Raw genomic sequence first — 55,169 nt, forward strand, 5'->3', positions numbered from 1 at the left:
CTCTCGTTCGATAAGTCAACATCGGTTCACTTCGTTCACCGTGTTTCCTTTATCTTCGTCGAGGCCAGTCCAGTTTGTACGTCCCTAAACGCCCGCCTCCGCTTTTCCATAGCCGCGCGGTGAGCCAGCTAGCGCTTCGCGCTACGCTGTCTCACCTGTCGTTTCTCTGCCGCAGGAGTCTTCGGATGTCCCCTGCACTTTTTATGTTCCTTAATATTCAACCAAATCATACCTAATAGATTCGCTTTTTAATGATCGTGTCCTTCATCAGAATCATCATGTGATTCTTCACTATGCTCTTCAGAATCTTCTCCATGCATATGGTTACTTTCCTGATTTTCTGCATTTACAGCCGCCTGCTCGATCTGTTCTTCAGTAGGCTCTCCAACGTTAAACTGCATTTTGGGCATGACGTGCATATCACGCGCTGTTGTATGTGCCTGAATCGTATAGACACTCACTTCTTCAAACGTGTGCTCGAGTTCATAAATGCCGTCACCTACATGTTCAGCTTCATGACGGACACTCTCTGTTCCGGCAGCATCGTTCCAGATTTCAAACAGAACCTCGTTAGCATCCTCTACCGGCTCACCACCCTGCGTAATCTCAGCGCGCAGTGGGACTACTGTGTTTTCTTCAATTGAATCCGGCAGCTGAATATCTACCTCGACCATTTGGGGTGTTTCATTATTGATGACGGCCTCTTCCTCTGTGCAGGCTGCCAGCAGCATGATAAGAGCACCAATTAGTAAAAATGAATATTTTTTCATTCAAAAAATCTCCTTTATTTAACGATACTTTTATTATAGACCCCTTGTGTGAAATGTAAGTGAAATGCCTTCACTCTTCACAGATTGTCTATAATTACTGTATGCGTTTGACATCAGCAATGATTTTATCCACGACGTCTTCTTCCGTAAAGTTATACTCGTTTACAATCCGGCTTTCCTGATCCATCACGTAAAATGTCACGCCGTGCAGCACCTGATCGGTATTTTCGGGTTTATTGACAAGTGTCTGAAATTCATCCAGCGCGAAACGTTCAATCTCAGCCTGGCTGTAGCCGGTGAGCGCATGCCAGTTGTCCTGATTGTCTGTGAACTGAGCAAGATAATCCTGCAGCACCTCAGGAGAATCAATTTCAGGATCTACACTGAAGGATACGATTTCAGCCTCCAGTCCTTCTTCTTCAAGCTGTGCCTGTATATCAGCCATTTTATAGGTCATCGGCGGACAAACCGTATCACAGTTCGTAAAAATGAAATCGGCAATCCAGACCTTTCCTGCAAGCTGTTCTGTTCCAAACTCATTGCCATGCTGATCAGTAAAACTGAAGGCACTGACAGGATCCCCTTCAGGCTCCCCGCCACATGCTGTTAATAATAGAACGGTTAAAATCAATATCCACTTTTTCATTGTGCAATTCCTTCCTTCGGGAGCATAATCCGAACGGTAAACAGCTGATCCACATCTGCATCAATCAGCCATTGGCCACCCTGTACCCGGACGATTTCTTTTACAATCGCAAGACCCAGTCCTGTTCCACCTGTTTTTCTGTTGCGATCCCGATCTGCCCGGTAAAAGCGTTCTCCAATACGCTGCTTTTCAGCCTTTGTTAATCGTGCTTCATTGGTTACTTCAAAACGCACGACATCCAGATCCTCTTTTAATGCGAGCTGAATGACCGTGTTTTCCGGTGAATATTTCACTGCATTTTCGATGACATTATAAAACACCTGCTGAAGCCGTTTTTCATCCTGCAGCATGATCACTTCTTCATCAGCCTCTATCTCAAAAGTCAGCCCGCGTTCTTTCGCTAAAATAGAGAAAAGTCCAAGCGTTTCGTATAAAAGTTCTGCCGCAACGATCGGCTGAAGATCAAACGTCAGCTGATTTTCCTGAAGACGGTTCAGCTCCACCAAATCTGACAGAAGACGATTCATCCTCCCGACCTCACTTTCAATTGTGGATAAAAGCACCTCTTTTTCAGCCTCTGGCGCTTTTTTCAGCCGCTCCGTATAGCCCTGAATGTAGGTAAGCGGCGTTCTTACCTCATGAACAATGTTGGACAAAAATTCTTTTTTGCGCTCCTCTTCTACTTCAAGCGTTTGAGTCATTTGATTCAGCGCCTGTGAAACCTGACCGATTTCATCGAGCTGCCTGACTTCAAGACGCTGGTGATAGCTGCCCATCGAGACACTTTTAGAAAAATCCTGAATCGCCAGCAGCGGTTTAAATAATGATTTTCTGATCTGATTCACCAGCAGACTGATAAGCAAAAAGAAAACCAGTGCCATGCCAATCAGCCATGGAATACTGCTGCCAAACACCTGCGCAAGTCCTTCAAGGGGAACAAAAATATAAATATAACCGACGGGCGACGTTCCATCTGTAATCGGATACACCGCCCCGATCACTTCACGGTTAAACGCCTCCACATATCCTTCTTTCATAATGGAGCGACCGCTCTCCAGATAAGCGCGATCCCCCTCCTCAATCAGCCTCTCATCCCCTATTTGATATGGAAAGGATGTATTCAATTCATCCAGATTATCAGCCACAAGGACCTCATATTCAGAAACGACATTATACCAGTGAATTTTTTCAATGATTTCCTCAGACAGCTCACCGGAATGATAGTGAGAAGCAGTCCGCTGTCCCTGATATTCCACAGATTCTCTCACAGTCGTTAAATATAAGTCACGATAAGAAAAATGAAGGAATATAAATGCACTGATCAGCGTCACAGCAATGCTTCCAAGCAAAAGCAACAGGATTTTTCTGCTGAAATTCAACTGCTTCATTGAGAATCCTCCAGCCTGTACCCTGTACCTCTCACTGTTTTGATGAGTTCTCCCTGACTGCCGAGCTTCATGCGCAATGTCTTCACGTGCGTATCTACCGTCCGGTCAGATCCTGGATAATCCGGTCCCCATACAGCAAACATAATCCGTTCTCTTAAAACCGTTCTTCCTTTTTCCTGCAGCAGCAGAGAAAGCAGATCGAATTCTTTTTTCGTTAGCGTGACAGGAACGCCGTTATTCATGATCTCTCTGTACTCAGGATCCAGCTCAATCTTTCCCGCTTTCAGTATATTGAGCTTCAGCTGTTTTCCTGCACGCCGAAGAACCGTTTCCACCCGGGCAATCAGCTCCCCGGAATGAAACGGCTTGGCAATATAATCGTCCGCACCAAGACGCAATCCCTTCACCTTATCCCACTCTTCTCCTCGTGCAGAGAGGAAAATAAAAGGCAGCTCAGATGACTTTCTTACTTCTTTTATCAATTCAAATCCGTCCATAAACGGCATCATAATATCCGCAATGATTAAATCGGGTGAATGCTGCGTCAGGACCTGCAAAGCCGCTGCTCCATCACCCGCCTCTAATACCTGATATCCGTCATCGCGTAAAAAGGAGCTGATCAGCTCACGCATCGGCTGTTCATCCTCCACTACCAAAACGACCGCCTTCACCATCGAAATGCCCCGCCTTTTCAATCATTTTCTTCCATTGTATCAGCTTTGTGTGAAATTCAGGTGAAGTCTGGTGTTTTAACGCGGCGGAGGCTTTGCCTGTATGTTATTTTTGCTTCGCGGCATATAGGGGCTGATGGCATTGATGGAATCATCGTTTGCAGTGAGGGAATTATGATTTTGAATGAAGGAATTAAGGCACTGCAATGAAGGGAAAAAGTCCACCACGCTTTCATGTGATCGAATTAATTTCCAGAAAGAAGGAATCCTTTTTTTATAAGAGGGAATTAAATTTTCAAACGAATGAATAACTGACCGCAGTGATGGAATCCCGCGAAGCACAAACGCCCGCAACCAATAAGACCCTTTTCGCGTCAAACATAGAATAAATAAACCGGAGCCACATCATGTGACTCCGGCCTCTATTGTCTTATTATAAACCGGTACGCTCTTCACTCCAGCCCCACAGTTCTTCTGCGAGCCATTCGTTTTCAGCGTCCTTTGATACATCGACTTCTTTCATTTTATAAAAATATTTGCCGGTTACATATTCCACCTCAGGACTTGAAGCAAGATACACAGTTGTTTCTGCCCCTTCCTCAGCGGATTGGAAAAACGGCTTCAGCACCTTATGAACACCGCGGCCGAATTCAGTTTTTCTGTTCACACCCAGGTTGGTTGAGACTGCACCGGGATGCACAGCATTGGCTGTTACGTTCGTTCCTTCAAGCCTTTTTGCCAGTGCTTTTGTAAATAGAATATTGGCAAGCTTAGAACGCCCATACGCTTTTGCTACGCTGTACCCTTTCTCAAAGTGAGGATCATCAAAGTCGATGCGCCCCCATTTATGCGCGCCGGAACTGACCGTTACAACTCTGCCCTGATCTGCTGCTTTCAGTTCATCCAGCAGAAGATTTGTCAGCAGAAAGTGCCCGAGATGATTCACGCCGAGATGCGATTCAAAGCCGTCATCCGTCAGCTGTCTTTTCACCGCGACAACACCTGCATTATTAACCAGAACATCCAGTCTGGAAAACTTCTTTTTAAATTCAGCAGCGAATTCCCGGATACTCTCAAGAGAGCCGAGATCGCCATACATTAACGTTAATTCTTCAGATCTGGTTTTTTCCTTTGCCGAGATCCAGGCAACTTTTCCACGGCGCGTATTACGGCACATCATGACAACATGATAGCCCTTTTTGACAAGCTCAACCGTTGTAGCAAGCCCCATACCTGAATTGGCTCCTGTTACGAGTGCAACCTTCATCTTCCAAAAACCTCCCCGTCTAAACGTTGGTTACATTATAACAAAGGCTTAGAGATATGGTGATTTTAAAGCGCCAACTCTATAGTTTAAATATCACCTATTGATGTATGTTAACTTATACTGTATAATAAACAGTATAAGAACAAGAGGTGATGAAATGGCTGAAATTGTACCCTCTTTAACCACGGAACTCCGTCGCGGAACGTTGACATTGGCCGTCTTAAGTCAGCTCAGAACACCACAATATGGGTACTCCCTTGTGCAAAGACTTGAAGCCGCAAGCATACAGATGGACCAGAGCACCCTTTACCCCCTGCTTAGACGACTTGAAAAACAGGAGCTGGTAACAAGCGAGTGGGATACGACTGAAAGCCGTCCGAGGAAATATTACGAATTAAGCTCCTACGGTCATGAAGTATTCCGGCAGTTAAAGACTGAATGGTTCAGAATGAATGAGGATTTAACCACCCTTTTAAAGGAGGAAGAAGATCATGAATCTGATTGATGCCTATGTGTATGAGGTCACACGCCGTCTTCCCGAAAAGAACCGTCATGATATTGGTCTTGAGCTGAATTCGATCATCTCTGATATGCTTCCCGAGCATCCGACTGAACAGGAAGTAAAGGACACACTTGCAAGAATGGGTGATCCGATGATTCTGGCTGCACGGTATGCAGACCGCCCCATGCATTTGATCGGTCCAGGTCTTTTTCCTTCGTACGTGTCAGTATTAAAAATTACCATGCCAATCGCTTTATCAGTCATTACGATCTCTATCATCATAGGGGAAATCACAGCATTTTCAGGAAATACAAACGTCATTAATACATTAATTGATGCCATTCTTTCCATTGGTGCAGGCATTTTCAGTGTTGCCGTTCAGGTACTCTTCTGGATCACTGCTGTCTTCTTTATGATTGAACGAAGCGGCGCGGTGAAGGATTCAGCGCCTCTATCAAAATGGACACCGGATGAATTGAAAAAAATAGCCCTTCCGAAACGGACTATTTCCAGAACATCGTTAATTGGGAACCTAATCTGGACAGCAGTCTGGGCAACCGCCTATTTCAACGCTTCCTCCCTGATCGGGATTTATATCAACGGGAACATGACAGTGCCAATATTTAATGAAGAAATCCTCCGGTTGTATCTGCCGGTTGTTATTATCTTTATTGCAGCAGAAATTGCCATGACCTGTTATAAATGGGCTGTAAAGGTATGGACTAACAGACTTGCTGTTTTCAACGCATTATATAACCTGATCTGGACAGTAACAGCGATTGTATTCCTGACTAACCCAAACATCCTTCACCCGGACCTTGCTTCATTCTTATCAGATTTGTTCGGGGGCTCAGCAATTGGAGCCACTAACTCGATTAATTGGGCCATCTGGACAACGATCGTCATTATCTTGATTTCCAGTATCATTGATTCCTATGAAGGCTTTTCAAAAAGCAGAAAATCTATCAAACCGCCAGGCACAAAAAAATCCGCAGCAATTTAACGCTGCGGATTTTTTCCATGCTTTTTATCTTCAAGAAGGGCTGAGGCCACTCCATATACCACACCGAAAACGCCCCCTGCCAGCACTTCAAGCGGCTGGTGGCCAAGCAGTTCCTTCAATTCCTTTTCACGCTTTTCGTATTTCAAACTTGGATAATCATCTGCGATCACACCCATGTGATCTTCCAGGTCATTCACCAGGCGGGCAATCTCACCTGTGTGACGGCGGACCCCCTGCGCATCATACATAACGATTGAGCCAAAGACAATCGCCAGTGCTGTCTCAATATGGCGGGTACCCCGGTTTGCCGCAACATAAGCAGCCAGAGACGCCACACCAGCTGAGTGAGAACTTGGCATTCCACCTGTCTGAACGAGCGGCCGCCAATCCCATTTACCCGTAACACGTTTATGTGTGACAATCTTCAGCGCCTGCGCAATACCAATAGCAGAAAGCGAGGTCACAATCCCTCTATTCATCATTGTACTCCTCCTGTCCTTCCAAACATTCTGTTATGATTCATACCCTTCCTGATTAAAATTATGCTCTAAAGAACTAAATTTCATGATGCAAATCGACAAAAACAAACCGTACACATCCTGGTCAGGGCGTGTACGGTTTGAAAAAAATTTTATAAAATCTCCTGATAATCCAGTTCCACAATGAGTTCATTTCTCATCAGACGATCGCGAAGGCTTGTTACAAGTGCTCTTTCCCGCTCTCCTGCATGTTCGATATCCACTTTCTTATGCAATACGCCATACAATGTATAGTCTCGCAATTTAAGAAACAGCGGCAGTCTCTCAATCCATTCGGGTTCGACCTTTCTTTTCCGCTCATAACCTCTTAAAAAATCCTGCAAAAAGGCTCTCCCATGTGTTGAGCGCTCCTCTAAAGATAGGTCACGGTACTTCAATAGAATCATATAATACAGCGGAATCGCAATATCACTTGCATAGTGAAAATACACCGTATCATCAAAGTCAAACAAATGAATGTCTCCTTCATGATAGAAGAAGTTTCCCGTATGTATATCTGAATGAATCAGCCCGTAAGCGTCAGGTGCTGATGGAAGCTTCAGAATCTCCTGGACCAGCTCACGATTTTCATCAATGATTTTCTGATCCTTTGACGAATCCAGATATTTTTCAAGCTCAATCAGATCATCTTCATACCAGTGCGGACGGTCAATCTCTGACGTATTAAAGTTCTCCGCAGCCAGATGAAGTTCAGCCGTAATCTCTCCCCATTTCTCAAACAAAGACGTACCCAGCTCCGGACTATCCAATTTGACTGAGCTTCCAGGTGCTTTATCAAATAAGCATACAAAAAAATAAGACCCTTCGACTTCAAACTCTTCAACCAGCTGACCATGTAATGATTGATGGACAAGAGAGACATTGATCCCCTGCTCATGAAGGTAGTTAATCCAGCGAAGCTCACTTTCAACTTGTGCTTTTGTCCGGTGAGTGGAATGGGTCAATCTTAAAACTTTACTTTCATCCCCCACCTTCACTTCATACACATAATTCTCAAAACCGTTCAGATTCTTCGCATCAGCAGCCGTTGCCCCATATCGCTGAGCAGCCTCTTCTAAAAGCGCCATTGAAAATAAACGTTCAACTTCCTTTTCCATTTAAAAGACCTCCATTTCAGGCTGCACTGGATACTGATCGTGCAGAAAATTTCTTTTTATAGTATACCGTCATCCCAATAATAACAGGCGTCAGCAAAATGGTAGGTAAAAACCATAACAAAAGGCTGACAGATTCAATATTTAACAGACGCGGTGCGCCAAACACAGTAAAAGCCGTAATCGTGGAGATCGAGCAGCCCAGCATCCCGCCAAGATGCTCATACCACCAGTGCATCCGCTCATCCGGTTTTCTCAGCCAGTAGTTCAACTGTACAAACGCCAATGCAATCCCGACGACAGGAAACCACGATAATAGGGACGAACCGATCATAAAGCCATAGATAGAAGTAGCTGCTGCAGATAAAAGAAGCGCAAAAGAAAAACCTAAGTCCACAGCATGACGATGTACGACCAATCTCTTTTTAAATTTGAGAACCCGCAATCCATACCAGGCTGTTGAGCTGCTCAGCACAGCAATAAATAATAGAAAAACAGAAAATGAGATCAATTCCGGTGAGCTCTCAGGATCCACTAACCTCGCAGCGCCCATATAGAAAGCACTTATAGCTACAATCCCCATTCCGGCTGTATAGACCCAGCCTGCGAGACGATGTACCTTCCCACCTTTACGCGTCACAACAGGAATCAGAAACGTAAACAGCGCAAAAAATCCACCGATGATATGTAAAACCTTCACTACATCAAACATGACTCACGCCGCCTTCCTGAAGCAAACCTGCAAATTTCTCAGGTTCATCCACACGAAAAGCAGCTGCATGAATGGTTTTTCTTTTCCCATAAAATAAAGTAACACTGACAGGCTCTTTAAAATAAAGAATATATTGCGGTGTCACAGCTTCAAAGTCCTGGCTGGCAAATAATATGATATCCTTTTCATCACCATCTGCTTTCTCAAAGCGGTCAATATTACTTAAAGATACGACCAACTGCTGCCTTAGCCCTTTAGCTGCATATAGTCTGCCCTTTTTGACTTCGATGGGGACAAGCCGTGTAATTTGTGTATCAGCGATAAAATAAATAATTGAATAAATATTTAATATCAGTAGAATCATTGAGATGATCGGCCATTTACCGTGAAGCCACCAGTGGATTCCGACTGTTTCGATGATAATGGCATGAATCAACATCATATTAATCGCCACTGCACTTGTTTTTTTATGTATCGTTACAACACCGGGATGAGAGGGCGATTTCTTTTTGAACGTCCTAAAAGCATAGTAAAACAGGATACATTCACTCACAAATACACGAATAATCGGAACGTCTTTTGCATGTTTGATGGTAGCAGGTAAAGCTGTATAAATAGCCGGTGCATGCAGCTCACGCATACTCCTTTTTATTAGCGGGATCTTCCGCAAAACGACTGCAAGCAGAGAAATTTCCACTAAAACCAGGACGCCCTCCAGTACCAGCCCTGTATATAAAACAGGTGCAATAAATAAGGCATGTTCCTTAGGAATTAAAACATTCGCTAAAATCAATCCGCCTGCCGCAAGGAGAAAAGCATGCTTTTTCGTTATTCTGAATGCAGCGTATGCCAACAATGGCATCACAATCATTAAATCAAACAGCGACCCGAGTACAACAAAGGAATCAAGTGAATAAGAAAACGCACTTTGAATACCGGGCTGATAAAGAAGAGCATTTGTCAGCAATAACGCCAGCAATAAACCTAACGCAACCTTTGAAAAAGCACTTTGTCTCAGTACCATTAATCCCACCCCTTTTACCATTATAATCTAATCCGAACATATCAATATGTATTTTGTGGTAATTATGTGTGAATTTTTTCATAACAGATTACTCTCCATGAAAACGCTTACTTTTCAACGTTCGCAAAACCATTGTCAAAATGTTATAATAATTTTATATAAGAGGAGGAAACATGATGATGGATCCCAAAGTGAAATATCTAATGCTCGTACTCCCAACATTTATATTAAGTATTATTCTGCTGTATATTCTGCCCGAAAGCCGGAGCTTATTAGCAATGTCTCCAGTCATCGGCGCATGGATCGTGTATTTTCTCTGGCAATACGCCAGTAAATCAAAAGATGATGAAGAACCGGTATAAATCATTTTATAATGGGGGTTATGAATTGGCTGCTTTATTCACACTTGCCGGAGATATAATGGCTGCAATTGCTGTTGCGTTTATGAAAATGAAGGATAAATGAAGAAACGCCGGAGTTGAACGGAACTCCGGCGTTTTTGATTAATTCATGGTTTGGACATAAACCGTGCCGGGAACATCCTACGCTTTCCGCGGCCGCGCGGTGAGCCAACTTGCGCTTCGCGCTACGTTGTCTCACCTGTCGCTTCTCTGCCGCAGGAGTCTTCGGGTGTCCCCGGCACTATTGATGTTAATTTCCACGATCGTCACTTCAAATGGAAAATAGGGTGAAAAAACAAGATGAAATCAAACAGACTCAGGCGTTTTTATTCCTTTAAGCTTTTGCGGTCTGATGCTTCCCGCAAGGATCATGGCAACGAGCAGAACGGTCCCGCTGACAATCCAGAAACCATAAGCATAACTCATGATCTCGGATGTGAGGACACGATCGTTCACTTCAAATCCTAAAAAGGTAATACCAATCCCTGCTCCGTCTACTGTTTTAAGCGTCTGCATAACCAGATATCCCTTTAAAGCCAGTAACCCCGACAAAATTCCCAACCAGATACTTGCCATTCCACGCTTCCTAACAGACATGCCGATTCCTCCTTTAACGCAGAATCTCACTTAGTGTGTCTTTTGCTTTGGAGCCATTTATTGTATACGTTCCGTTTCGTTCAGAACTTGTGAACCGTGTAAAGCGTCCGCTTTCTTCCCATAAATAAACACTTTCCTGATCGCCGTTTTCATATGTAAAGGTCACCTTTACGTCAGCGAATGTAGCCATTTCAGACTGTCTGCTTCGATGGTCTGCGTTATTTAAAATGGTCGTCAATTCTTCAATGTCCTGTTGATTTTCAAGTGGCAGCTCTTTCCCGTAAGACTGTTGATCCGCTTCCCAATACTGGATCACGGCTGTATCGCTATTTTCAAATGTGTTTGATGCCAAAATCATTCCTGCTAAACCAAAAAACAAGACGAAGGCAATGATGACTGGTTTTCTCATGCTGATAATAGACTCCTTCATTTGTACTCTTATCAGTATAGACGTTATCATTTAACAGAAGTTTCGGGACTATTGGGTTATTTTTGAAAATACCGGGAATAAAAAACGGATAAAGGAGCGATGAACATGAAACCAGTGATTAAAGCGTTTATTTTTGATGCCTACGGAACATTATTTGATGTTCATTCAGTTATGGAGGAATTAGAGCAGTATTTTCCTGAAAAAGGTCAAGCGATCAGCCAGACCTGGCGTAAAAAGCAGGTAGAGTATTTTTTCATGAGACAAATCATGGATCGCTACAAGCCCTTTGACCATGTTACGCGTGACTCGCTTATTTATGCCGTAAAAGAAAACGGGCAAAACATATCTGCAGAAGCACTTGAAAAGATGCTGAATGCATACCGTAAGCTTGCTCATTATGATGAAGTGTCAGATGTATTGAAGAGACTTCAGGATAAAGAACTGATCATCTTTTCAAACGGTTCAGACAACATGCTACGGCCATTAATCGATTATTCTGGACTCGGTCCGCTTTTTACAGATGTCATCAGTGCAGATGAAATCAAACAGTATAAGCCTTCACCTGCAGCTTATCTTCATGCTCTTCAAAAAGCCGGGGTCAAGCGTGAAGAGGTGCTATTCATGTCATCTAACGGATGGGATATTTCAGGTGCCAAAAGCTTCGGCTTCAACACAGCATGGATCAACCGTAATGGACTGCCTGTTGAAGAATTGCAGCTTGAGCCTGATGCTGAGTATAGAGATTTGAGCGGGATATTGAAGTGGGTTTAAATCATTTTCAAATAAACACAGCGACGTCAGGCTGAGTCTCTGTGTTTTTTATGTACGAGTCCCTGATTTTCTTAAAAGCTGACCCATCATAATGGTATAATCATCCTGTAAGTGAATCGATTATTAACCAGGGGGGCGTTCATAATGGGAAATAGTTTTTACAGCTTTAAAAACAAGGGGTACACGTTTAAATAATGAGGGTTGTTTAACGTTTCCCGACATTTGAAAGGGGAAAATGATGGATCGTCAAATTGTACAACTTACAGAGCTGAATGAGGATAACTGGTATGAATGCTGTCAATTAAACATTCATGAGGATCGAGAGGCGTTTATTGAATCCAATGCAATCTCCATTGCCCAGTCGAAATTCCAGCCATCTCTAAAGACTTACGCCATTTTAATCGAGGATGAAATAGCAGGGTTTGTCATGTTTAATTCCGAAAAAGAAAAGCTTGATGGGCATTGGATCTACAGAATCATGATCGATAAGAAATATCAGGCCAGGGGTGCAGGAAAAGCTGCAACGGAATTAATGATTGACGAAATGCTTAAGCTCCCGGATGTCACAAAAATCATCGCAGGTTATCATCCGGAAAATAAAGGCGCACATCACTTATATGCCAGCCTGGGATTTATCGATCATGGCGATCGGTTTGGACGGGAAATGGCTGTCATTAAAGATATAAATAAACATGTATAAACGATTCTATTGATAAATCTGAGAGCCCGGATAATCATTCGGGCTCTTTTTATACCATTACAGATGCCGGATTCAATCGTATTGATCCAGTGCTTTTTGATAGAGCATTTTCAGCTTTGTTTCCAATGACTTTGGTTCCTCAACCTTGACATGAGGACCATAACTCAGGAGACCTGTTGCCGTAAAATCCAGTTCCTCCAGCGGCACCCCACCTTCCCATCGGCGATCCTTCACATCCTGATAGAAAGGATCTGCTTTCGCTCTTCTCTCACCTTCATCAGTAAAAGATAATACAACCTTCACCTCTTCACGGTTTTCAGGAAAAGCAAGCCAATCGATCAAAGTCGGCAAATCATCTTTTTGATTCTCTCCCCATTCTGCACTGATAATGCGATCTACTCTGAATAGCAAAACTTTTTCCCGGTAAAAAGCAGGCATATACCAGGACTGGTCGAAATATAAACCAATAGGAAAAACTGAACGTTTTGAGATTCCTTTTGCTGATTCATAGGTCAACTTCAGTTCTCGCTGTTCAAGGGCTGCTTCCAAAATCACTGTCGTCCATTTGCTTTCCCTGTTTACCGAGGACGCTTTAAACACGACCTTTTTCTCAACTCTTCTAATCTTCTCACGTGTCGATGCGGGAAGCTCAGTGAAATAATTTTCTGCTAAAAAAGAACGGATCTGACCAAACGGAAGGTCCGGTATTTGCTGAAAAGTATTCATGATCAGGTATAAACCGAGCGCCTCGTTTTCATTAAGTTGCAAAGGGGGCATAATCCGGTTTGGTAAAACACGATAACCACCATACCTGCCAGGCTCCGAATACAGTGGATAACCAAGTTCCTGCAGTTTATCAAGATCACGCTGAATCGTTCTGACAGATACATCAAATCTCTCTGCCAACTCACGGGCTGTAAAGGAACGGCCTGGATCCAGCATTCTCATCATAGTCAATTGACGTTCATTCATTTCATTCAACTCCATTCAATTACGACACATTTTGTCATAATTGAAGTATAAACTAAAATCAAAAGGAGTGATCAATCATGCATAAAAACAAATTATATATCGCGATAAGTCTGGATGGAATGATTGCAAAGGAGGATGATTCACTGGAATGGCTTGAAGCAGCAGAAGGTCTTGGTGACAATGGATATCAGGCGTTTTATGACAGTATTTCATCCGTTGTGATGGGCAATCGCACCTACCGGAAAGTAATGGAGATGACAGATGATTTCCCTTATCCTGACCGTCCTTCTTATGTGCTTTCCCGAACACAACAAGAGGATCCGAATGTCACCTTTACATCAGGGTCATTGAAGACATTACTGCCGGAATTACAGAAAAAACACAACGGCGATGTCTGGATTGTCGGCGGCGGAGAACTCGTTAAGCACTGTCTTGAACATCAATTAATTGACGAATTTCAGATCGCCATCATTCCTGTTGTGTTAGGAAGCGGGATTCCCCTTTTTCCAAAAGGAACAGCCTTTACAGAACTGAAGCTGACTAAAGTTGAGCAGTTTAATCAGATTACGATGCTTCACTACATGAAAAAATGAGGTGATGATGTGCCGGTAACTATACTGACTAGAGGAAAAGCGTTTTTGTTGGATTATTTATTGATTCTATTTTATTTGGTACTCATCTTCTGTTTGTACCTTGTTTTCCCTATGCAGATCGAAGCATTATTCAGCGGAGGGCCGTGGCGTAATCAGCTGGCCGGTTTTCTGATCGTCACTTTGCCCGTATCACTATACTTCGCTGTCTCTGACTCCCGTCTTGTCGGGCAGACATTCGGAAAGAGAAAAACAAACATTCAAGCGGTTGACCATCATGGCCAACCGCTCACTTTTCTGCACTCATTTATAAGGGTCCTCTTGAAATTCCTGCCGTGGGAGCTTTCGCATTTCCTCGTTTACCGCCTGGTGTTACTTGGTGATTCACCAATGCCCGTTTCTTATACTATCCTTGGCATCACCATTTATGGACTCATGTTTACTTATATCCTAACAGCCTTATTTACTTCAAAAAAGCAGACATTATATGATCTTTTGACGCGGTCAAGAGTTGTCAGGAAATGAATGGTCGAGCGCTTGAAAAGCTCTCTCCAAAAATCCGGTCGTTTCTGCAGAGATTGGGTAAAGCCCCATTTGAGAGGAACGCTCTTCAGATTTTCTCACTTCCCAGAATTTCTCTGCCAGAGCTTCGTTATCACCAAATGTTTCTGTTGATAAAGACTCCACTTCCTCGGCAAGAAGAATGCCAAGCGAAGATTCAGGTTTAACTCCAGCTTCTATGTATAAATTAATCCTTTTGACCATGTGAATCCACTTTTTTGTCAGTGGATCCCCGTTTTCCAATTTGGGAAGAGTATGCTCAAGAATTTCTGATTCCTCAGGCGTAAAATAATCTTCCCATTTCCGATCTTCATTTTCCTGTTTGACTAGCGTCAAAAGTTTTTGCCACTCTACAGTCCCAGTCAGCTCGTAATCGTGAAGAAGCGATTGAGTGTGACGAATCTTATTATTCATTACTTCATTTTCTTCTCTTAACATCGACATGTGAGCCGCCAGAATGGATTGAATAGACTTTTCCTGCAGGATTGTTTTTAACTGATCTAACGGCAGCCCCATTCTTTTCAACAATAATATTTTTTGCAATTCAATCAAAACCTTATCGTCATAAAGTCTTCTCCCCCCTTGATCTGTAGATGTCGGCTTAACCAGTCCGATCTGATCGTAATAGCGAAGTGTTCGGACAGTCAGATCAAACAGTTTGGAAACTTCTCCTGTCGTTTTCATCTTTTTCCCCTATCCTTGAAATTATTTCTTGCAGGTGACGTAACGTCATCTTCTATAGTGAAGGTATCTTAACTTTGGAGGTACATTCATGGAACAGAAAATGACGGCTTCATCCTTTACCTATGCTCTCATACTGGCACTGATCTTCATCCCGTTCTTTGTTGATACATACGCAGCAGACACATTGAGAAAGTTCGTTGACCACGATCTGTCTCACGGGCTGTTAATGGGATTGATTCTTACCTGCTTAATCATCTTTTTTCTAATCTTTGGTGTTATAAAAAAACAATCTCTTCAATGGGCCAGCCTCGGCTTGAAGAAAATGCACACAAGCCAATGGTTGTTCGTTTTTAAATGGACACTGATTAATATTTTCTTAGGAATCCTTTACGTGGTTCTATTGGAGCTAACAGGAATCGGAAGCTCAAACACGAAAACAGAGAGCCTTCAAAACGAAGGAATCATGATGTTTGTGCTGGCTTTTCTATCAGCCGCGGTCCTCTCTCCCATTTATGAGGAGCTCTTTTACAGAGGATTTATTTATACCTGGCTAAGGCAGCGGCTGACACTTTATCCGTCACTGATCATCAGTGCAGCTATTTTCACGCTGGTCCATATCCCTACCTATAACACGCTTCCGATCAACTTTATCAGCGGAATCATCTTTGCATGGGTTTACGAACGCACCGGGTCCATTATCAGCAGTATGATTGTTCACGCCAGCTTTAACGGTTTGGCTGTTATCTTAACATTCTTACTTGGATAGTCTGTAAGACTCTAATTTTTCTCCATCATCACATTCCTCTTGCCTGAGTAAAATGCGGCTTTGTTTTCACTGGAGACTCCCAGCATCTCAGCAAGTGTAACAGCGAATTCAGCGTAGGCATGTCCCTGCGCGGTCAGGAGGTTCCCCGTTTGAACAACCGGTTCATATACAAAGCCGGTTTCCTCAAAGCTTTCAAGGAAATCCCGCTGTTTTCTTGATAAAGTAACGGTGTAGGTCTGTCCTTTTAATACGCCGGCCTTTGCCGGGATATAAACACCGCTGCAAATGGCGGCGACAATTTTATTATTTGTGTAAAGATCAGCCGTGAGGTCATAGATTGACTGCATATCCACAACAGGTTTTAGATCGCCACCAGGAATGATGATCCCCTCATACTCCCTGTGAGCGACTTCATTTAAGCTTAAATCCGGTATCGTGACAAGACCTGCTTCTGACCGGATAGGTAAACGGTCAGAAGCAACGGTTACGACCTCCACCTCATTCCGGATCATAGAAATCGCAACAGTCACTTCAAATTCACAATACCCTTCAAATAAAAACAGCAGCATTTTCCTCATATTTGTCCCCATTCCCTCTAAATAGATGATTTAATATTAACAGATACATCCATCTTTGGATTCGTTTATCTTTATACAATGAGTGTTGTGATAGAATATCTACGTAACGGAGGTGTTTTTGTGAAGTATTCAACTTTAATCTTCAGCATAACTGCCGCGATGCACTTTGTTTTTCTCATTAATCATACATTCTTTGATAATGAGTACATAGGTTTGGTTCTCTGGATCAATTCAACACTATTTTTCTTTGCGATGATCGCTTTTGTAAATAGTAGATACGAGCATAGGAAAGGAGCTCAACAACATGAAGCTTAAAATGCTGACTATCTTCGTCACTGACTTTGAAAGGGCCATCTCATTTTACCGGGATCTGCTGGATTGGAAGCTGCTTGAACAAGATGACTATCACCTCGCCTTCAATGCTTTCGGAACAGAGGTTCACTGCTATCTGGCAGAAAAAAATACTTCACCCGGAGATTATTCAAATGAGGCGCGCACTGTGTTTGTTTTTGAAGTTAACGACATTGACCAAAAGATGCACGAAATGCTTGAGAAAGACATCACCTTTTTACATACAAAGCCAAACCAAAACAGCTTTAGTAAGTATGCCGCTTTTGTAGACCCCTTTGGCAATGTGCATGAGATATGCGAAATGCTAAAAACCCCCTGATTATTTAAATCAGGGGGTTTTAGCGTGTTTAACTTGTAACATACCCAAGAATTCTTTTAAAGACGGTTTGTGACAACTAATAAAGTCATCATACAACCCCATCTTTAAACCAATTCATCCGTCTTCTTTTCAGCACGTCTTGCCAGTCCAAAGTAGGCTCCGAGCGCCAACAGGCTGGCTGTTAAAATAATCAGCCCCATCGGCACAGCCGTGTCCTCTCCAGCAATCCCGACAAGTGGTGCAGTCAGTGAACCCAGCACGAGCGGCAGCATTCCGAGAAATGCAGATGCACTTCCTGCAATGTGCCCCTGCGTTTGCATCGCAAGGGAGAATGAAGCGGTAGCCACCATCCCGATTGACATGACGAAGAAAAATAGCGGAATGGCAATCGCGATAAACGGACCATTTACAAGAACCGCAACAGTCAGAACAGCACCTGCAGTCACCGCCTGACTTAAGCCATAGAGCAGGAACTGACGTTCAGATACCTTATGTGACAGACGTCCGACTGACTGTGTTCCGATAATCAGACCGATTCCGTTTAATCCGAATAAATAGCTGAATACCTGCGGCGATACGCCGTAAATATTCTGATACACAAAAGGTGTTCCTGACACATAAGCGAATACACCTGCGATCATAAATCCTTGAGCCAAGGCGTAGCCAAGGAACTGTCGATCCGCCACAAGAGACTGAAAGTTTTTCAGCGTCTGTCCGATATTACTCGGAACGCGTCGCTCTTCCGGCAGCGTTTCTTCCAGCCTTGAAGTAATTAAAAAGAATAACAGTATGCCGATGATACTTAAAACGACAAAAATACCGTTCCAGTTTGTAAATAACAGCACCGTACTTCCTGCAATTGGTGCAAGGATCGGCGCCAGATTACTGACCAGCATCAGCAATGCAAAAAACTTGGTCAGTTCCCTGCCGCTGTAAGAGTCACGAACAATCGCCCGCGAAATGACAATCCCGGCTGACGCAGCAAATCCCTGGAGAAAACGGGCGCCAATAAGGAAATAAATATTGGGTGAAAACGCAATCGCAAAAGAAGCAATTGCATAAGCAATCAGGGCAATGACTAAGGGACGCTTCCTTCCATGTACATCACTCATTGGCCCCATGATCAGCTGTCCAATTCCGAGTCCAAGCAGACAGGCTGTCAGACTGAGTTGAACTGAGGAAGCAGAGGTACCAAGTTCAGATGCAATCGTTGGAAAGGAAGGAAGGTACATATCAATCGTTAACGGACCCATCGCACCCAGCGAGCCCAGAAGCAGCGCAAGGCGGGTCCTTTTTGAACCGGTAAGGGTGTTCATATTCATCCTGCCTTTCAATCATTCGATTCACGAAGCACGGAGTCTATTATACACCTCTTACGTAAACTTACCTATACAACTGCTTTAAGGGATTGTTTATTATTTGTCTGAAATTCTATTGTTCATTTCCTTACCGAAACCACACCATCACTGAATCGCATACCGGCTCGTAACCGATGTCCATATAAATTTTATTAGATGTCGGGTTAGCCATGTCTGTATAGAGTGTTAGTGTATCGTATTGCTTTAGCGCTTTTTTAGAGAGCTCCGCCACACAGTTGGAGGCATAGCCACGACCTCTGAGCTCAGGTGGCGTGTAGACAAATGCAATGTTTGCATTGTGAACAGTTGGTCTTGAGATCACCGCAACGGAAACCAGCTTTTCATGATCCCGCCAGCCGTATAGACGTCCCTCATTAATCATGCGTAAAGCAGCCATTTGTATTTCCTCCGGTGTTGTGGGCTCAGGAACATGGCTCTGAAAATCAGTTAAATAATCAACAACGAGCTCCGAATCCGCCATTTCCACCTGCTCAAGCTCTCCAGATACACTTTTCGGATCCACAACATCAGTCAGCTTATAAATACGCTGATCCATTTTCATGTCATACGCAGTTCCTCTATCTTTTATGTAGTCAGCAATCGTCAGGACCGTTTCTTTTTCACCGACTAGACCCGGCACCTGTTGGTCAGATAGCCAATCAGCGACTTGATTTAAGTCATTTTGGTCAAGACCTGTGTGCAGAGAGAGGATCGCCTGTGAAGGAATCGTCTGCAGCATAAACATGACCGGTTCCCCATCCTTCTCAACCTTCGCCATGAGATACGGCTTTGATTCCATCTTAAGTGCCATCGTCAGTCCGAGAATCAGATTATTTTCGGCTTCCTGCTTTAAAAGAAATGGCACAGCCTCCCCTTTAAAAGATTCAATATCATGAAACGTTTGAATGCTGATCATCTTTTTTCCTCCAATCGTAATGAATGATTTCCTTCACAAACTTTTTACACTGGTAAGCCCTGTAGATTTTGCTAAAGTAACCGGATCTTCTATTATTTAAAATAGATTCAGCTTCTTTCAGCAAACGCACCCATTGAACATCCGAACGGTCTTTCATCCAAATTAACGCACCTCTTTTTGACACAATCTCTCCTGTCTCAAATGTATAACCGATTCGCGAGACGGTCGCCATCGCAAATGCGAAATCACCGTCACGAATAAAAGAGAAAATCGTTTTACTCTTACCCGCCCAGTAATGATCCAGATTATACAAGAGGGTCCTTTCTACATCCTCCCTGCTTACCTTGATTGGCTGAGGCTGACCATAAATGCAAATTGACTGATTAGCCATCATCCACCATGTAATGGCATTGATGTCCCAATACCCCTCCTTCACTTTTCCATTATGAACATAAGGATAAGGAGCGAGCTCGTGATTCATTTTTCCAAGATCATCTTTATGTATAAACATGCCGTCAAGCTGCTTCCCATGTTTCATATTCAGGAACGGACTCAGCACATGGCGTACCTGATCCACAGTTATATGATTACTTATCACAAAAACAACATCAATGTCACTGCTGTCCTTAACATAGCTGCCAGTGGCTATAGAACCATATAAATAAACCGATTCAATGTACTCCGGCAGCTCAAATGCTATTTGAGTCAGCAGCTGATCCAGATACCCCTTTAATTCCTCCGGTAAATTCACCATCTTTGCTCCCCAAAAAAAATTTTGATTCTTAAGTGTTTTATTGTAAAATAATAACACAACATGTAATATGATGACTACTTTACGGGGGAGATTCTCAGTCCCGAAAGCCGATTTAGTTCACCTTTCGCATTGATAATCTTAAAAAGTGTCAGTATAATAGTTCAGCAGTGACCAGGCTTACGCTTCGGAACTGAGTGATAAGAAAGGGATGCGCACCATGAAAATCAACCGTAAATTGATTCTGATACAGGCGGCACTTGTTGTGGCAGGCGTCCTTGGCTATACCTATATCCTGAATGAAACACCAAAACCTAGAATATTTGCGATTTCATTTTTGTTTTTCTTCTGGCTGGCCACGGACGTTGCACGCGCCTACATCCAAAAAACCGGAGCCTCAACATTTATGCAATGGGTGGGCTATGCAAGCTTCCTGATTACCTCAACCATTGGATTAAGTATTATTTATATGTCTTCATAAGACAGACATGAAAGTGGCTGCTGAGTTATTCAGCAGCCGCTTTTTCTGTCCAGACGCGTGAAAAAGCCCAGCTATTGTTTTCATAACAGAGTTTATATACGTCGGGATTTGATAATGCTCTCCATTCATCAAAACCGGTTTCAGGATTTATATTCTTCAGGATGAGCGCAAGCAGGTTACCATGCGTGACCAAAACGGTTGTACCGCTTATTCCGGCCTCTTCCTCTATCACTTCCCAGCCACGTTTCGCCGCCTCTGAAGCTGACTCTCCACCAGTCATCTTGAGCTCAGGATCTGCAAAAGACGCTTTCAGCCGATCCATCCAGTCTGGTAAATCCCCGCTGCTCAGCACTCTTTCTGACAGCCTCTCATCCTCTTTAACAATTAACTTTTTCAGTTTCGCGATTGGCATTGCCGTTTCTACTGCTCTGACAAACGGACTGGAAATGAGCATATGCAGGTCAATTTTTTCAAAAAAAGCAGCCAAACGTTCGGCCTGTAAGTGTCCTCGCTTTGTTAAATCAGCTTCCGGTTCCTGTCCCTCTGCTTCGCAATGTCTGACTAAATAAAGCTCTTTCATGAATAAGTACCCCTCAACTCACTTTATTTTTCATAGCACATGACATTCACCCACCCGCTCAGAATACCTGTGCGTATGATATAGAGAATTCCATTCGAGGAGGATGATTTATGAATCAGCATGATTCGTTTTACAGCTATCCCGTTGATTATTCCCGCTCATTCGATCAAGACGCTATTAGACGCCCTTACTACAACCGGCCACCTTATTGGCGTCCATATTACCGACCTCGTCCGTACTGGGGCGTTCCATTCCTTGGAGGACTTGCAGGCGGACTGTTGGCCACGACTTTGTTCCCTCCTTATGGATATGGATACGGGTACGGCGGATACCCATACTGGTAAATCAAAAACAACGGAAACCCCCTTTTTGGAGGTTTCCGTTTTCCTGCTAACGATTCACATTTACTTTAAATGATCGCTGCGGGTTGAATTCAAATTCAATCCCACGATATGTAAATACGGGAATAAAACCTGTTCGCTCAGCTGTTTTAACAGATGGCAGATTCTCGACCTGGCAGTCCCAATACGGCATCATTTTTTCAGCGATGCATTCTTCAACAAAAGCGGTTGCCGCCGCTGTGGCGAGCCCCTTTTGTTCAAACGTCATAAATGTTTCGATTTCAATTGCGTGTATATTTCCCGCACGGTATCCTGTCATACATACGGAGGCAACCTGTTGTCCCTTCATCACACAAAACCCGATTCCTTTTTCAAAAAAGCTCTCTTTTGAAGACCAGAATTCTTTGATTTTATTATGAATCAGCCGTCTGCTTGTATAGTCTGCAACGTGAATCGCTTCCTGCATGTATTTCACTTCATAGCCGGGTGGAAGCAATGCTTTTTTCGGTTTTTTCTTTTTATTGTAAATGTAAACAGCCTGTTCCCACGTCTCACTTTTACGCTCCGAAAAGATCTCATCAAGCACGTCATTCCAGCCGGGATGATAGGAAAGAATTTCTGCGATTCCAATGCCCTGGGCCAGCGCATCCGGTCCTGCGACCAGATCCATGAAATCCTTCAGTTTTCTATTAAACATCTCATTTTTTTCGTCCCCTATGACATAAAAACCATCAAGGTTTCCCAACCAAACCACCGCGGAAGAAGGGGAATCCAGTTGATCAACAAACACTCTTCCTTCATTTATGCCCTCTATGACCGCGCGTACTTCAACAGACCCCTGCTTTCGAAGCAGCGGCTCACAAAGTTCGAATTGATGCTTAGCCAGCTCCTTCACATCTTCCCCTCCCTTATTCCTTTTCACCATCGTACCATATTACAACAATTAAAGGATTTTTTTCATTCGCGCAGAATATTGCATATTAAAAGGAGTGATTCTCTAATGAGTGAAAAAGTTCAAAGGGAATTTTTATTTGTTGGCGTCATGCATGAAGATACTTATGATTCACTTGCAGAAAAAGTACCTTTGAACGCACAAAATTTCATGAGCAGACTGGATGAAATCCCTGCAAAAATGACAGCTGAAGCTGCATTTTTCGAACCTGCTGAAGAGGGAAAGGAAAAGGGTACATATTTTGTTGGCGTTCTCGTAGAAGATAAGCCGGAAAAATTGCCGGATGATATGGAGTTTCTGACTGTAAACGGGCTCTACGGTAAAACAGCTGGACCCATCACGTCCATCTCAAGCCTTCACCAGGAGCTGGCACAATGGCTGAAATCCCGGGAACTGAGCCGGGATGATGACTGGATCATCGAATGTTATCACCCCGCTGGAGATGACGAGATAGTTGAAATTTATTTGCCGGTGAAAGATTAGATATCTGTTCATGTTTGTTCGCATATTCTTATGTAAAGAAGGGTAAAGTCTGAACATCATGAGTTAGAAAGGAGTTCGGCTTTATGGAACTTATTTTATATTTAATCGTCGGTGGATTAATCGGCTGGCTTGCAGGGCTGATTTTAGGAAAAGACGTGCCGATGGGCTGTATTGGCAATATTGTAGCAGGAATTGTCGGGGCCTGGATTGCAGGGGAACTTCTTGGGTCATTTAGTGATTTTGGACCTTCTCTTGCAGGCATTCATGTTATTCCCGCGTTAATTGGTGCTGTTATCTTTGTTTTCATCCTGAGCATCATTTTGAAGGCTGCCAAGAAGAAATAATGTTTTAAGTAACGTGTCCGCTTATGGCGGATGCGTTTTCTTTTGCCTAGTTAGTAAGGTCTTAAGTCCCTATCCTCCGAAACAACGTCCGAATCTTGTGAACCTCTCTTACTATCTTACGAACCATCAGCAAAATCCTGCGAACCTATGCTAACATCTTGTGAACCGCACGCATCATTCTGCGAACCACAAACTCCATCTTCTCAAAAAAACACGCCTGATCACTCAGGCGCATTTTTTCCGAAATCCATTAGAAGCGTTCGCGCTCATCCTGAATTTCTTTCTTTGCTGCTTTGACACTTTCTTTACGGTGTTCATTTTTGACTTTGATCTGGTCAGCCTGCTGTTTTGTATCAGCATGCTCGAGGGCGAATTCAGCATCGCGGGCGTTATCAATCGTATTTTGCACCATTTCCTCCATACGGTTCACTTTCGCTCGCTGCTGCTTACTTCTGCATTTTTCATGGTTGGTCATGATAGTTCCCCCTTGTCCAATGAACGGACCGTATTGAGTGCTGAGAACAGCTCTCCCCATTACCATGCGCTAAAAACAGCTGCCTTATGTCAGGCATTTTTCACCAGCTGGATACCTTCAATTCTCATCAGCACTCTTTTCAAATCCAGCCCCGAACTGAACCCGCCAATCGAACCATCCTTAGCAATCACTCTGTGACACGGGATCGTAATAAGTACAGGATTTGCTCCAACCGCTCCGCCTACTGCACGGACTGCCTTTGGTCTCCCGATCACTTCAGCAATATCAGCATAACTTCTTGTTTCACCAAATGGAATGTCCCGCAACGCTTGCCAGACCTCCTCCTGAAACGGTGTTCCTTTCACATCCACTTTCATATTAAACGTTTGTTTAACACCATCGAAGTAATCCGTCAGTTCTTCAATATAGGGTCCTGTCTTTACTGAATTATGCTCCAGATGTGCCTCTTTATAGGTTTTCATCACCCATGCCTCCAGTCCCTCAAACCCTTCCGATTGAGTCCCGAAATAACAAACCCCTTTTGAAGAGACAGCAATATAATAACTTCGGTCTTTTATGTCAAACTGATTCCAGTAAATCGTCATGATAATCCCTCCACATTGAGTTTGGTAGGTATAGTTTACATGATTTTAATTTAGTTTCTAAATAGACCCGCTGAGATTGATGGAATTAATTTTTGAAACGATTGAATCCACATGCTGAATGAAGGAATCGTAAGCTGCAATGAAGGGAATATGAGTCCAGCGAGTGCTTGTGATTGAATTATTTTTCAGAAAGAGGGGATTAAATTCCAGAAAGAAGGAATAAATTTCTCAAAAGACCGAATAAGCCCCCGCAGTGATGGAATCCCGCGAAACCTCTCCCCTTCCCACTTCCACAACCGATCCGCGTCCAATTCAACTCAAACAAAAAGCCAAGGCAACTCACCACGAGTTAAGCCTCAGCCCTCCTTTACTTTGCAATCATCACAATCCCATTACCTGCCGGATCCTTCACATGATATCCATTCTCTTTTTCAACAGCACCCGTTTTCTCTGCGGCTGTAAGAAGCTGCTTTGAATCCGGAAAAACCAGCGTGTAATGAACCAGACCCGCAGATTGCTCACCAGGAGCAGGGATTCCGGTTCCATTCCATGTATTTACCGCAATATGATGATGATATTTTTCAGTTGAAAGGAACAGTGCCTGGTGCCCATACCGGGATACGGGTTCGAACCCCAGAAGTTGAGTATAAAATTCTTCCGCATCTGAGATGGATGATACGTGGAGATGAATATGACCCATTTTTGTTCCCGCAGGCAAGCCGTCCCACTTTTTATGTTGCACCTGAAGCACTGATTCAAAATCCAGCGGATCTACTGTCATATGAACCTGATCACGATTCCAGCTCCATTCTTCAGGCTCGCGATCCCTGTAGACCTCAATGCCATTTCCATCAGGATCTGAAAAATACAACGCTTCGCTGACCAGATGATCTGAAGCACCAAGCCGTATGTGATGGTCCGCAAGATGTTCAATGATTGATGCGAGATCAGCTCTCGTTGGAAGTAATATTGCGAAATGATACAATCCTGTTTTTCCGGATTGTTTTGGCAGCACACCCTCAGGCTGAATTAATGTAACCAGCGGTGTCTCTCCATCTGCTGTTAATGTTACCTCCGTATGATGCTGATTAAGAATATGAAATCCGATTACGTTTTGATAGAAAGCCAGTGATTCCTCCAGATTTGTTACGCGCAAAACAACTTCTCCCACATATACAGCCGGTCGATCATGAAACACCATGACGAACCCTCCCTTTAGTTACTTTATGTAACTAATTATATTTTAGTAACAAAAAGAAAGCAAGCAGATTTACTGCTTGCCCGGGATTACGGTGACCTGATTTCGTCCATTTTGTTTTGAATAGTATAATGCCTGATCTGCGCGTAAAAAGAGGTCTTTACGCTGATCACCTTCCTGATATCCTGTCAATCCAATACTAATCGTAACAGGTGTATGGGACCACATATGCGTTTCCACATTCGCCCGTATTCTTTCTGCTACTTTGTGTGCTTTTTCAGGTCCGACATTTGCGAGCAGAATAACAAACTCCTCTCCGCCAAGACGCGCGAGTACGTCACCTTCACGGATTTCCTGCTCAAGTTTCCAGGAGAGCTCCTGCAATACCTGATCACCGACGGGATGCCCAAACTGATCATTGACTCTTTTAAAATGATCAATATCCAAAATAACGAAAGTGAATTCAAATTTTTTTGTATCCGCCCATTGAATAAATGATTGAACGGCGTCTTCAAAAAAGCGTCTGTTTTTCAAATTTGTTAAAGGATCAATCATGGCCAGGTTTTCGAGTCTTGCGTTAGCCGCCGTGATTTCTTCCCGCTTCCCCTCAAGTTCATTAATGAGATTTTGAAGCTCTGTATATGCCTGATCTGTATTTTCCAGTACTTTTTCTACATTGCGCTTTGAGCGGATCAGTTCATTTTCAAAATCGTCACGGGTTTTCATTTTGACAAGGACACACTCAATCTGCCCGTCACGCTGCTGTGCATTGATCAGTACAGGCAACGGCTCACCCTGAGTTTTCAGCGTAAGATACATTTCATCCACTCTTCCCTGAGAAGACAGTACCGGCATGAAGTAGGTCTGAAAATAGAGACGGGAAGGCAGTGTCAACAGTGAACTCATGTGCTTTTGAGCAAGATCGTCAGTTGCTTGTCCTGTATATTCCCCCAGCATTTTATTCCCTTCTATGATCCTTCCGTCCAATTCGAGGACCGCAAAGGCACATGGTGCATGATACAGCTGACTATCCATGCAATCCCCTCCCGGCTTATATCATTGTTTGATGAATATATTTTACCACTTCTTCAGGGTGACTGATATGCGGATTATGACCGGTCGCCTTTAAAATAACGAGTCTGCTGTCCTGGAACTGCTGGTCAAGAAACACCGCAACTTCATGAGGAACAATCGTGTCATCACTCGGCTGGAGAATGGTGACAGGAAGTGTTACATCTTTCAACCAGTCCCTTACATCTATCAAAAACGTAGCTTCTGCAAATTGTCGCGCAATCTTTTGATCATTAGACAATAGCTGCAGTTCAAAGTTTTCCGCAAGATAAGGGCGATCCGTATTTTTCGATGCAACCGGCGCTAAATACTTCGCCCATTCCTTAAAGTTTTTTTCCATCATATCAAGCAGGCCTGAAATTTCATCCTTCGTAAAACCGCCATGATAGCCCGGTTCATTTAAATAACGTGGGGACGGAGCAATCATGATCAACTGTTTAAAAAGTTCCGGTCTTTTAAGTGAAGCAAGCGCACTGACCATCCCGCTGACAGAATGACCCACAACAATAACATCTGACAGATTCAGCGCATCACACACTTCGATCAGATCATCTGCATACCCATCCACCGTGCGATACCGTTCTTCGGAATACGCCGTTTTATCTGACCGTCCAGAGCCGACATAATCAAACAGCACAACCTTATAGTCGTTTTCAAATACGGGACTGACCTGACTCCATGCCTCTTGACTGCTGCCAAAACCATGTGCAAATACAAGAGACTGCGTCCCTTTTCCTTTAACCGTTACATGATTTCTTGAAAGAACATTCATTTGAAACTCCCTTTCTTTCTGCCTATCTATCTCTTTCTTCTACTATTAAGGATTCACTTGTCTTTTTCCTGCTTTTATGATGAGAAAATGAGGATTTTTTGTTAAATATTCGTACCGGTCAGCCGTTATTTGCTCCATTTCTTTTATCGGCAGCGGCTCAATCAGGTTTTTCAGATCAAAATACTGAAGCGTCTGTTGAACAATTTCCTGCAGAGACCTTCTATAAAAGGATACTTCGACCGTTTTTCCACCCTTGGTCCATACATCATGTAGGAGTTTCTTTTCAAAATAATTCTCTTCTTTCATTTGGATGAAGTCCATAAAAGGATGGTGGGTTGAATATAAAAAGATCCCGCCAGGCTTTAGGATTCTCTCTACTTCACTCATTATATCGTTCCAATCTTTAAGATAATGAAGTGTCAGCGAACTGACCACAACATCAAAAGAATTGTCTTCAAAAGGTAACGGCTGTGAAAGATCATGTTGAAAAAAAGAAGCACGCTCTTTTAAACGATATTTTGCCGCCTTAATCATTTTACTGCTGATATCAATACCTGTTACAGACGCGCCTCTATTGACAAGCTGCTCAGCATACCATCCCGCAGAACAGCCAGCATCAAGCACGTTAAGCCCTTCTAAATCATCCGGAAGCTCCTTCATCATGGCTGGTCTTTCATAATGGGTGTTAAAAGGACTTGCATGGTCCATTTCCTGATCATAAGCCTTTGCAAGCTGGTCAAAAGATTCTTCTGGCGTATTTGTCATGTAAATCACCTCGATTAACATTTACATCCATTATATCTGAAAACAAATTTATCTATAAAGAATACTTTCGACCCCCAAAATATTTTCCACCTGTTCGAATCATGTAGAAACAAATCGGCCGGTTTGTCACAAACATATAACAATATTGTAATATTTAAAATTTTCTATATTTGTTATTATGTTCTATATACTATACATACAGGAGGTACTACATGAAATTTAAAAAAGCTTTATTTACTACATCCATTGCCGGTGCTTTAGCATTTGGCGCAATCTCTCCTACACTTGCTCACGATGCCATTGACGGCAGTGGGGCAGTGAAAGGAGAACGCGGCGTTTTCTCAAATGATGAAATTCAAAACCTGAGCGATGCCTACTTAAGTGGATCCAAGAACGTTTCTTCTTTGACTGAAGCCGCAGCAGTACAAATAAAAGAGCTTAACGGCGTACAAAACAATACTGCTGATGTTTATGCTCACAAAGGCTACGCATACCTCGGAACACATACAGCTAATGGCGGAAATGGCGGCGTACGCGTTTTTGATCTTAAGGACCCGAATAACCCTGAAGAAGTTGCTGTATTCGGTCACGATGATGTGCCGGGAACATGGCAGGAAAAAGTCATTGTAAAGAGTGTAAACACACCTGAATTTAAAGGAGATCTTGCCGTTGTCAGTGTGCAGCAGCGTAACCGCAACCGTGAAGACACATCAGGCGGCTTCCTGCTTTATGATGTAACGGATCCTACTAATCCTGAAAAACTCGGGTTCTGGGAAGTTTATGACCGCACTGCAGGTACTCACGAACTTTACCTTTCTGCGAAAAACGGAAAAGCTTACGTTTACACTGCAAATCCATACGCTGATTACTACAGCCACGGCGAACAGCGTGACTTCCAGATCGTTGATGTTACAGACCCTAAAAACCCTGAAACAGTATGGCAGTTCGATCCAAGAACCCTTCCTGAAGTATCCGAGGACTTTGATGGATACAACTGGGCTTCTCCGGACGGCAAAACACGGCCTGTATTCAACCATTCTGTCGTAACAGATGATAACGGCGATTACGCGTTTGTTTCTATGTGGGACCTTGGCACAATCATCTTTGACGTAAAAGATCCTGAAAACCCGAAATACCTTGGCCGCACTGACTTTGCATCTGAACAGCAGGGTTCTGCCCACTCAGCAACACTTGCCAAAGGCGGTAACATTCTGATTGAGACACGCGAAGTGTATAACCCGACGAAACCGGGCTATGAAGAGTCATACGGCTATACGCGAATTTTTGATATCAAAGATAAAACAAATCCAAAACTGTTAAGCGAATTTAAAACCGACCTGACAGACAATGTTGAAGACGGCGTAACATTCGGAAATACTGTTCATGATCCAAAAGTTCACGGTAACACCCTTTACCTGAGCCACTATGCAGGCGGTGTCTACATGGTTGACATCTCAAACCCTGCAGAACCTAAACAAATCGGTCAGTATAAACCTGACCAGGCAGACGTATGGGGCGTCTTCGTTGACCGCAACTACGTACTTGCCTCTGATATGGGCCAGGGACTTAAGGTATTGACGCGTGGAAAAGGCGGAGCACCAAATACAGATAACTAATATGAATAAAAACAGCTGAGACAATTTATGTGTCTCAGCTGTTTTTATTGAAAAAGCTATGTGAGATGAATGTTGAACGTCAGGGACTTTTTTAATGACAGAAAGCGTTCATGAGCGGGGAACCTTTAAGATTTCCTTCACTACTGTCACTTATTCCTTCTTTTGAGTTTTTAATACCATCTTTCTGGGAAATAATTCAGTCGTTTAAAAAATGTATTCCCTCATCAAGGCTTAAGTCCGGCTTATTCCCTTCTTTCAACGAACGGATTCTATCACTCTAATACCAGAATTCCATCACTTTAGGAGAAGATTCCTTCAATTTGATTCCCCCGCTGCACGCGCACCCAAGCATCAGGCTCACCTATCGTACTTTTCCGGATCCATTTACTCAAACCACCTTCAGATCAAGACGGTTTCGCCACAATCTCCCTCTCCATCTGTTCAAAAATCGCCTCTACACCCTGCCACCAATTCGGATCCTCTGCGTATTTCCGGTTAATCCACTGGATCGGGTTGGCATCTTGCGGCCTGCCGTCACTTAAATTCACAACCGTCCTGGCAGCAATTTCAGAAGACTCCTCAATATTCGTATTAAAATCCTCCCAGCTATGAAACACGTTAAATGGATTATTCGCAATTTCTTCTGCATTTTCATGCGATCTTGGAACAAATGCCTGCTCCTGACCTGTAATCGCAAAAAGCAGCAGAGGGTGAATATTAAAGTCATGAGCAGCCTGAAAAATCGCATCCACATTCCGGTCGTCCGCTAAAATCGAGCCCCTTTCACCCAGCCAGACCTGCACAGCTTCCTTTTCAACAAACGTAAATTTCAGATGTTCCGGAAGTTCATTAACAGGCCCGTTGTAAACCTCTACATTCTGAACAGGTGGAGGAACGGCCTCCGCAAGTGTACGTTCAGGTTCAGACTTGTCCGTCCAGTCAACGGTCAGAATAAGCACGACTGCCAATCCTGAGATCAATATTCCCGACAGAGCAGGTATGAACCTCTTCCTGTTCATTGGTTTCATTTCGTTCCCGGTCACGTTAACAGGAGGGTAAAATACGTCCATCAGCTTTTTCGCCTCATCCTCAGATAAAAAACCCGTACTCCAGTTCATCATTTCTTCGGGATCTGCATACGATGCCCCTTCTTCTGCGAGATCAAACCGTGTAATGATCATATTCCCTGAAGACAGCAAATGCTCAAACAGCCTTTGCCTTGCTGCTTTCTTCCGCTCTTCCTCTCCGTTTGGAAGAGAACGCTCAATCATTTTATGTAAGGTGTCTGCCAAAATCGCTGCCCGTTTCTTGGACGTGGCCTCAGGGTACTTTTTCAAAATGAATTTCTGAGCATGACCTACTTTTTCCCTGGAAAGCACAACGTCCTCTTTTAGTTTTTCAGTCACCATTTAATCTCACCGCTCTATGTCTTTTTTATCATTTTACCACAGGACAATCTGATCACTTCATCAATTTTAGGTAAATATTGTTTCGAAAAACAGATGATATAAAGTCGGATCTCAAAAAATACTTATAAAAGTGAGCAGGAAAATCAAGCTCCTTTTCCTGCTTTTAAACGAATGAAAAAGAACCCGCAATTATGCAGGCTCTTTTTTCATAACTTTATAGATGAATGGTGCCAGGCACATAATACCGAGCAGGGCAAAACCAGCCGTTAATGAGTAAGCAGAAGATACATAACCAAAGCCGGTACCAACTCCCACCAGCACCACGTTAAACGCCAGGGATTGAAAAGACTCAAGCGTGGCTCTCATCCTGTCATCTGCTTTTTCATGCAGTGCACCCAACACTAGCGGTTCAGTCATACCTGAAGCAAGCAGAAGAACAATTAACCCTGCAGCACCGGCCCAATTCACAAAAAAAGCAGAAAACACAAGTGCTAAAGCGCCGGTTAAGACTATAAAGTGAAGCAGGTTCTCACGGCCAAAGCGCTGCCGTAAACGGGAAGCCAGAAGCCCTCCCGGAATTTGAACGAGAAGTACCACTCCATAAAACAACCCAAAAAAGGATAGCTCAATGCCGGCATCTCTCAAATACAGTTGCCAGAATTCCTCTGTAAATCCTGCGGCGAGTCCCGTCATAATACCAAGGATCAGCAAATAAACCAATCCAGGATGCTGCCTGAAAAACTCCACAGACTGACGAACCTGCTCCATGATCGAAACTGGCTCTTCATGCTCAGGCACACTTCGATCGGACAAAAATAAAGACATGATAAAAGCGATACTAATACTCAATATGGAAATCAGATAGTTCAACTCAAAAGAATACTGCTCCGCCAGCAAACTTCCTGACAAAGCGGCAATCATCAGCGACACAATCCTGACTGCCTGGATCCTGCCTAAATGCCAGTCGAATCGATGCTCCTGTCTGATTGAAGCAAGAGAATCGTACAGTAATGCATTTTCAGCACCACTCAACAAAGCACCTCCAGCAGCCGAAAAGGCGATCGCCACAGCAAACTGCCAAAACGAGTCCGCTGACAGCAGAATCACAAACATGATACCCTCGAGAAAAATCCCCAGCACGATGACCGGCTTCTTCCCAATCCGGTCAGCCACAAGTCCAGCCGGCACCTCCAATGTAAGCATCACTGCACCAAAAATAATCTCTGTCAGCACAACATCCAGCACACTCATCCCGCGCATTTCCCAGAAAAGACGTTCAATCACATAAGCCGGGATCAGCGCAAAAAAGAAGCTGATACTATATAACAACCAAATATTCCGTTTTAAATTCACCGTTCCTCCACCTCTCTCTTTTTAATCAGTAAAGAGAGCACAGGTGGAGGTTCACGGGCATTCGATTAACAAGGAGGACGTGCAAAACGGTTCATACGAATCCACTCCTTTTTTTCTTTTATTATACAATTTATTGAAAGAAAAGAGGAGCAACAGCCGCCAAAACAAAAAGTAAAATTGAAATACCTATGAATTGATAAAAACCTTTTCTCGACAGGTTACCTTTTTTAGTGTTCTTTTTCGTTACAACAGATAAAATGGCAAAACCAACGAGAAAAATCACCGGAAAGAACCATTCCACTTTAATCTCCACCTTTCATCAATAACGTTTAGACAGCACAACCCAGGACAGAAACACTGTCGACAGCATCAGCGCTATAAGGATATACAAAACAGTCGTTGCTTCAAGCATCAGAAGGTCCAGTTCAAATAATAAGATAAAAAGATTTATATATCCCAGACTGATAAAAAAACTGAAATACATCCCTTTAGAGCGAATCATCTTCATCCTCTCATCCCTCTGTTTAAACTGAGGCTGAAGGTAACTTAATGAAAAACACATCACTGCAATCGCAAATGATAAATATGTAAAAGGGACCGGCGGCTGTTCAGCAATAAGTGCGACCGCTAAAAATAGCAATCCGAAAAACACTTGAACAATACCAATAATTAAAAACAACTTCGGGTTATAATCCTTCAATCCTGCTCCTCCTCATCTGTGTATATAAACAAATCTTCAATCGTCACTTCAAATAATCGGGCTAACTGAAAGGCCAGCGGTAAAGATGGGGAGTAACGATTTTTTTCAATTGAAATGATGGTTTGTCTTGAAACTCCCAGCATCTCCGCCAATCTGTCCTGTGATAACGAACGCTTTTTCCTGAATTCCGCCAACCTGTTTTCCAATTACACTTCACCTCCTGAATGACGTCTAAAGTGAGATCTCACAACCGGGACCTTTTACACTAAACTGGCAAATGTCATAGATAAGCTGACAAAATTCCTAAATGAACTCATAAATCTGATTGACAACCTGACGAATTCTCATGCTAACCTCACGAATTCCCGCATCAACCTCACGTTCCATATAAATCAGGATCCCGCTGCTCAATCCCTTACATCACATAGGACTAAGGATACTAAACTCACATAACCGCCGCGGAACCTCACAAATCCTCACATCAAACTTACGAATTTCGCTTCAAGCTCACAAACAATTACCCTAACCTTACAAATTCCAGCCTCGGCCTTATCCTCTGATCTCTATTCTAATGTAAAGTTCCCTTTACGTAAAGGAAACTTTACACAAAAGACTAAAAAAACACCGCCAACTCAGTCAGCGGTGTCTCTCTCAATTATTCACTCTCATAAGGTCTTGTTGTCTGCGTAGCCAACGTGTCCCAGAATGAGATGTCTGCATCAGCAATCGATCCATCTGAGATCGCCCGGACGGTTGCATCAAGCGTTGTGATGGTTTGTTTAATTAAATAACCGTTACTCTTCTGCCCTAATACATAGGAATCATAGAAATGATCAGACATGCCTCTCATTTCAAACAACAGCGTAGAAATGCCATACTCTACAGCGATGCCGTTCCGGCTGATCGTCTCAGCTGACCCTCCGTTGTACTTGCCGAGATGCCCCCAGCCAGTGGAGTCAACAGCGTCAAACACAACTGCGCCAAGCTGCTTTGATTTCAGCAAAACATCTTCATCCACATTTGGTGTCGTTGGATAAAGAATTGAACCTGAAACGAGTTTGCCATCCCTTTCACTCTGTGCACCCTGGTGGTGAAGATCAATCATATAGTCTATATCATATTTCTGCATGACATTTTCGTGAAGCGCTTTTGTTTCCGGCTGGATTTTATCTACGTGATCACGGTTTAAATCAACCTCAACTGCATTATAACGAGTCAGGTTGCGGTCTCCACTCGCTATGTAATCATCCAGCGAAAAATCGACGTCTCCCATCGCACCATCCGGATTCAGCATCGGAACGATCAGAATATTAACTCCGTCCAGCACGCCCTTCATTTTACCGGTTCCCATATGTTTGATGAATTCGAGTGCCCCTTCTGTTGTCAGCTGCTCATTACCATGCTGCTGAGTCAGGAATAGGATCGTCGGGTTTTCCGGATTTTTTATGTATTTTGCTACGTATAGATCCCGGCCCTTTACAGACTGGCCGATTACTTCCACTTCCAGATCAGCCTGCTTCGCGTCCTGAGTCTTCAGGAATTCAGCCATTTCGGAGTATGTGTGAAGAATAGATGTATTGATGGTTTCATTCCCACCATAGCCTGGTCCCTCACCGACCGCCTGTGCCTGCGGTGTTGTAAAAGCCGTTCCACTAAATGCTAAAGCTCCTGCTACGGATAATGCAATCATCTGTTTTTTCATCATCTGCCTCCTCGTCATTTATTACCTTTTCAGCATATCAAACGACGAGGAAGCGCTTCCATAGGTTACCAGACACATTTTAGACACATATAAACCTTCGATTATGGAAATAAATTCATAAAAATAAGGAATTAGATGGTTATTTAGGAGGTCTAAGGGTTTCTCCTTCTAATTTTGAAATCTTTCTTCTCGTCACAATCAACCCCACATATCCAGCCAGAAAAGCCGGAATAAAGCTGATCCACAGGTAAAGCCATTCGTTCGTCAGGATCGAGATCAGCAAGAAGAATATTGGCATGCCAAGCAGGACACTCCACGACACGATACGGGCAAGACGGATATTTTCGCTCATCATAATTCCTCCCATCCTCATTCTCTTTTCCATACTATTCTTCCAGCCCCTGCTTATTTCCTGCTACACTGTAAATGAAAGGAATGATTAATATGAACATTGAACGTTTGCACTCCATTTCACCTGACGCAATGGACCTCCTGCTGTTGGCAGATCCATCAGAAGAAGTCATCCACAGCTATGTACATAGAGGTTTTTGTTATGCAGCTTATCTTAATGAATCATTAACTGGCATTTATGTCTTGCTGCCAACGCGACCCCAGACAATCGAACTCGTCAACATTGCTGTAGATGACAAATGCCAGGGGCAAGGTATCGGAAAGAAGCTCGTTTTACATGCCATTGAAGAGTCACGGAAGCTTCACTATCACACAATTGAAATCGGAACGGGTAACTCCAGCCTGCCTCAGTTAGGTCTTTATCAGAAGTGCGGGTTCAGGATCACAGGTATTGATCACGATTTCTTCACTCGTCACTATTCAGAGCCTATTTTTGAAAATGGCATCCAGTGCAGGGATATGATCAGGCTGTCGATGGACTTATAAATGCATTGACAGCCTTTAGCGAGCGGAATAGTCCGTATGTCACAACCTGGTGAAACAAGTGCAAGAACTTTGGAACCTGCTCAATAATATTGCGAAACTCATCCAACATACTCTGAACCATCCGGTAAAGCCTGCGAACCTCGACTGAAATCCTGCGAACCCCTTCCTTGCCCCCCACAAAAAAAAGAACGCTGAGCATCAGCGTCCTCTAAACTATCAGTGCATTTTTCGAAGCTGATCCTCAGCCATTTTACCAGCCATCGGCAAATGGTAACGTTCACCCTGATAGGCTTTTACCATAAGCAGAATCCATAATACGAGTGCGATCGGACCAAGCAGCAGTGTCAGAATCCATCCGATAATGGGAATGAAGCCTGCAATAAGACTGATGACGAAAATAGCGCCGAACACAATGGTGGACTGCATGGCGTGAAAACGGATGTACTGATTTTCCTTTTCTACAAGAAGAAGTACGATGCCACTGACAAATCCGAATAAGTAAGCCAGTAATCCTCCTGTGTTTTCCTGCAGACCGGTGGATGATTTTTTCATGCCTGTACCTGGATTGCCCTGTACCACAGCTTTCCCTCCTTTTATTTTGGGCTCAGGATGAACGTCGCGGCAAAAATAACTAAATATTCTGTAAATTAATTATAAGCCGTTCGACAAAACTCGTCAATCTGCATTTCAGACCAGCACATTCACACGCTTGTAAAAAGATTTGTTTGGGTATACTCGAAAAGAGTGGAGGTGACGGGATGGCAACTCGTTGGATTTTTGGCAGTCAGTTAAATCATCAGCTGCCAATTGTGAAAGATGCCGATCAGGACAAGGATGTCTTTTTATTTGTGGAAGCCCATTCACGCTCCACCTGGCAGTCTTATCATAAACAGAAGCTGATACTCATCTTCTCGGCTATGCGTCATTTTGCAGAAGAGCTGAAAGAAAAAGGGTATACAGTTGATTACCGTGAAGCAGATTCGTTTCAGGATGCCTGGGAAAACCACCGGGATGAATATAAACCTGAACAAATTTATTACACGGCACACACTGATTACCGGATGAAAAAGGCGATGGAAAAGTGGCAGGAGTCTCTGCCTGAAAATATAGAAGTAACCGTGCTTTCTGATCAGCCTCTCTTTCTTTTAACGGCTGAAGAAGCACAGCAGGAGCTTAAAGGTGACGGCCCATGGAAGATGGATCCGTTTTATAGAAAACTGAGGAAGCGTTACAGCGTTCTGGTTGAGGATGACAAGCCGGTGGGCGGAAAATGGTCGTTTGATCAGGACAACAGAAAATCGGCAAAGTCAGGCACTTCATTCCCAAAAGAAAAGTCTTTCCGGCCTGACGACATCACAAAAGAGGTCATGAAAAAAGTCGCTGAATTATTCGGTGACAACCCCGGAGATCTCGAACCATTCAGGTGGCCGGTGACAAGGAAAGAGGCACTTCAGGCATTAAATCACTTTTGCAAAGAACGCGTTGAGACGTTTGGTACCTATCAGGATGCGATGCTGATTGATAACCCGTATATGTCTCATTCTTTATTGTCTTCATCTGTCAACATTGGGCTGATCACACCTCTTGAGGTCATTGAAAAAGCAGAGGACGCCTATTCAAACGGCGCACCGCTCAATTCTGTTGAAGGGTTTATCCGTCAGATCCTTGGCTGGAGGGAATATATAAGGGCTGTTTATCTGAAAACGATGCCGGGTTACAAAAAAGTGAATGAATTGAATCATCAGGTAGATTTGCCGTCGTTTTTCTGGGATGGACAGTCCAACATGACATGCATGGAGCAATCATTAAAGCCAGTCGTAACCTCAGGATATAATCACCATATACAACGCTTGATGGTACTCGGTAATTTCGCCAATCTGTTTGGCATCTCACCACAGCAGACAGCTGACTGGTTTAACGAAATGTATATTGATGCCTATGACTGGGTAGTGTTGCCGAATGTGCTAGGGATGGCGCTATATGCGGACGGAGGCAAGCTCTCTACGAAGCCGTATGTGTCGTCAGGTAAATACATTCACAAAATGAGTGATTACTGCACATCCTGTCAATACAATGTCAATCATCAGCTTGAAGACGATGCCTGTCCATTTAACGCGCTGTACTGGAACTTTCTCGACCGTCACGCTGAAAAGCTGAGCCGTAATCCAAGAATGGGTTTGATCTACAGTCAGTGGAGTAAAAAAGAAGAGTCAAAGAAAAATGATATTCGTAAAAAGGCAGCTGCTTTAAAACAGGAGCTTGCGAATGGACGATTCCATGAAAAAAAGGAGTGACCCTGCACGGCCGCTCCTCATGATTCATTTTCTAAGCATGTACAAAAAATCAACGAAACGTGAGGCCACCGGGAAGATCGCCTCTTCCTGGTTTTCATACACCTGATCTCTTGAGACATAAATAATCTGCGGTTCTTCCAGCCTGCCCCGGTCAAAATAAAAACACAGCCAGTCCCCATCCACAGTTTCTGCAAAAGGATACATACCCTCCTGCAGTTCTTCGGCAAGGGCTGTTTCATGCATTGAGAACAGATTAACAGCCTCTGTTTCAATGGCGGGATAAAACTGTGCGATCGGCACGGAGGTATCATCCTGATAAAAATATAGCGCGCTGTGCTCTACAATTTCAGGATAACTGTTGACATACTCAGGCGGGAGGGTAATATTCAGCTTTCTTTCAATGTCACTCACCAACGATGAACCCCCCTCGGTTCAGTTTCACCAGACGGCCTGATAACGGTTAAAGAGTTAACGTCTATTTAAACGGGGCGGATCATATTCTATACCTGTTTTTGTGTTCGTTCAAACGAAGATTTCAGAAATTTTACAAATTATTCATGATTACTTCAACGTTTCACGATCCGTAACCGTTGTTAAATGATCAATCAGATTGTAATCTCCAATCGCCCACTTTTGATCTTTAAAATGAAAATGGGAAATACCCGCATTTTCAAGCCGTGTTTTTCCGGAACCGATCTCACCTTCTGATAAGATCGAGAGAATCGCGTTAATCACCGCGCCATGCGCCACGAGAATGACCCGCTTATCCGGATAATGTTCCGTGATGTGTTTGAGTCCTTTTTTCAATCTGTCATGAAAAACTTCAACCGTTTCCTCATTCGGATATTTCCGCTCAGGGAATGTATTTGCCCGCTCATCCTGCGTCATTCCCTCTGCATCACCAAATGTACGCTCGATAAATTCCTCAATTTCAATGACCGGCAACTGAACTTCTTGTGCAATCAGATCTGCTGTTTCACGCGCTCTGCTTAATGGGCTGGATAAGATTACATCCCATTGGTCCTTTTTCAGATGAGCGGCTGTGATCCGCGCCTGCCGTCTTCCTTTTTCATTGAGCGGGATATCCGTCTGGCCCTGCAGTCTGCGCTCTGCATTCCAGTCCGTTTCACCATGTCTGATCATACATAAAATCGTCATGTCAAATGCCCCCTATTTCTTCTGTACACGTATTTTAGCACGTTTTAAAAACAGGGTTCACGACAGACTCTTTCGAAACGAATAACTTACGCGGCTGAAATCCATTTTCTGTTCATAAAACCGGTGGGCATCCGTTCGCTGAACTCCTGATTCTAAGGCGATACAATGCGCACCACGCTGCTGACCCCAGTTTTCCAGGTACGTTAAAAGCTTTTCACCATATCCTTTCGAGCGGTGACGGTCTGCCGTGACCAGATCATAAACAAATACATGTTTATTCAGGTACAGGTTCGTTTTAATTGCCACTCCAGCAAGACTGGTCAGCTCACCGTCATCATAACAGCCAAAAAGCTGATAATCCTCATGCTGCATTTGCTGAACGAGTTCGATGAATTCCTCTTCTGATAAATGTGTGCGAAGCTCTTTCATTACTGGGTACGCTTCTTTTAACTCTTCTACTGTAGATAACTCTTTCATGTGCATCATGGTAATACTCCTTTATGCTACGGCATTGAATGCTGAATTCCCTCAATGACTAAAGAGAGAAACACGAGCGCCAGCATCCCTCCGGTTGATATAAATAACATTGTTTTTTGCATAGGATGCTTGATCCCTCTCAGTTCTTGTCTGTAAAGGATGGCAAAATACAGGACACCACCAATGGTTGCTGATCCCCAAACGATCATTCCCGGCAAGGTAACCAGCCATTCCCACTGAGTCAGCCAGATCAGAAAAATAATAATATGTACGATCACTAAAAACCCCGTACTAAAAACTTTCACGACTTCCTCTCCTTTTAAAATCCGGGCTTAATTCACTCCAGACGTCAAAGCGATTTCCATCCGGATCTTCAAATACAACATTTCTCCCTGCATGACCTCTGTTTTCGACATGGCCGACTGTAACCCCTTTTTTCAGCAATAAGTCTCTGAACTCCTCCAGCCGCTTAAGTCCGTCTACTTCAAAGGTCATCGCAAAACGGTTGTGACCTTGATAATCCTTAAAATTCAAAGTTTCACCCGGCAGGCTTTTAACAAGAAAAAAACTCTGGTCCGCCAGATCCACAATGGCTTTCTCTTCATCCTCATGATTGATCGTGGCACCAAGTATCTCCTCATACCAGACGGCTGCGTTTCGAACATGTTGCACTGGTAGATAAATCGTTCCGACCCGTTTTAACAACGACATGACAATCCCTCCTGATAAATTGATAGTATCACTTAATGACAATACTAGTAAGCTGCATTTCCCAATTTCAGGTGGTGGAGAGTGATGGAATTTTGTTACGTTATGAGGGGAATGTTATCCCGGTATGAAGGAATTCACCTGTCGAAATAAAGGAAAAATGACCGCTCTCAGGGCTAGTGAAGGAATCATTTTCCTGAACGATCGAATACATTTTTCAAACGAAGGAAATCATTTTTCAAAAGCCTTAATCCCACTCACCAATGATGGAATTCCACCCCGCTACCATTTACAGCCCAGCCACAACAAAAAAGCACCGGAACCACGCCCCGGCACTTCTCACACTTATTTCACAAGAACATCCTGTAAATGCTGATGCTGATCAATCGTCTTTTTCGCAAACGGGCAAAGTGGCACAATCATTTTCCCCTGCTCCCTTGCATGCTGTACCACACGTTCCACCAGTTGAAGACCCATACCCTGTCCTCTTAAATCATCAGAAACAAATGTATGATCTATAATAAAGCGCTGGTCGCCTGCAGGTACAAACGTAATTTCAGCGGAAGGTTGAGACTCTTCTCCAACATAAAACTTATTCACTGTCTGCTTAATTTCCATCACATCACCCACTCCATTCAGGATTTCTTTGCATGGCTTAAATCACAGAACGGTTTGTTCCCCGATAGCCCACAGCTGCATAATGAAGCTCTTGTGCAATGAATCGTTTCATCACCGTGACGAATCGTCAAATCTCCCCGGACAAAATATACGCCGTCCGGCTGAACTTCTACAACCGCATGATCCAGTGGCTGCTCGTTCTGTCCACCATCTTTTCGAACATACTCCAGCGCACCACTTGGACATTGCTCGACTGTATAAGCGACATCAGAGGCCTGTGCCTGATCGGGTTCTACCCACGGCCGTTTTTTCGTATCAAAAACAGTTGGAAGATTCTTCACACATCTGCCTGCATGAATACACCGTTCCGGATAAAAACGAACATCAATTTCCTCACCTGTATAAAGCTTACCTTCACTTGCCATATGAATTCCTCCTTTTGAAGAGCGTTCCATCGACTGAGTGACAAAAGAGGTTCTTAACATGATTTTACATCTTTCGCGCACAATAGGCGATTTTTAGTTCATATTGTTATGCTGCTTCTATGAGTGAAGGCTTCCCGTCCGCAATCAAAGTAAGCACTCCCAGAAGATTGAAAATTGACCCTTATTCAGATTGCATGATAGCTTGAAACAAAGAGGAAATATCAGCATTTCTTTTTTGTTCTGACATCCAAAGGAGATGACCTCAAATGGCTGAAAAAGTAATGGTAATTGTGGGCGCCGGTCCCGGTATCGGCCTGAGTACAGCTAAAAAATTCGGTCAAGAAGGGTATGCGATTGCCCTTGTTGCCAGAAATGAAGATAAACTGCTTGAATATGTGGATGAGCTGGAAGAACTGGACATTGAAGCAGAGGCGTTTCATGCCAATGCTCATTCAAATGAAAGCCTGAAAACGGCCATTCATTATGCAAAAGAAGTGTTCGGCCGCATTGATATCTTAATGTACAATGCTTACACCTTCCGTCAGGGTCCTCCGTCTGAGCTGGATCCGAACGACCTGGCTGCTGACCTTCAGGTAGATGCTGTCGGTGCGTTAACAAGTGTCCAGGCTGCCCTGCCACATTTAGAAGAGGGCAGCACCATCCTTCTGACAGGTGGCGTTCTGGGTGTTAAACCGATGAAAAACTTCGCTTCCGTCTCTGTTGGAAAAGCAGCGATGCGGATTCTTGCGATGACCCTTCATCAGGAACTTAAGGCAAAGGGAATTTATGTAGGGACGTTGACGATTAATGGTTTTGTAAAAAAAGATACACACTTTTCACCAGATAACATTGCGGAGCGCATCTATGAAATGGCGCAAAAACGTGATGGCGTGGAGTGGAATTTTGACCGGGAATAAATAAACAAAAGCTGACCGCTACAGATTAGCGATCAGCTTTTTTGTACACATAGACATTGGTTACGTGATATTGATTTCAAACTGATTGGCCTGGACGCAACTGTTAATAAGTTTCGATTTGCCGTTGATCGAACGTCTATAACTGTTGATAGAAACCTTTTTATGTTGATAACTTAACAAATCCACCCGAATCTGTTAATAAGATGTTGTTTTCTGTTGAAAGACATGAATTAACCGTTCATCGCATGACCATTTATGTGGATAGAATACGCTTTTATGTGGATATCATCCTGCATAGAGCCAGGACGTTTAAATCCCTTTCCGCATCACAATTCTCTTCTCATTCACCTCATAGCCCTGCCTCTTATAAAAACGCTCTGCCCCACTGTTATCAGCCGTTAATAAAAAGATGGAGACGATCCCCTGTTTCTTTAATTCCTTTTCTAAATGCTGAAGCATACCTGCTCCAAGCCCCTGCCCCTGAAAATCCGGATGAATACAGAATTCAGCCAGGTAATAGGCCGGTCCCTGATAAGAATGACGGGCATTTCCTGCAATAAGACCTGCTGGCTCCTCTTTTTCAAATACGATAAACCCCGTAAATCGCGGCGTTTCAGAAATCTCTTTCAGCCGCTGTTCAGCATCCTCTAAAGACCAGTCCTCGTACCACGGATCCCCTGTGAAAACATCACAATATACTTGCGCAGCCTGCCGGACATTTTCAGCCGTAATCGGTTTATATGAAGTCAAAACAGCACCTCCCTATGCGAACTAGTTATAATTACTATTTCTCTAACCGCCACAAAAATTCCTTTTAGTAAATAAAAAAGCCCTCCATCAATAAACTGGACGGCTTGCATATATGTATTATGAACGGAAACTGTCTTTGGTAAATGCGATGATCTCCGTTACGGCATCTGTGATGGTTGCAATTTTTTGCTGCAGCTCGATTTGAGGGTTCGCAAACACGAATAAATCCTCTTCCGGTGCATAGCTGACAAGAAGCATCACTCCCTGCCCTGCGTTAAACGATTGTGTGATGCCACTTTCTTTATACTGTTTCATTGTTTCTAATATTGTCCGAACGTTGGCTTCGTTCATCATCCATTCTCCTCTGCAAATGTTTTGAATTCGAGATATGCACCTGCAGATAAGTATAACTTCCCAAAATTCCCTTTACTATTTTCGATGTGTTTTCCGATGTTTAACAGCTGATTATTCAAAAAGACGTACCTTTAACTCCTTTCCAAGTCCGAATACGAGCATGGCATACAATTGGCCTCTGTGATGAGTCAGATGCACAAGAATTTCAAGCAACCATTCAAAACGGCTGTAGGTGACACCCCAATAAGCAGTTTTACGCTCAGATAACTGCGTTTCTGTAAATGATAAATAAACAGTTCGCACTTTATCAATAGTGACTGTCAGTTTTTCCATTGATCGATTCAGCCCGTGAACCTCATGCTGTTGATAAAAATCGTTCATTCCTTGCAGGTTTGTCTCCTCTGCAATCCTCAGATCAGCAGCAGGAAGAACCGCGATGTGTTCAATAAGCTCTCCAACTGAAAATTTATCCGGATGCGGCCGGTACACCCATTCTTCCTCTGAGATCTGCTTCATGATTTGCAGCAATGAGTCTTTCATTACGTCTATCTGGTGCAACACTTCTTCTACCTTCATTCTTCCTCCCCGTCAAACAGTGATAAAGACAGCTGCTCCGAGGATGCCTTGCGATCCCTGCGGCTGCCGTGCTTCTTTAATTTTTCAGCTGCGGTTTTCTTCGACTCAGCTGAATTTTTCACACCCCATAATACGGCTCTTGCATACCGGTTCGCTTCATCAACATTCACGATCGGCGCTGGATAATCCAGCTCATCAAAGCGATCCCATTTCCACGGTTCATGTATATATTCATTCGGAACACCCCTCAGTTCAGGAATAAACCGGCGGATAAACGCACCCTTTGGATCGTGGTCAAACCCCTGTTTGACAGGGTGATAAATCCGGATTGTATTAAAGCCTGTAGACGCTGACTGCATCTGAACCTGACTGTAATGGATACCGGGCTCATAATCGGTGAATAATTGTGCAAGGTGCTCTGCCGGCTGACGCCAATCCTGCAGAAGCGTATTACAGATAAACGAGACAAGCATCGCACGTGAGCGGAAATTGACCCACCCCGTCTCAAGTAAAGCTCTCATCGCTGCATCAATCATTGGAACGCCTGTGTGACCATTCTTCCATGCAGTAAACCACTCTTCATTCCACTCACTGCGCACCTGATCAAAAGCAGGATTCATCGTTTGAATGGCAATCTCCGGATCATCTTCAAGCCGCTGAATAAAATGACAGTGCCAGTGGAGGCGGGACATAAAGTATTCAAGATGCTGATGCTGCTGATCAGAATCCAGTAATGCCATCACTTTTCGCGTCTTCTGCACAACTGCCCTCATGGACAGATTCCCCCAGGCAAGGTAAGGAGAAATCCGGCTGCATGACACTGCAGACGCCATCGGTTTGGAAATCTGGAACTGATAGCGCTGATATCGTCCATTTAAAAAATCCTTAAAGACCTCAATACCGGTCCGCTCTCCTCCTTTTTGAGAAGCAGCCGGAAGATCGTCTCCCGTTTCAAAAGAATTAAGGCTTTTCAGATCAGGAGTTAAAGCCTCAGGCAGATGCTCCTGCTCTACGCAGTTAATGGATGGGGGAATCGGGTGCACAGGGGCAGACATAAATGACTCCCATTTCTCCTGAAACTGCTCTCGTGATTTCAGCCGGCGAACGACACCAAACTGCGGATACTCATTGAAAACAAGCCCTCTTTTCTTCATCCACTTGTGAACGCGCAAATCCCTTGCGAATGTGTGGGGGGTTCCATGTTCTTCATGAGCATATAGCGTAAAAGGACCAAAGGCTTTAAGACAACTGGCGAGCACTTCCTCCATTTCGCCAATGGCATATGTAAGATAACCACCTTTTTGTATGACCTGTTCTTCGAGATCAGCCAGACTCTCTTTCACAAACTGGAAGTGCCGTGACGACAGCTCGGTCCCCTGCCAGACAGAAGGCTCAGCCACGTACATCAGCACAATCTGCTCCCCGCTCTCAAGTGCGTTGCTTAGGGCTGCATGATCATGCAGACGCAGGTCTCTTTTTAACCAAACAACGTTGACCATGGTATCAGCTCCTGATATTTCATGGTTTTATTGTATCGCACGGACAGGGATGCCCAGCACATCCACAGCGATTAAGACCGCTTCCGCTTCACTTGTTTCGCGCGTTCAATCACCTGTCTCATGTCCTCAACCGGATCCTCCAGAAAATCACCGTGTCCTACCCCAAGCACGTAAGGCTTTAAGGCTGTCAGCTTTTCAGCAGACTTGATGGCCCTGCCGAAATCCCATGTCGCCATCGCCGGAAAAGGAAATGACCGTCGCGTATCACCTGCCACAGCAAGCCCGCCTTTTACCTGAAACGCATCTCCGGCTAAAAGCGTTCGTGAACGTTCATCAAACAAAGCCATATGTCCAGGTGTGTGACCAGGCGAGCTGATGGCAAGAAGAGAGCCAACCTTGTCTCCATCCTTCAGCAGAAAATCAGGCTTTGACTTCAACCCCTTCGGAATCCCGCCCTTCACCTTGCGCGAGCCTTCTCCTGGTTCAAGCGACTTATCACCCTGCCAGAGCTTCAACTCACGTTCAGGCAAAAGAAACTCAACGCCAGGAATGGCTTTCTTTAATTCATCGATCCCGCCGGCATGGTCAGAGTGGGCATGCGTGATAATGATTCGTCTAATCGGCTTTCCGATCTCTGCGGCGGTTTTCAAAATGCCTTTATGACACATTTTCACTCCGGTATCGACGAGTGTCAGGTCTTCTTCCTCTTCGACAAGATACATATTAACGGGGAAAGCACTTGGCAAAAACGAGATCTGGTGTACCATTCCTTTTGTTGTGATTCTCATAAGACGCCTCCTTGGATCATTTTTTTGTTGGTACTATTATACCTTTATTTGAGAGGGGACACCTTCTTTTGGCAACCAAACTGATGAGGAGTCCAATTGGTACAATTCTGCGAAACATCGGCAAAATCTCATGAAACACGGTCTGTATTCTGTGAACCACCAGCTGAATTCTGCGAACATAGACCAACACTTTGCGAAACTCAACCAAAATCCTGCGAACCGCCAGACTCCTCCCCATTAGAAAAACCACAGCCCGAAAGCTGTGGTTTCAAACGACCTCAACGTGCCGTCTCATAATAATCCTTTATCCGAAGATTCATCTCGCTGCTAACCGCAACACCCGAAGCTTTTTCATAGGCTGCTGCCACACCGTATTCACGGATCCATCCCTGGAGCTCAACCGCCTCAGGGTCATCCTGCAGATCAAAATGAAGAGCCGCTGCAATGGTCCGCTCAAGATTGACCGGTTCAATGCCGTTCTTATTCAATTCGACAGCTGGATAGGTTAGACGGTCACCTGCTGACAGCTTACGGAGCGGTGCACGCCCCACGCGGTCAAGTCCGTCTGAGATGTACGGATTTTGATAACGCTCAATGATTTTGCGTACATATTCCTGGTGGTCCTCCTGATCAAAACCAAACTTATCCGTTAAAAATAGACTCGTTTCATGAAGTACCCCTTTTAGCAGATCGACAACACGCTGATCGCCCATCGCTTCTTTTACTGTTTGATAGCCCATTAATAAACCGTTATAGGCGATGGACGCGTGTCCTGTGTTAACCGTTAACAGCTTACGCTCGATAAAAGGGACGAGATCATCAACGAAGATTGCACCCTCAAGGGCTGGATGTTCCCCTCTCAGATCCTTCGTTTCTATCACCCATTCAAAATAGCGCTCTACTTCAATCTTCAGTGGATTATCATGCTTTTGAATCGGCACGATCCGGTCCACTGCTGAATTCGGAAAGCCGCTTTGAGCAAAAACGTGTTCAGCCTCTTTTTTAGATAGATGTTTCTCCACTTCACTTTTCAATTTATCACTGCCGCCAATCATATTTTCACAGGCAATGACATTGATTGCTGCTCCTTCTGGTCGTGCAGCCAGCCCTTTCGCAATCACAGGCGCAATAAAAGGCAGAACGCCAGGCCCGACTGAAGCCGTCACGATCGTGGCATCTGCAACGGCTGCGGCGGCTGCTTCAGAATTTTCCTGACTATTAATTCCGCTGACACCCGTAACGGTAAAAGATTCCTTCGTTTCATCAGCCAGCACGACTTCATACTGACGGTCCTGATTCAGACGGTTGATCAGTTCTGCATTAACATCAATAAAGGTGACATCATAGCCCGATTGCTGTAAAATCGCTCCGATAAAGCCACGCCCGATATTACCCGCACCAAAATGAACAGCCTTCATTATTCAGCCTCCTCAAAAATCGCGATGATCTCCTCTTCCGATTTGGCCTGGATCAGCCGCTCAACGTTTTCTTCCTCCGAGCAGGCGATCGCAATTTTTGATAAGATCTCTAAATGCTCTCCGTCTTTTCCGGCAATGCCGACCACAATGTTTACTTCATTGTCATCAAACATCACACCTTCAGGCAGCTGAAGAACCGAAATGCCTGACTTCTTCACAAGCTTTTTCGAATCCTCCGTGCCGTGCGGGATCGCAATTTTGTTCCCGATATAGGTCGTGGAGATTTCCTCACGCTCAAGCATGCTTGTTATATAATCCGCGTCCACATAGCCCTTTTCAGCAAGGACAGCCCCTGCCTTTTCAATGGCTTCCCTTTTCGTTCCTGCTGATTCGTTCAAGTAAATGTTTTCTTTTTTAAAGATGTCGCTCATGATGTTCCCTCCATTAAATTCTTTGACTTTTCGGTATAAAAATCATGTAAGGTTTTTTGTAAAAACTGAAAAATTTCTTTTTCTGACCCGTTCCGAATCAGACGCATGGTTGACTCTTCTTCTACAAGGCTGCCACTAATCGTGCTCAACACCTCTGCCCCCCGGCTTTCCTGATCCTCAGGTGACACCATCAGAATCAGGCGACTGACAGGCATGAATGCTCCATCCATCCCTTTCAGTTCATAAGGCTCCGGCAGGTCATACAATCTGAAAACCGGCTGCCGAATCATGTCATCACGGCAATGATACAGCGCGAGTCCCGTATCCGGAAGACCCATACCGCCAATGGATTCACGTTCCATCAGGTTCCTGTATACGGATCCTGATTCTTCAATCATCTTTTCCTCAAAAAGCGCGAGATCAATCTTTTTCAGCACGTCTGAAAAGCTTATGCTGCCCTCAATGTGCTCGAGTCTAAACTGTTTCAACACCTGCTCCACCGCATTGGCATATTGATTCATCTGTTTTAAACGATGGAGAAATGGCGTCTCATCACCCGGCTTCTGCTTCAAGGCAGAAGGTTTTTTCATCGGCTTTATGTCATGAATGGTCTTACGGATTTTTTCAGCATCCGATTGGGGAAGCAGCGGATTCACCAGCAGGTAATCCTCCGTGAGTCCACTTAATCCCACTGTTGAAACAATCAGATCAAAGTGACTTTCCTCTAAATGCTTTTCCACTTCACGAATGGAGGACAGCGTAATCGACTTCATTTCATCGAATTCTTTGTGCAGGCGGCTTGCTATCATCTTTGATGTTCCGATTCCGCTTGCACACACAACGAGTACAGACAGATGTCCAGGTTCAGCCTGTCCTTCTAAAGCCGAGCCGAAATGCAGAGCGAGAAAGGCAAGCTCACCATCCGGAAAATCATAGCCCGGAAGCACTTCCGCCACACTTGAGCGAACCGCCTCAAACAGCTCGGGATACTCTCTCTTAATACGGTTTGTCAGTGGATTATAAGTGAAGTTTCTTTCCTTGGCCCGCTGAATCCCCGGTTCAATGTGTGCAATCAGTCCCTCAATTAAATCCGGATCATCCAGCAGGTTCACATTCAGCCGGTCAGAAATGGCCCGGACAAGCTGATGAACCGTCACCGCCAGCTCAGGATTAATGAGCTGGTCCACAAACTGCTCCTGAAAACGCCTTTTGGCCGTTTTCAGGTGAATCGTAATATAACCTGTTTCCTGTTCTTCAATGGTCATATCAAATGCCTGTGATAACGTGCTGATAATCTGATCGGCAATCCTATATTCCGGCAGTGCCTGTAATTCCTCCAGCAGCTGATCATGATGCTCCACTGTTGCTCCTGCACGAATTCTTTGAAGCGACAGACAAATATGCAATAACAATGAAACGTATGCACTATCCGTCAAAGGATACGGCAGCTCCTCAATAAAAGGTTTGATCAGCTGATCAACCTGATCAAACTCTTCGCGGTTAACGATTGTGAACACCTGATGGTCGAGTGTCCGCTGGTTAAACAGTTGACCTCCATGAATCGAATAAATGGAGGAGCTCTCAAGCTCTTCCATCATAAGGTTGGCAAGTGATCTCCTTTTGGCTTTTTCATCTCCCGACAGCTCGATCCCGTAACCTCTTCGCCTGATAATCGACACTGCATAGGGTCTTAGAAACTCCTCAAGCTCATCAAGTGTCTGACTGAGTGCAGCGGTCGGCATCTGGAATTCATTCGCCAGTTCCACCAGCTTCACAACCGTGTTTTGTTTCATTAAATAATGCAGCAGGAGAATTTTTCTTTCCCCTGCATCAAGCTCTGCTGTTGGCACCTGCAGTAAAGCGGACTCAAGCTTGTCAAATCCGTCTGTCGAACCTGTCAGCCTGATGCCTCTTCCTGCCTGCTTGTCCATTCCTAAGTGAAATTGCTGCAGTACATCATCCAGCTTATTCAGTTCACGTTGAACCGTGCGCTGACTGACCTGTAGATGATCTGCAAGCTCACCAAGTGTCGTAAACTGGTGCTGAGCGGTCAGCAGTATATGGAGCATCTTTCTTTCTCGTCCTGTTACGTACACACATCAGCACCTCCTTTTCAGTTATTCTTTTCCCTATTCAATCTTTTTTTATCCTGCCTGAACAAAAACACAGGGAACCCGCCTTGATCATTCAAGCGGATTCCCCGATACCTTTTTATGCAGATTCATCTTTCCGCTTTAATTCATTTACCAGCTCGTCGTATTTTGGACTGCCGAGGAAATTGTCAACCGAGATATGACGTGCATCCGGACGTTTGGCTCTGGCACGGTCCGTTAAATCCTTGTGCGTAATCACAATATCCGCATCCTCCGGAATCTGATTAATCGCCGTATTTGTGACAAAGATATCAATATCCGCTTTTTTAAATTTATTTTTCAGAAGTGAAGCCCCCATTGCACTGGAACCCATTCCGGCATCGCAGGCAAAGATCACTTTATTCACTGGTCCAGCTCCGACAAGCGGCGTTGAATCAGCAGCCGGCTCACCTGTTAAATGAGCAGCAGCAACGCTTTTCTTACCTTTCATATCCTGCATACGCTCTGTAGCTTCAGTCAGCGCGTCGTCTTCTTCAGTGGATTTCGTCACTTTCAGCAAGAATCCTGCAGAACCGAATGATACTGCAGCTGAAATGAACACACCAGCCAGCATACCAAGGTAGTCACCACGCGGCGTCATGGCAAGGTAAGCAAAGATACTTCCCGGTGATGGGGTTGCCACAAGACCTACATCCAGCATCGAGAAAGTCAAAATACCACTGGCACCACCCAGAATCGCTGCAACAATCAGCACAGGCTTCATCAGGATGTAAGGGAAATAAATTTCGTGAATTCCTCCAAGGAAGTGGATCACACTTGCGCCTGAAGCGGACAGACGCGCCATCCCTTTTCCGAATACCATATAAGCCAGCAGGATACCAAGACCCGGTCCAGGATTGGATTCAACCATAAACAGAATCGACTTACCTGCATCGGCTGCCTGATCGAGTGCCAGCGGTCCAAGAATCCCGTGATTAATAGCATTGTTTAAAAACAGTACTTTCGCAGGTTCAACAAAAATACTTGCAAGCGGCAATAGGTTTGCATCAACAATGACTCTTACACCTGAAGCCATTACTTCGTTAAGCCCCTGTACAACCGGACCGATTCCAGTATAGGCAATAAGCGTTAACGCACCACCCAGAATCCCTGCAGTAAAGTTATTGATCAGCATCTCAAAGCCCTGCTTTACTTTTCCTTCAAACAGCTTATCAACCTGTTTGATCAGGAAACCACCAAGCGGCCCGAGAATCATCGCCCCAAGAAACATCGGGATATCCGTTCCGACAATCGCACCAATAGTGGCCGTCGCACCAAGCACCCCTCCGCGCATGCCATAAACCATGTGTCCACCGGTAAAACCGATCAGTAAAGGCAGCAGGTACGTAATCATCGGTCCAACGACAGTTGCCAGATCTTCATTCGGCGCCCAGCCTGTTGGAATGAATAAAGCAGTAATAAGTCCCCAAGCGATAAATGCACCGATGTTTGGCATAATCATGCCACTCAAGTACGAACCAAACTTCTGAATCTTCGCCTTCACACCTGACTTGTTCCCTTCCATTTTTGTTCCTCCTTTATTTGTTTTCACTGACTTTCCAATGTTGTTAATTTAATAATAAAGCGCTTACTTATGCAAAACAATGAATAGAAAATTCAACTTTGTCACACGTAATGTGGACATTTTTTAATTAACAGAGATTTGAAGGAAGTGAACAAAATCCCTGTTTTTTCAATTATTTTAGCTGAATAGGATTAACAGCTCGGATTAGGTGGAAAGGGAGAGTATATCGTATAATATAGGCTGATCAATTTTAAGAAAAGGATAGGAGATCCCATGACAGCATATGGCGTTATCCCAACTGCAATATCACCGCTGACTGCATTAGACAGCATAGGTGAAACCATTTTATTAGCGGACCATGAATACAATATTGTCTGGATGAATACAGCCGCAGCCAACCTGTTAAATGGCGTTGCCGCTTCATACGGACTCAATGGCAGTCACGATATGATCGGTCAGAACATGGATCTGTTTCATAGATTTCCGTCCCATCAGCAGAACATGATGAAGCAGCTCAAGGGACCACACAGAACAAGAATCACAATTAAAAATCTCATCGTAACTGATATCGTAGTTACGCCTATCCGATCCACCGGCGAACGTATTGATGGCTATATTGTGATGCTGCTGGACGTCACCACAAAAGCAGCCGAAGAAGAGGAAAAAGAAAAGCTGATTGCCTCACTTTCCACACCTATGATGAAGGTTTGGCATAATGCCATTGCACTGCCCCTGATCGGCGCCTTTGACAGCGAGCGTTTCAATCTTTTAGTGACAAGTGTTTTAGAAGAATGTGCATCCAGTCAGATTGATTATGTATTAATCAATTTGAATAAGGTTTATTTTAATGAAAGGGAGCATACGACACACCTTTTCCAAAAGTTAATTGACTGCCTTCGTCTGATCGGCACCCAGTGCATGATCGTAGGCGTTACACCGGAACTTGCGATGGCGATGAATCACCTGAACCGTGATGTGAAGATTTTTACCACGACTTATGACGGGATTCAGTACATTATTTCTAAAGATCAGAAGTAAAAAAAAGCTGTCCGTGACGGGCAGCTTTTTTCTGTGGTTTTGACGCGGACGTGCGTGTTTGTGCTGATTGAGTTGTTCCGCGTGATTGGTTGCGGCAACCTGAGGGTGTGGCTTGAGTGAGGAATTGTACTGTTCCGAAGAGTTTTTTCATCGATTCAACTTTTTATTGTACTGAATGATGTATTAATTCAATCGTTTAAATTTTTTATTGTATTGTTCAAGTTATACAGCACCTTTTTTGTTATGTTTCAACTACGAATTGTAACGACCCAAGACGGAATTGTATCGAATCAAAAAGGAATTGTACTGTTCACACTTCAAGCAGGAAGACCACTGCCATCCAGTCCCTCTATATCACCTGATTAGACCACTATTTGCCGCGAAAAGAGCTTAAATCCTGATTAACGAACTCCATACCGCGCAAAAAATCCTCACACGACTCCTTATAGCTCAGCCTCCAAATGCCGGAGCAATTCTTCAGCAGTCATCAGCTTCTCTCCGCCTCCCTGAACGAAATCGGGCTTTCCGCCGCCACGTCCGTTAATGAGAGACAGCACCTTTTTCAGCGGAAGATTCATATTCATGTCAACGCTGTTTCCTCTTGCACAGATGACCTGGAGTTTATCGTCTGTCTCATTGACAAAGAGTACGATCCGGTCGTCTGCTTTTAACGTAATGTTTTTGGCCAGGTGCTGAATATCGGCAATCTCCTGATCGTGAAAGATCTCTTTTATCACGTGATTGGAAGTTGAGAGATACCCGTCTGCCCGCAATTCTGCAAGCTGTTTCTTCAGCTCTTCCTTTTCCTTTTCAAGGTCTCTGACCTGCTCAAGAAGACGGTCCGCAGCCTGAGGCAGCTGATCCTGCGGTGCACTCAGCCTCGCCGTCAGACTTTGCACTACCAAATGCTTTTCATCAAGCTGTTTTCGTACACGATGTCCACATACGAAATATACACGTATGTTTCCTTTCTGCTTTTCCGTGTGAAGAATGTTCAGCGCCGCCACCTCACCAGTTGAACCGGGATGTGTGCCTCCGCAGCCGTTGTAATCAATGTCCGGGATGATGACGAGTCTGATATCTTCTTTTACTGATACGGCTTTGCGAAGCGGGTATTGACTCAGCTCTTCATAAGTGACCCATTTCGTCTCAATCGGCCGGTTCTCGAGGATCACCAGGTTGGCGGCTTCTTCGGCCTGAAGCACCGTTTCCTCCGTTAGCGACTCTACCTCAAGGTCAATCGAACAAACCTCCTGCCCTAAATGAAAGCTGATGGTTTTTGCGTCAAATTTATTTTCAAATACAGCAGATAAAATATGCTGTCCTGCATGCTGTTGCATATGATCAAACCTGCGCTCCCAGTCGATCTCACCTTTAACTGAACCTGTAGCCTTTAAATCTGTGTAATGGCGAATTTCACCCTCCACTTCTTCAACCTCTTGGACTTGTGCTCCATTCAATGTTCCCTGATCGAAAGGCTGTCCTCCTCCAGTCGGGTAAAAAGCAGTCTGATTGAGCACAAGGTAAGGACTGCCCTGTTCGTCTATGCCGTTCTTCTCAATCTCAGCTTCAAACTCATGTATATAAACATCCTGATAAAATAACTTTTCTGTCATGATTAACAACTCCTCTTTCTACGTTTCCATGACATCCCACGGTGTGACGATGCCAAGTATCCGCTCTGTGCTGGCTCCATTTTTCGTAATGATGAGCGCAACCAGTTTTTCTCCACGCTCCGCCGCCTGCGCGAAACGATCCTGTGCTTCATATACACTCATTTCTTTCGGAATAAAACGGTAATTCTGCTTCCGTCGATCGAAAGGCAACAGATCTTTTACTTGAACGCCTTTGATCGAAATGGATTCTTCATTTAAATGAGAGGCGAGCCAATTGGCTACACCACTGTCTGTGACCAGTGTCTTAACAAGCTTCTGCTGATCAACCACCGGAAACTGC

Annotated in this window: 69 protein-coding genes (1 of these 69 running past the window's edge); 18 read left to right on the forward strand and 51 right to left on the reverse strand. The window is 44.0% G+C overall.

The annotated features are described in order from the left end of the window. Positions 1-248: 248 nt before the first annotated feature. The 5 genes from E2491_RS04400 to E2491_RS04420 all read right to left on the reverse strand — a co-directional run bounded on the left by E2491_RS04400 (position 249) and on the right by E2491_RS04420 (position 4,742). A complete protein-coding gene (locus E2491_RS04400) occupies positions 249-770 on the reverse strand; it encodes a FixH family protein (RefSeq protein WP_134373334.1) in 522 nt (173 codons plus the stop codon). Positions 771-864: 94 nt separating this feature from the next. Continuing rightward, positions 865-1,416, reverse strand: a complete 552-nt coding sequence (locus tag E2491_RS04405) for an SCO family protein (RefSeq protein ID WP_134373336.1) — start codon at positions 1,414-1,416, stop codon at positions 865-867. Then, positions 1,413-2,804 carry a sensor histidine kinase gene (locus tag E2491_RS04410; protein ID WP_134373338.1) on the reverse strand — a complete coding sequence of 464 codons (1,392 nt, stop codon included), beginning with the start codon at positions 2,802-2,804 and terminating at the stop codon, positions 1,413-1,415. Before E2491_RS04410 ends, E2491_RS04405 begins: the two co-directional genes overlap by 4 nt. Continuing rightward, positions 2,801-3,478: a response regulator transcription factor gene (locus tag E2491_RS04415; RefSeq protein WP_134373340.1), complete on the reverse strand. Its 678-nt coding sequence runs from the start codon at positions 3,476-3,478 to the stop codon at positions 2,801-2,803. The genes E2491_RS04410 and E2491_RS04415 overlap by 4 nt, the downstream gene beginning before the upstream one ends. Before the next feature lie 430 nt (positions 3,479-3,908). Beyond that, complete coding sequence (locus tag E2491_RS04420) at positions 3,909-4,742, reverse strand: SDR family oxidoreductase (RefSeq protein ID WP_134373342.1); 834 nt, start codon at positions 4,740-4,742, stop codon at positions 3,909-3,911. A gap of 157 nt (positions 4,743-4,899) precedes the next feature. Between E2491_RS04420 and E2491_RS04425 the strand changes: the two genes are divergently transcribed. Together E2491_RS04425 and E2491_RS04430 are read left to right on the forward strand one after the other, a co-directional pair. Beyond that, on the forward strand, positions 4,900-5,247 hold the full coding sequence (locus tag E2491_RS04425; RefSeq protein WP_134373344.1) for a PadR family transcriptional regulator: 348 nt from the start codon (positions 4,900-4,902) through the stop codon (positions 5,245-5,247). Continuing rightward, entirely contained in the window at positions 5,234-6,247 is a 1,014-nt protein-coding gene (locus E2491_RS04430) for an HAAS signaling domain-containing protein (protein ID WP_134373346.1), read from the forward strand. The genes E2491_RS04425 and E2491_RS04430 overlap by 14 nt, the downstream gene beginning before the upstream one ends. Here the strand turns inward: E2491_RS04430 and E2491_RS04435 are convergent. The 4 genes from E2491_RS04435 to E2491_RS04450 form a co-directional block, all read right to left on the reverse strand. Then, on the reverse strand, positions 6,244-6,726 hold the full coding sequence (locus E2491_RS04435; protein ID WP_134373567.1) for a divergent PAP2 family protein: 483 nt from the start codon (positions 6,724-6,726) through the stop codon (positions 6,244-6,246). The genes E2491_RS04430 and E2491_RS04435 overlap by 4 nt on opposite strands. Before the next feature lie 152 nt (positions 6,727-6,878). After that, positions 6,879-7,883 (reverse strand): phosphotransferase enzyme family protein, encoded by a 1,005-nt coding sequence (locus tag E2491_RS04440; RefSeq protein WP_134373348.1) that lies wholly within the window; start codon positions 7,881-7,883, stop codon positions 6,879-6,881. Positions 7,884-7,899: 16 nt separating this feature from the next. Continuing rightward, the gene (locus E2491_RS04445) at positions 7,900-8,592 is read right to left on the reverse strand and encodes a DUF2306 domain-containing protein (protein WP_134373350.1); all 693 of its coding nucleotides are present in this window, start codon (positions 8,590-8,592) and stop codon (positions 7,900-7,902) included. Beyond that, on the reverse strand, positions 8,585-9,616 hold the full coding sequence (locus tag E2491_RS04450) for a beta-carotene 15,15'-monooxygenase (RefSeq protein WP_134373352.1): 1,032 nt from the start codon (positions 9,614-9,616) through the stop codon (positions 8,585-8,587). The genes E2491_RS04445 and E2491_RS04450 overlap by 8 nt, the downstream gene beginning before the upstream one ends. 173 nt (positions 9,617-9,789) lie before the next feature. Here E2491_RS04450 and E2491_RS04455 point away from each other — a divergent pair, with 173 nt between their 5' ends. Beyond that, complete coding sequence (locus tag E2491_RS04455) at positions 9,790-9,978, forward strand: hypothetical protein (protein ID WP_134373354.1); 189 nt, start codon at positions 9,790-9,792, stop codon at positions 9,976-9,978. 345 nt (positions 9,979-10,323) lie between these two features. On the opposite strand, the gene E2491_RS04460 is transcribed toward E2491_RS04455, so the two are convergent. Beyond that, a complete protein-coding gene (locus tag E2491_RS04460) occupies positions 10,324-10,614 on the reverse strand; it encodes a hypothetical protein (RefSeq protein WP_134373356.1) in 291 nt (96 codons plus the stop codon). A gap of 13 nt (positions 10,615-10,627) precedes the next feature. After that, entirely contained in the window at positions 10,628-11,023 is a 396-nt protein-coding gene (locus E2491_RS04465; RefSeq protein ID WP_134373358.1) for a YhfM domain-containing protein, read from the reverse strand. Between the two features lie 126 nt (positions 11,024-11,149). Here E2491_RS04465 and E2491_RS04470 point away from each other — a divergent pair, with 126 nt between their 5' ends. Both E2491_RS04470 and E2491_RS04475 read left to right on the forward strand, forming a co-directional pair. Then, the gene (locus tag E2491_RS04470) at positions 11,150-11,815 is read left to right on the forward strand and encodes a haloacid dehalogenase type II (protein WP_134373360.1); all 666 of its coding nucleotides are present in this window, start codon (positions 11,150-11,152) and stop codon (positions 11,813-11,815) included. 238 nt (positions 11,816-12,053) lie between these two features. Then, the gene (locus E2491_RS04475) at positions 12,054-12,515 is read left to right on the forward strand and encodes a GNAT family N-acetyltransferase (RefSeq protein ID WP_134373362.1); all 462 of its coding nucleotides are present in this window, start codon (positions 12,054-12,056) and stop codon (positions 12,513-12,515) included. A gap of 72 nt (positions 12,516-12,587) precedes the next feature. Here the strand turns inward: E2491_RS04475 and E2491_RS04480 are convergent, their stop codons facing one another. Then, complete coding sequence (locus E2491_RS04480) at positions 12,588-13,487, reverse strand: helix-turn-helix transcriptional regulator (protein ID WP_166805783.1); 900 nt, start codon at positions 13,485-13,487, stop codon at positions 12,588-12,590. Positions 13,488-13,564: 77 nt separating this feature from the next. Between E2491_RS04480 and E2491_RS04485 the strand changes: the two genes are divergently transcribed. Together E2491_RS04485 and E2491_RS04490 are read left to right on the forward strand one after the other, a co-directional pair. Beyond that, positions 13,565-14,080: a dihydrofolate reductase family protein gene (locus E2491_RS04485; RefSeq protein WP_134373366.1), complete on the forward strand. Its 516-nt coding sequence runs from the start codon at positions 13,565-13,567 to the stop codon at positions 14,078-14,080. A 9-nt stretch (positions 14,081-14,089) separates the two neighbouring features. Next, complete coding sequence (locus E2491_RS04490) at positions 14,090-14,602, forward strand: RDD family protein (RefSeq protein ID WP_134373368.1); 513 nt, start codon at positions 14,090-14,092, stop codon at positions 14,600-14,602. On the opposite strand, the gene E2491_RS04495 is transcribed toward E2491_RS04490, so the two are convergent. Next, the gene (locus E2491_RS04495; protein WP_134373370.1) at positions 14,582-15,322 is read right to left on the reverse strand and encodes a MerR family transcriptional regulator; all 741 of its coding nucleotides are present in this window, start codon (positions 15,320-15,322) and stop codon (positions 14,582-14,584) included. The genes E2491_RS04490 and E2491_RS04495 overlap by 21 nt on opposite strands. An 88-nt stretch (positions 15,323-15,410) precedes the next feature. Here E2491_RS04495 and E2491_RS04500 point away from each other — a divergent pair, with 88 nt between their 5' ends. After that, entirely contained in the window at positions 15,411-16,088 is a 678-nt protein-coding gene (locus E2491_RS04500) for a CPBP family intramembrane glutamic endopeptidase (protein WP_134373372.1), read from the forward strand. Between the two features lie 11 nt (positions 16,089-16,099). On the opposite strand, the gene E2491_RS04505 is transcribed toward E2491_RS04500, so the two are convergent. Next, on the reverse strand, positions 16,100-16,666 hold the full coding sequence (locus E2491_RS04505) for a DJ-1/PfpI family protein (RefSeq protein ID WP_166805784.1): 567 nt from the start codon (positions 16,664-16,666) through the stop codon (positions 16,100-16,102). A 304-nt stretch (positions 16,667-16,970) separates the two neighbouring features. Here E2491_RS04505 and E2491_RS04510 point away from each other — a divergent pair, with 304 nt between their 5' ends. After that, complete coding sequence (locus E2491_RS04510) at positions 16,971-17,336, forward strand: VOC family protein (RefSeq protein ID WP_134373376.1); 366 nt, start codon at positions 16,971-16,973, stop codon at positions 17,334-17,336. A 104-nt stretch (positions 17,337-17,440) separates the two neighbouring features. On the opposite strand, the gene E2491_RS04515 is transcribed toward E2491_RS04510, so the two are convergent. From E2491_RS04515 to E2491_RS04525, 3 genes are all read right to left on the reverse strand, one after another. After that, positions 17,441-18,652 (reverse strand): Bcr/CflA family multidrug efflux MFS transporter, encoded by a 1,212-nt coding sequence (locus E2491_RS04515; RefSeq protein WP_134373378.1) that lies wholly within the window; start codon positions 18,650-18,652, stop codon positions 17,441-17,443. A gap of 130 nt (positions 18,653-18,782) precedes the next feature. Next, positions 18,783-19,610 carry a GNAT family N-acetyltransferase gene (locus E2491_RS04520; protein ID WP_134373380.1) on the reverse strand — a complete coding sequence of 276 codons (828 nt, stop codon included), beginning with the start codon at positions 19,608-19,610 and terminating at the stop codon, positions 18,783-18,785. After that, positions 19,585-20,364 carry a nucleotidyltransferase domain-containing protein gene (locus E2491_RS04525; protein ID WP_134373382.1) on the reverse strand — a complete coding sequence of 260 codons (780 nt, stop codon included), beginning with the start codon at positions 20,362-20,364 and terminating at the stop codon, positions 19,585-19,587. The genes E2491_RS04520 and E2491_RS04525 overlap by 26 nt, the downstream gene beginning before the upstream one ends. Before the next feature lie 217 nt (positions 20,365-20,581). Between E2491_RS04525 and E2491_RS04530 the strand changes: the two genes are divergently transcribed. Then, a complete protein-coding gene (locus E2491_RS04530) occupies positions 20,582-20,842 on the forward strand; it encodes a hypothetical protein (protein ID WP_134373384.1) in 261 nt (86 codons plus the stop codon). A 25-nt stretch (positions 20,843-20,867) separates the two neighbouring features. On the opposite strand, the gene E2491_RS04535 is transcribed toward E2491_RS04530, so the two are convergent. Beyond that, positions 20,868-21,422: a histidine phosphatase family protein gene (locus E2491_RS04535; RefSeq protein WP_134373386.1), complete on the reverse strand. Its 555-nt coding sequence runs from the start codon at positions 21,420-21,422 to the stop codon at positions 20,868-20,870. Between the two features lie 110 nt (positions 21,423-21,532). Here E2491_RS04535 and E2491_RS04540 point away from each other — a divergent pair, with 110 nt between their 5' ends. After that, positions 21,533-21,766: a hypothetical protein gene (locus E2491_RS04540; RefSeq protein ID WP_134373388.1), complete on the forward strand. Its 234-nt coding sequence runs from the start codon at positions 21,533-21,535 to the stop codon at positions 21,764-21,766. 46 nt (positions 21,767-21,812) lie between these two features. Here the strand turns inward: E2491_RS04540 and E2491_RS04545 are convergent, their stop codons facing one another. Further along, entirely contained in the window at positions 21,813-22,658 is an 846-nt protein-coding gene (locus E2491_RS04545; RefSeq protein WP_166805785.1) for a GNAT family N-acetyltransferase, read from the reverse strand. 105 nt (positions 22,659-22,763) lie between these two features. Here E2491_RS04545 and E2491_RS04550 point away from each other — a divergent pair, with 105 nt between their 5' ends. Further along, on the forward strand, positions 22,764-23,198 hold the full coding sequence (locus E2491_RS04550; protein ID WP_134373392.1) for a GyrI-like domain-containing protein: 435 nt from the start codon (positions 22,764-22,766) through the stop codon (positions 23,196-23,198). Positions 23,199-23,281: 83 nt separating this feature from the next. Continuing rightward, a complete protein-coding gene (locus tag E2491_RS04555) occupies positions 23,282-23,542 on the forward strand; it encodes a GlsB/YeaQ/YmgE family stress response membrane protein (RefSeq protein ID WP_134373394.1) in 261 nt (86 codons plus the stop codon). 250 nt (positions 23,543-23,792) lie between these two features. On the opposite strand, the gene E2491_RS04560 is transcribed toward E2491_RS04555, so the two are convergent. From E2491_RS04560 to E2491_RS04585, 6 genes are all read right to left on the reverse strand, one after another. Continuing rightward, positions 23,793-24,017, reverse strand: a complete 225-nt coding sequence (locus E2491_RS04560; RefSeq protein WP_134373396.1) for a small acid-soluble spore protein Tlp — start codon at positions 24,015-24,017, stop codon at positions 23,793-23,795. A gap of 89 nt (positions 24,018-24,106) precedes the next feature. Next, on the reverse strand, positions 24,107-24,622 hold the full coding sequence (locus E2491_RS04565; protein ID WP_134373398.1) for a methylated-DNA--[protein]-cysteine S-methyltransferase: 516 nt from the start codon (positions 24,620-24,622) through the stop codon (positions 24,107-24,109). A gap of 367 nt (positions 24,623-24,989) precedes the next feature. Then, positions 24,990-25,823, reverse strand: a complete 834-nt coding sequence (locus tag E2491_RS04570; RefSeq protein ID WP_134373400.1) for a VOC family protein — start codon at positions 25,821-25,823, stop codon at positions 24,990-24,992. Between the two features lie 69 nt (positions 25,824-25,892). Beyond that, positions 25,893-26,855, reverse strand: coding sequence for a GGDEF domain-containing protein (locus E2491_RS04575; protein ID WP_134373402.1), 963 nt, complete (start codon positions 26,853-26,855; stop codon positions 25,893-25,895). Positions 26,856-26,871: 16 nt separating this feature from the next. After that, the gene (locus E2491_RS04580; RefSeq protein WP_134373404.1) at positions 26,872-27,663 is read right to left on the reverse strand and encodes an alpha/beta fold hydrolase; all 792 of its coding nucleotides are present in this window, start codon (positions 27,661-27,663) and stop codon (positions 26,872-26,874) included. A 45-nt stretch (positions 27,664-27,708) separates the two neighbouring features. Then, entirely contained in the window at positions 27,709-28,428 is a 720-nt protein-coding gene (locus E2491_RS04585) for a class I SAM-dependent methyltransferase (protein ID WP_134373406.1), read from the reverse strand. A gap of 212 nt (positions 28,429-28,640) precedes the next feature. Between E2491_RS04585 and E2491_RS04590 the strand changes: the two genes are divergently transcribed. Next, positions 28,641-30,044: an LVIVD repeat-containing protein gene (locus tag E2491_RS04590; RefSeq protein WP_134373408.1), complete on the forward strand. Its 1,404-nt coding sequence runs from the start codon at positions 28,641-28,643 to the stop codon at positions 30,042-30,044. 404 nt (positions 30,045-30,448) lie between these two features. Here E2491_RS04590 and E2491_RS04595 read toward each other — a convergent pair whose 3' ends face one another. From E2491_RS04595 to E2491_RS04620, 7 genes are all read right to left on the reverse strand, one after another. Continuing rightward, positions 30,449-31,453 carry a hypothetical protein gene (locus E2491_RS04595; protein ID WP_134373410.1) on the reverse strand — a complete coding sequence of 335 codons (1,005 nt, stop codon included), beginning with the start codon at positions 31,451-31,453 and terminating at the stop codon, positions 30,449-30,451. Positions 31,454-31,642: 189 nt separating this feature from the next. After that, complete coding sequence (locus tag E2491_RS04600) at positions 31,643-32,806, reverse strand: MFS transporter (RefSeq protein ID WP_134373412.1); 1,164 nt, start codon at positions 32,804-32,806, stop codon at positions 31,643-31,645. Between the two features lie 130 nt (positions 32,807-32,936). Next, the gene (locus tag E2491_RS17440) at positions 32,937-33,107 is read right to left on the reverse strand and encodes a hypothetical protein (protein ID WP_166805786.1); all 171 of its coding nucleotides are present in this window, start codon (positions 33,105-33,107) and stop codon (positions 32,937-32,939) included. Between the two features lie 18 nt (positions 33,108-33,125). Further along, positions 33,126-33,506 carry a permease gene (locus E2491_RS04605; RefSeq protein ID WP_134373414.1) on the reverse strand — a complete coding sequence of 127 codons (381 nt, stop codon included), beginning with the start codon at positions 33,504-33,506 and terminating at the stop codon, positions 33,126-33,128. Next, on the reverse strand, positions 33,503-33,712 hold the full coding sequence (locus E2491_RS04610; protein ID WP_134373416.1) for a helix-turn-helix transcriptional regulator: 210 nt from the start codon (positions 33,710-33,712) through the stop codon (positions 33,503-33,505). The genes E2491_RS04605 and E2491_RS04610 overlap by 4 nt, the downstream gene beginning before the upstream one ends. 449 nt (positions 33,713-34,161) lie before the next feature. Next, on the reverse strand, positions 34,162-35,208 hold the full coding sequence (locus E2491_RS04615) for a M14 family zinc carboxypeptidase (RefSeq protein WP_134373418.1): 1,047 nt from the start codon (positions 35,206-35,208) through the stop codon (positions 34,162-34,164). 139 nt (positions 35,209-35,347) lie between these two features. Beyond that, on the reverse strand, positions 35,348-35,563 hold the full coding sequence (locus E2491_RS04620; RefSeq protein WP_244093882.1) for a hypothetical protein: 216 nt from the start codon (positions 35,561-35,563) through the stop codon (positions 35,348-35,350). A gap of 89 nt (positions 35,564-35,652) precedes the next feature. On the opposite strand from E2491_RS04620, the gene E2491_RS04625 reads away from it, so the two are divergent. After that, entirely contained in the window at positions 35,653-36,105 is a 453-nt protein-coding gene (locus tag E2491_RS04625; protein ID WP_134373422.1) for a GNAT family N-acetyltransferase, read from the forward strand. 216 nt (positions 36,106-36,321) lie between these two features. Here E2491_RS04625 and E2491_RS04630 read toward each other — a convergent pair whose 3' ends face one another. Then, a complete protein-coding gene (locus tag E2491_RS04630) occupies positions 36,322-36,684 on the reverse strand; it encodes a DUF4870 domain-containing protein (RefSeq protein ID WP_244093883.1) in 363 nt (120 codons plus the stop codon). A 179-nt stretch (positions 36,685-36,863) separates the two neighbouring features. Here E2491_RS04630 and E2491_RS04635 point away from each other — a divergent pair, with 179 nt between their 5' ends. Beyond that, positions 36,864-38,399, forward strand: coding sequence for a cryptochrome/photolyase family protein (locus E2491_RS04635; protein ID WP_134373424.1), 1,536 nt, complete (start codon positions 36,864-36,866; stop codon positions 38,397-38,399). A gap of 24 nt (positions 38,400-38,423) precedes the next feature. Here E2491_RS04635 and E2491_RS04640 read toward each other — a convergent pair whose 3' ends face one another. The 7 genes from E2491_RS04640 to E2491_RS04670 form a co-directional block, all read right to left on the reverse strand. Next, complete coding sequence (locus E2491_RS04640) at positions 38,424-38,810, reverse strand: SMI1/KNR4 family protein (protein ID WP_244093887.1); 387 nt, start codon at positions 38,808-38,810, stop codon at positions 38,424-38,426. Between the two features lie 150 nt (positions 38,811-38,960). Further along, positions 38,961-39,557 carry a histidine phosphatase family protein gene (locus E2491_RS04645; protein WP_134373429.1) on the reverse strand — a complete coding sequence of 199 codons (597 nt, stop codon included), beginning with the start codon at positions 39,555-39,557 and terminating at the stop codon, positions 38,961-38,963. Between the two features lie 57 nt (positions 39,558-39,614). After that, positions 39,615-40,043, reverse strand: a complete 429-nt coding sequence (locus E2491_RS04650; protein WP_371414453.1) for a GNAT family N-acetyltransferase — start codon at positions 40,041-40,043, stop codon at positions 39,615-39,617. 17 nt (positions 40,044-40,060) lie between these two features. Next, positions 40,061-40,339 (reverse strand): hypothetical protein, encoded by a 279-nt coding sequence (locus E2491_RS04655; protein WP_134373431.1) that lies wholly within the window; start codon positions 40,337-40,339, stop codon positions 40,061-40,063. After that, entirely contained in the window at positions 40,326-40,745 is a 420-nt protein-coding gene (locus E2491_RS04660; RefSeq protein ID WP_134373433.1) for a VOC family protein, read from the reverse strand. The genes E2491_RS04655 and E2491_RS04660 overlap by 14 nt, the downstream gene beginning before the upstream one ends. 342 nt (positions 40,746-41,087) lie before the next feature. Next, positions 41,088-41,360 carry a GNAT family N-acetyltransferase gene (locus E2491_RS04665; protein ID WP_134373573.1) on the reverse strand — a complete coding sequence of 91 codons (273 nt, stop codon included), beginning with the start codon at positions 41,358-41,360 and terminating at the stop codon, positions 41,088-41,090. A 17-nt stretch (positions 41,361-41,377) separates the two neighbouring features. Continuing rightward, on the reverse strand, positions 41,378-41,785 hold the full coding sequence (locus E2491_RS04670) for a (4Fe-4S)-binding protein (protein ID WP_134373435.1): 408 nt from the start codon (positions 41,783-41,785) through the stop codon (positions 41,378-41,380). Positions 41,786-42,051: 266 nt separating this feature from the next. Here E2491_RS04670 and E2491_RS04675 point away from each other — a divergent pair, with 266 nt between their 5' ends. Continuing rightward, positions 42,052-42,702 carry an SDR family NAD(P)-dependent oxidoreductase gene (locus E2491_RS04675; protein WP_134373437.1) on the forward strand — a complete coding sequence of 217 codons (651 nt, stop codon included), beginning with the start codon at positions 42,052-42,054 and terminating at the stop codon, positions 42,700-42,702. Between the two features lie 309 nt (positions 42,703-43,011). Here the strand turns inward: E2491_RS04675 and E2491_RS04680 are convergent, their stop codons facing one another. From E2491_RS04680 to E2491_RS04720, 9 genes are all read right to left on the reverse strand, one after another. After that, positions 43,012-43,452, reverse strand: a complete 441-nt coding sequence (locus E2491_RS04680) for a GNAT family N-acetyltransferase (RefSeq protein WP_134373439.1) — start codon at positions 43,450-43,452, stop codon at positions 43,012-43,014. 117 nt (positions 43,453-43,569) lie between these two features. Beyond that, a complete protein-coding gene (locus E2491_RS04685) occupies positions 43,570-43,806 on the reverse strand; it encodes a hypothetical protein (RefSeq protein ID WP_166805787.1) in 237 nt (78 codons plus the stop codon). 111 nt (positions 43,807-43,917) lie between these two features. Further along, complete coding sequence (locus E2491_RS04690) at positions 43,918-44,382, reverse strand: DinB family protein (RefSeq protein WP_134373443.1); 465 nt, start codon at positions 44,380-44,382, stop codon at positions 43,918-43,920. Next, positions 44,379-45,881, reverse strand: coding sequence for an FAD-binding domain-containing protein (locus tag E2491_RS04695; protein WP_134373445.1), 1,503 nt, complete (start codon positions 45,879-45,881; stop codon positions 44,379-44,381). Before E2491_RS04695 ends, E2491_RS04690 begins: the two co-directional genes overlap by 4 nt. Before the next feature lie 71 nt (positions 45,882-45,952). Beyond that, positions 45,953-46,669 (reverse strand): MBL fold metallo-hydrolase, encoded by a 717-nt coding sequence (locus tag E2491_RS04700; RefSeq protein WP_134373447.1) that lies wholly within the window; start codon positions 46,667-46,669, stop codon positions 45,953-45,955. A 278-nt stretch (positions 46,670-46,947) separates the two neighbouring features. Then, a complete protein-coding gene (locus E2491_RS04705; protein WP_134373449.1) occupies positions 46,948-48,087 on the reverse strand; it encodes a mannitol-1-phosphate 5-dehydrogenase in 1,140 nt (379 codons plus the stop codon). After that, positions 48,087-48,518: a PTS mannitol transporter subunit IIA gene (locus E2491_RS04710; protein ID WP_134373451.1), complete on the reverse strand. Its 432-nt coding sequence runs from the start codon at positions 48,516-48,518 to the stop codon at positions 48,087-48,089. The genes E2491_RS04705 and E2491_RS04710 overlap by 1 nt, the downstream gene beginning before the upstream one ends. Further along, positions 48,515-50,614, reverse strand: coding sequence for a BglG family transcription antiterminator (locus E2491_RS04715; RefSeq protein ID WP_134373453.1), 2,100 nt, complete (start codon positions 50,612-50,614; stop codon positions 48,515-48,517). The genes E2491_RS04710 and E2491_RS04715 overlap by 4 nt, the downstream gene beginning before the upstream one ends. A gap of 115 nt (positions 50,615-50,729) precedes the next feature. Continuing rightward, complete coding sequence (locus E2491_RS04720) at positions 50,730-52,175, reverse strand: PTS mannitol transporter subunit IIBC (RefSeq protein ID WP_134373455.1); 1,446 nt, start codon at positions 52,173-52,175, stop codon at positions 50,730-50,732. A gap of 273 nt (positions 52,176-52,448) precedes the next feature. Between E2491_RS04720 and E2491_RS04725 the strand changes: the two genes are divergently transcribed. Beyond that, a complete protein-coding gene (locus E2491_RS04725; RefSeq protein ID WP_134373457.1) occupies positions 52,449-53,213 on the forward strand; it encodes an STAS domain-containing protein in 765 nt (254 codons plus the stop codon). Between the two features lie 443 nt (positions 53,214-53,656). Here the strand turns inward: E2491_RS04725 and E2491_RS04730 are convergent, their stop codons facing one another. After that, positions 53,657-54,829 (reverse strand): alanyl-tRNA editing protein, encoded by a 1,173-nt coding sequence (locus tag E2491_RS04730; RefSeq protein WP_134373459.1) that lies wholly within the window; start codon positions 54,827-54,829, stop codon positions 53,657-53,659. A gap of 18 nt (positions 54,830-54,847) precedes the next feature. Then, positions 54,848-55,169 carry the final stretch of a CBS domain-containing protein gene (locus tag E2491_RS04735; protein WP_134373461.1) on the reverse strand. The gene runs 377 nt beyond the window's last position, so the window shows 322 of its 699 coding nt (coding positions 378-699); its start codon lies beyond the right edge, outside the window — the gene reads right to left on this strand; its stop codon occupies positions 54,848-54,850.

It is taken from the genome of Jeotgalibacillus sp. R-1-5s-1 (genome assembly GCF_004405105.1).
Taxonomy (GTDB): Bacteria; Bacillota; Bacilli; order Bacillales; family Jeotgalibacillaceae; genus Jeotgalibacillus.

Excerpts from the sequence above, each read along its gene's own strand:
- E2491_RS04560 (WP_134373396.1), bottom strand. The coding sequence starts at position 24,017 with ATGACCAACCATGAAAAATGCAGAAGTAAGCAGCAGCGAGCGAAAGTG.
- E2491_RS04455 (WP_134373354.1), top strand. The coding sequence starts at position 9,790 with ATGATGATGGATCCCAAAGTGAAATATCTAATGCTCGTACTCCCAACA.
- E2491_RS04595 (WP_134373410.1), bottom strand. The coding sequence starts at position 31,453 with ATGGTGACTGAAAAACTAAAAGAGGACGTTGTGCTTTCCAGGGAAAAA.
- E2491_RS04510 (WP_134373376.1), top strand. The coding sequence starts at position 16,971 with ATGAAGCTTAAAATGCTGACTATCTTCGTCACTGACTTTGAAAGGGCC.
- E2491_RS04580 (WP_134373404.1), bottom strand. The coding sequence starts at position 27,663 with ATGAATGTTCTTTCAAGAAATCATGTAACGGTTAAAGGAAAAGGGACG.
- E2491_RS04670 (WP_134373435.1), bottom strand. The coding sequence starts at position 41,785 with ATGGCAAGTGAAGGTAAGCTTTATACAGGTGAGGAAATTGATGTTCGT.
- E2491_RS04445 (WP_134373350.1), bottom strand. The coding sequence starts at position 8,592 with ATGTTTGATGTAGTGAAGGTTTTACATATCATCGGTGGATTTTTTGCG.
- E2491_RS04460 (WP_134373356.1), bottom strand. The coding sequence starts at position 10,614 with ATGTCTGTTAGGAAGCGTGGAATGGCAAGTATCTGGTTGGGAATTTTG.
- E2491_RS04585 (WP_134373406.1), bottom strand. The coding sequence starts at position 28,428 with ATGACAAATACGCCAGAAGAATCTTTTGACCAGCTTGCAAAGGCTTAT.
- E2491_RS04520 (WP_134373380.1), bottom strand. The coding sequence starts at position 19,610 with ATGATCAGCATTCAAACGTTTCATGATATTGAATCTTTTAAAGGGGAG.
- E2491_RS04635 (WP_134373424.1), top strand. The coding sequence starts at position 36,864 with ATGGCAACTCGTTGGATTTTTGGCAGTCAGTTAAATCATCAGCTGCCA.
- E2491_RS04565 (WP_134373398.1), bottom strand. The coding sequence starts at position 24,622 with ATGACGATTTACTGGAATCAGTTTGACATAAAAGACCGAAGTTATTAT.
- E2491_RS04525 (WP_134373382.1), bottom strand. The coding sequence starts at position 20,364 with ATGGTGAATTTACCGGAGGAATTAAAGGGGTATCTGGATCAGCTGCTG.
- E2491_RS04660 (WP_134373433.1), bottom strand. The coding sequence starts at position 40,745 with ATGTCGTTGTTAAAACGGGTCGGAACGATTTATCTACCAGTGCAACAT.
- E2491_RS04515 (WP_134373378.1), bottom strand. The coding sequence starts at position 18,652 with ATGAACACCCTTACCGGTTCAAAAAGGACCCGCCTTGCGCTGCTTCTG.
- E2491_RS04400 (WP_134373334.1), bottom strand. The coding sequence starts at position 770 with ATGAAAAAATATTCATTTTTACTAATTGGTGCTCTTATCATGCTGCTG.
- E2491_RS04690 (WP_134373443.1), bottom strand. The coding sequence starts at position 44,382 with ATGAAGGTAGAAGAAGTGTTGCACCAGATAGACGTAATGAAAGACTCA.
- E2491_RS04665 (WP_134373573.1), bottom strand. The coding sequence starts at position 41,360 with ATGGAAATTAAGCAGACAGTGAATAAGTTTTATGTTGGAGAAGAGTCT.
- E2491_RS04420 (WP_134373342.1), bottom strand. The coding sequence starts at position 4,742 with ATGAAGGTTGCACTCGTAACAGGAGCCAATTCAGGTATGGGGCTTGCT.
- E2491_RS04415 (WP_134373340.1), bottom strand. The coding sequence starts at position 3,478 with ATGGTGAAGGCGGTCGTTTTGGTAGTGGAGGATGAACAGCCGATGCGT.
- E2491_RS04700 (WP_134373447.1), bottom strand. The coding sequence starts at position 46,669 with ATGAGAATCACAACAAAAGGAATGGTACACCAGATCTCGTTTTTGCCA.
- E2491_RS04480 (WP_166805783.1), bottom strand. The coding sequence starts at position 13,487 with ATGAATGAACGTCAATTGACTATGATGAGAATGCTGGATCCAGGCCGT.
- E2491_RS04540 (WP_134373388.1), top strand. The coding sequence starts at position 21,533 with ATGAATCAGCATGATTCGTTTTACAGCTATCCCGTTGATTATTCCCGC.
- E2491_RS04720 (WP_134373455.1), bottom strand. The coding sequence starts at position 52,175 with ATGGAAGGGAACAAGTCAGGTGTGAAGGCGAAGATTCAGAAGTTTGGT.
- E2491_RS04725 (WP_134373457.1), top strand. The coding sequence starts at position 52,449 with ATGACAGCATATGGCGTTATCCCAACTGCAATATCACCGCTGACTGCA.
- E2491_RS04440 (WP_134373348.1), bottom strand. The coding sequence starts at position 7,883 with ATGGAAAAGGAAGTTGAACGTTTATTTTCAATGGCGCTTTTAGAAGAG.
- E2491_RS04575 (WP_134373402.1), bottom strand. The coding sequence starts at position 26,855 with ATGGATAGTCAGCTGTATCATGCACCATGTGCCTTTGCGGTCCTCGAA.
- E2491_RS04495 (WP_134373370.1), bottom strand. The coding sequence starts at position 15,322 with ATGAAAACGACAGGAGAAGTTTCCAAACTGTTTGATCTGACTGTCCGA.
- E2491_RS04405 (WP_134373336.1), bottom strand. The coding sequence starts at position 1,416 with ATGAAAAAGTGGATATTGATTTTAACCGTTCTATTATTAACAGCATGT.
- E2491_RS04465 (WP_134373358.1), bottom strand. The coding sequence starts at position 11,023 with ATGAGAAAACCAGTCATCATTGCCTTCGTCTTGTTTTTTGGTTTAGCA.
- E2491_RS04615 (WP_134373418.1), bottom strand. The coding sequence starts at position 35,208 with ATGAAAAAACAGATGATTGCATTATCCGTAGCAGGAGCTTTAGCATTT.
- E2491_RS04695 (WP_134373445.1), bottom strand. The coding sequence starts at position 45,881 with ATGGTCAACGTTGTTTGGTTAAAAAGAGACCTGCGTCTGCATGATCAT.
- E2491_RS04555 (WP_134373394.1), top strand. The coding sequence starts at position 23,282 with ATGGAACTTATTTTATATTTAATCGTCGGTGGATTAATCGGCTGGCTT.
- E2491_RS04470 (WP_134373360.1), top strand. The coding sequence starts at position 11,150 with ATGAAACCAGTGATTAAAGCGTTTATTTTTGATGCCTACGGAACATTA.
- E2491_RS04475 (WP_134373362.1), top strand. The coding sequence starts at position 12,054 with ATGGATCGTCAAATTGTACAACTTACAGAGCTGAATGAGGATAACTGG.
- E2491_RS04430 (WP_134373346.1), top strand. The coding sequence starts at position 5,234 with ATGAATCTGATTGATGCCTATGTGTATGAGGTCACACGCCGTCTTCCC.
- E2491_RS04410 (WP_134373338.1), bottom strand. The coding sequence starts at position 2,804 with ATGAAGCAGTTGAATTTCAGCAGAAAAATCCTGTTGCTTTTGCTTGGA.
- E2491_RS04485 (WP_134373366.1), top strand. The coding sequence starts at position 13,565 with ATGCATAAAAACAAATTATATATCGCGATAAGTCTGGATGGAATGATT.
- E2491_RS04425 (WP_134373344.1), top strand. The coding sequence starts at position 4,900 with ATGGCTGAAATTGTACCCTCTTTAACCACGGAACTCCGTCGCGGAACG.
- E2491_RS04550 (WP_134373392.1), top strand. The coding sequence starts at position 22,764 with ATGAGTGAAAAAGTTCAAAGGGAATTTTTATTTGTTGGCGTCATGCAT.
- E2491_RS04435 (WP_134373567.1), bottom strand. The coding sequence starts at position 6,726 with ATGAATAGAGGGATTGTGACCTCGCTTTCTGCTATTGGTATTGCGCAG.
- E2491_RS04730 (WP_134373459.1), bottom strand. The coding sequence starts at position 54,829 with ATGACAGAAAAGTTATTTTATCAGGATGTTTATATACATGAGTTTGAA.
- E2491_RS04650 (WP_371414453.1), bottom strand. The coding sequence starts at position 40,043 with ATGATGCACATGAAAGAGTTATCTACAGTAGAAGAGTTAAAAGAAGCG.
- E2491_RS04625 (WP_134373422.1), top strand. The coding sequence starts at position 35,653 with ATGAACATTGAACGTTTGCACTCCATTTCACCTGACGCAATGGACCTC.
- E2491_RS04705 (WP_134373449.1), bottom strand. The coding sequence starts at position 48,087 with ATGAAGGCTGTTCATTTTGGTGCGGGTAATATCGGGCGTGGCTTTATC.
- E2491_RS04450 (WP_134373352.1), bottom strand. The coding sequence starts at position 9,616 with ATGGTACTGAGACAAAGTGCTTTTTCAAAGGTTGCGTTAGGTTTATTG.
- E2491_RS04675 (WP_134373437.1), top strand. The coding sequence starts at position 42,052 with ATGGCTGAAAAAGTAATGGTAATTGTGGGCGCCGGTCCCGGTATCGGC.
- E2491_RS04530 (WP_134373384.1), top strand. The coding sequence starts at position 20,582 with ATGAAAATCAACCGTAAATTGATTCTGATACAGGCGGCACTTGTTGTG.
- E2491_RS04535 (WP_134373386.1), bottom strand. The coding sequence starts at position 21,422 with ATGAAAGAGCTTTATTTAGTCAGACATTGCGAAGCAGAGGGACAGGAA.
- E2491_RS04685 (WP_166805787.1), bottom strand. The coding sequence starts at position 43,806 with ATGATGAACGAAGCCAACGTTCGGACAATATTAGAAACAATGAAACAG.
- E2491_RS04505 (WP_166805784.1), bottom strand. The coding sequence starts at position 16,666 with ATGAGGAAAATGCTGCTGTTTTTATTTGAAGGGTATTGTGAATTTGAA.
- E2491_RS04590 (WP_134373408.1), top strand. The coding sequence starts at position 28,641 with ATGAAATTTAAAAAAGCTTTATTTACTACATCCATTGCCGGTGCTTTA.
- E2491_RS04710 (WP_134373451.1), bottom strand. The coding sequence starts at position 48,518 with ATGAGCGACATCTTTAAAAAAGAAAACATTTACTTGAACGAATCAGCA.
- E2491_RS04620 (WP_244093882.1), bottom strand. The coding sequence starts at position 35,563 with ATGATGAGCGAAAATATCCGTCTTGCCCGTATCGTGTCGTGGAGTGTC.
- E2491_RS04645 (WP_134373429.1), bottom strand. The coding sequence starts at position 39,557 with ATGACGATTTTATGTATGATCAGACATGGTGAAACGGACTGGAATGCA.
- E2491_RS04570 (WP_134373400.1), bottom strand. The coding sequence starts at position 25,823 with ATGGTGTTTCATGATCGACCGGCTGTATATGTGGGAGAAGTTGTTTTG.
- E2491_RS04500 (WP_134373372.1), top strand. The coding sequence starts at position 15,411 with ATGGAACAGAAAATGACGGCTTCATCCTTTACCTATGCTCTCATACTG.